At 69.5% G+C, this 55,185-nt stretch carries 57 protein-coding genes and 2 tRNA genes (2 of these 59 cut by a window edge); 26 read left to right on the top strand and 33 right to left on the bottom strand.

What is annotated here, in order from left to right; all coding sequences use genetic code 11:
- The 3 genes in view from ACWCSU_RS46735 to ACWCSU_RS46725 are tightly spaced (at most 35 nt apart) and all read left to right on the top strand, a layout consistent with a single transcriptional unit that may run on beyond the window.
- A protein-coding gene (locus tag ACWCSU_RS46735) for an urease accessory protein UreF (protein ID WP_449942796.1) crosses the window boundary here: on the top strand, positions 1–268 show its final stretch. Its footprint begins 407 nt before the window's first position; only the last 268 of its 675 coding nucleotides appear in the window; its start codon lies off the left edge, out of view; the stop codon is at positions 266–268.
- A gap of 35 nt (positions 269–303) precedes the next feature.
- Positions 304–981: an urease accessory protein UreG gene (gene ureG / locus ACWCSU_RS46730; protein ID WP_449942794.1), complete on the top strand. Its 678-nt coding sequence runs from the start codon at positions 304–306 to the stop codon at positions 979–981.
- Positions 978–1,757 carry an urease accessory protein UreD gene (locus tag ACWCSU_RS46725; protein WP_449942792.1) on the top strand — a complete coding sequence of 260 codons (780 nt, stop codon included), beginning with the start codon at positions 978–980 and terminating at the stop codon, positions 1,755–1,757. The genes ureG and ACWCSU_RS46725 overlap by 4 nt, the downstream gene beginning before the upstream one ends.
- Before the next feature lie 12 nt (positions 1,758–1,769).
- On the opposite strand, the gene ACWCSU_RS46720 is transcribed toward ACWCSU_RS46725, so the two are convergent.
- Positions 1,770–4,838 carry a DUF3427 domain-containing protein gene (locus ACWCSU_RS46720; RefSeq protein WP_449942790.1) on the bottom strand — a complete coding sequence of 1,023 codons (3,069 nt, stop codon included), beginning with the start codon at positions 4,836–4,838 and terminating at the stop codon, positions 1,770–1,772.
- 316 nt (positions 4,839–5,154) lie between these two features.
- Between ACWCSU_RS46720 and ACWCSU_RS46715 the strand changes: the two genes are divergently transcribed.
- The 4 genes from ACWCSU_RS46715 to ACWCSU_RS46700 all read left to right on the top strand — a co-directional run bounded on the left by ACWCSU_RS46715 (position 5,155) and on the right by ACWCSU_RS46700 (position 10,167).
- Positions 5,155–5,889, top strand: coding sequence for an NUDIX hydrolase (locus tag ACWCSU_RS46715; RefSeq protein ID WP_449942788.1), 735 nt, complete (start codon positions 5,155–5,157; stop codon positions 5,887–5,889).
- Positions 5,886–7,004: a 5'-methylthioadenosine/S-adenosylhomocysteine nucleosidase gene (locus ACWCSU_RS46710; protein WP_357696354.1), complete on the top strand. Its 1,119-nt coding sequence runs from the start codon at positions 5,886–5,888 to the stop codon at positions 7,002–7,004. Before ACWCSU_RS46715 ends, ACWCSU_RS46710 begins: the two co-directional genes overlap by 4 nt.
- Positions 7,001–8,965, top strand: a complete 1,965-nt coding sequence (locus ACWCSU_RS46705; RefSeq protein ID WP_449942786.1) for a hypothetical protein — start codon at positions 7,001–7,003, stop codon at positions 8,963–8,965. The genes ACWCSU_RS46710 and ACWCSU_RS46705 overlap by 4 nt, the downstream gene beginning before the upstream one ends.
- A 62-nt stretch (positions 8,966–9,027) precedes the next feature.
- A complete protein-coding gene (locus ACWCSU_RS46700; RefSeq protein WP_449942784.1) occupies positions 9,028–10,167 on the top strand; it encodes a DUF6183 family protein in 1,140 nt (379 codons plus the stop codon).
- A gap of 191 nt (positions 10,168–10,358) precedes the next feature.
- On the opposite strand, the gene ACWCSU_RS46695 is transcribed toward ACWCSU_RS46700, so the two are convergent.
- From ACWCSU_RS46695 to ACWCSU_RS46645, 11 genes are all read right to left on the bottom strand, one after another.
- On the bottom strand, positions 10,359–10,775 hold the full coding sequence (locus ACWCSU_RS46695) for an RNA-binding S4 domain-containing protein (protein ID WP_357696348.1): 417 nt from the start codon (positions 10,773–10,775) through the stop codon (positions 10,359–10,361).
- Positions 10,776–10,866: 91 nt separating this feature from the next.
- Complete coding sequence (locus tag ACWCSU_RS46690; RefSeq protein WP_449942782.1) at positions 10,867–11,922, bottom strand: hypothetical protein; 1,056 nt, start codon at positions 11,920–11,922, stop codon at positions 10,867–10,869.
- Positions 11,923–12,027: 105 nt separating this feature from the next.
- Positions 12,028–12,897 carry a CU044_5270 family protein gene (locus tag ACWCSU_RS46685; RefSeq protein WP_449942780.1) on the bottom strand — a complete coding sequence of 290 codons (870 nt, stop codon included), beginning with the start codon at positions 12,895–12,897 and terminating at the stop codon, positions 12,028–12,030.
- Positions 12,894–13,487 (bottom strand): RNA polymerase sigma factor, encoded by a 594-nt coding sequence (locus tag ACWCSU_RS46680; RefSeq protein WP_357696343.1) that lies wholly within the window; start codon positions 13,485–13,487, stop codon positions 12,894–12,896. The genes ACWCSU_RS46685 and ACWCSU_RS46680 overlap by 4 nt, the downstream gene beginning before the upstream one ends.
- A 184-nt stretch (positions 13,488–13,671) precedes the next feature.
- Positions 13,672–14,445, bottom strand: a complete 774-nt coding sequence (locus tag ACWCSU_RS46675) for an SDR family NAD(P)-dependent oxidoreductase (protein ID WP_364103761.1) — start codon at positions 14,443–14,445, stop codon at positions 13,672–13,674.
- Positions 14,446–14,514: 69 nt separating this feature from the next.
- Positions 14,515–15,252 carry a helix-turn-helix transcriptional regulator gene (locus ACWCSU_RS46670; RefSeq protein ID WP_449942779.1) on the bottom strand — a complete coding sequence of 246 codons (738 nt, stop codon included), beginning with the start codon at positions 15,250–15,252 and terminating at the stop codon, positions 14,515–14,517.
- Between the two features lie 635 nt (positions 15,253–15,887).
- Complete coding sequence (locus ACWCSU_RS46665; RefSeq protein WP_449942777.1) at positions 15,888–16,241, bottom strand: DUF2809 domain-containing protein; 354 nt, start codon at positions 16,239–16,241, stop codon at positions 15,888–15,890.
- A gap of 647 nt (positions 16,242–16,888) precedes the next feature.
- Positions 16,889–17,122: an N-acetyltransferase family protein gene (locus ACWCSU_RS46660; protein WP_449942775.1), complete on the bottom strand. Its 234-nt coding sequence runs from the start codon at positions 17,120–17,122 to the stop codon at positions 16,889–16,891.
- A 326-nt stretch (positions 17,123–17,448) separates the two neighbouring features.
- Positions 17,449–19,032, bottom strand: a complete 1,584-nt coding sequence (locus ACWCSU_RS46655; protein ID WP_449942774.1) for an ABC-F family ATP-binding cassette domain-containing protein — start codon at positions 19,030–19,032, stop codon at positions 17,449–17,451.
- A gap of 614 nt (positions 19,033–19,646) precedes the next feature.
- Positions 19,647–20,180: a hypothetical protein gene (locus tag ACWCSU_RS46650; RefSeq protein WP_449942772.1), complete on the bottom strand. Its 534-nt coding sequence runs from the start codon at positions 20,178–20,180 to the stop codon at positions 19,647–19,649.
- 598 nt (positions 20,181–20,778) lie between these two features.
- A tRNA-Arg gene (locus ACWCSU_RS46645) sits at positions 20,779–20,851 on the bottom strand.
- A gap of 1,678 nt (positions 20,852–22,529) precedes the next feature.
- Between ACWCSU_RS46645 and ACWCSU_RS46640 the strand changes: the two genes are divergently transcribed.
- Positions 22,530–23,507, top strand: coding sequence for a D-alanyl-D-alanine carboxypeptidase family protein (locus ACWCSU_RS46640; RefSeq protein ID WP_357696259.1), 978 nt, complete (start codon positions 22,530–22,532; stop codon positions 23,505–23,507).
- A 9-nt stretch (positions 23,508–23,516) separates the two neighbouring features.
- Here the strand turns inward: ACWCSU_RS46640 and mscL are convergent, their stop codons facing one another.
- Genes mscL through ACWCSU_RS46625 form a run of 3 tightly spaced genes read right to left on the bottom strand, consistent with a single transcriptional unit; the run spans position 23,517 to position 25,336 of the window.
- On the bottom strand, positions 23,517–23,915 hold the full coding sequence (gene mscL, locus ACWCSU_RS46635; protein ID WP_364104191.1) for a large conductance mechanosensitive channel protein MscL: 399 nt from the start codon (positions 23,913–23,915) through the stop codon (positions 23,517–23,519).
- Between the two features lie 33 nt (positions 23,916–23,948).
- Entirely contained in the window at positions 23,949–24,530 is a 582-nt protein-coding gene (locus ACWCSU_RS46630; protein WP_449942771.1) for an SAF domain-containing protein, read from the bottom strand.
- Positions 24,527–25,336, bottom strand: coding sequence for an S-methyl-5'-thioadenosine phosphorylase (locus ACWCSU_RS46625; RefSeq protein ID WP_449942769.1), 810 nt, complete (start codon positions 25,334–25,336; stop codon positions 24,527–24,529). Before ACWCSU_RS46625 ends, ACWCSU_RS46630 begins: the two co-directional genes overlap by 4 nt.
- 110 nt (positions 25,337–25,446) lie before the next feature.
- Here ACWCSU_RS46625 and ACWCSU_RS46620 point away from each other — a divergent pair, with 110 nt between their 5' ends.
- A complete protein-coding gene (locus tag ACWCSU_RS46620) occupies positions 25,447–27,414 on the top strand; it encodes an MFS transporter (protein WP_449942767.1) in 1,968 nt (655 codons plus the stop codon).
- Positions 27,415–27,447: 33 nt separating this feature from the next.
- On the opposite strand, the gene ACWCSU_RS46615 is transcribed toward ACWCSU_RS46620, so the two are convergent.
- The 3 genes from ACWCSU_RS46615 to ACWCSU_RS46605 all read right to left on the bottom strand — a co-directional run bounded on the left by ACWCSU_RS46615 (position 27,448) and on the right by ACWCSU_RS46605 (position 29,915).
- Positions 27,448–27,747 carry an FmdB family zinc ribbon protein gene (locus ACWCSU_RS46615; RefSeq protein ID WP_357696249.1) on the bottom strand — a complete coding sequence of 100 codons (300 nt, stop codon included), beginning with the start codon at positions 27,745–27,747 and terminating at the stop codon, positions 27,448–27,450.
- Positions 27,748–27,816: 69 nt separating this feature from the next.
- Positions 27,817–29,322, bottom strand: coding sequence for a potassium/proton antiporter (locus ACWCSU_RS46610; protein ID WP_364104205.1), 1,506 nt, complete (start codon positions 29,320–29,322; stop codon positions 27,817–27,819).
- Positions 29,323–29,345: 23 nt separating this feature from the next.
- Positions 29,346–29,915 carry a 5-formyltetrahydrofolate cyclo-ligase gene (locus ACWCSU_RS46605; protein ID WP_357696245.1) on the bottom strand — a complete coding sequence of 190 codons (570 nt, stop codon included), beginning with the start codon at positions 29,913–29,915 and terminating at the stop codon, positions 29,346–29,348.
- Positions 29,916–29,939: 24 nt separating this feature from the next.
- Here ACWCSU_RS46605 and galU point away from each other — a divergent pair, with 24 nt between their 5' ends.
- The 9 genes from galU (at position 29,940) to ACWCSU_RS46560 (ending at position 36,072) form a co-directional block, all read left to right on the top strand.
- Complete coding sequence (gene galU / locus ACWCSU_RS46600; protein WP_357696243.1) at positions 29,940–30,842, top strand: UTP--glucose-1-phosphate uridylyltransferase GalU; 903 nt, start codon at positions 29,940–29,942, stop codon at positions 30,840–30,842.
- On the top strand, positions 30,829–32,004 hold the full coding sequence (gene glp / locus ACWCSU_RS46595) for a molybdotransferase-like divisome protein Glp (protein WP_364104210.1): 1,176 nt from the start codon (positions 30,829–30,831) through the stop codon (positions 32,002–32,004). The genes galU and glp overlap by 14 nt, the downstream gene beginning before the upstream one ends.
- Positions 32,001–32,477, top strand: a complete 477-nt coding sequence (gene moaC, locus ACWCSU_RS46590; RefSeq protein WP_357696239.1) for a cyclic pyranopterin monophosphate synthase MoaC — start codon at positions 32,001–32,003, stop codon at positions 32,475–32,477. Before glp ends, moaC begins: the two co-directional genes overlap by 4 nt.
- Positions 32,474–32,953, top strand: coding sequence for a MogA/MoaB family molybdenum cofactor biosynthesis protein (locus ACWCSU_RS46585; RefSeq protein ID WP_364104216.1), 480 nt, complete (start codon positions 32,474–32,476; stop codon positions 32,951–32,953). The genes moaC and ACWCSU_RS46585 overlap by 4 nt, the downstream gene beginning before the upstream one ends.
- Positions 32,954–33,011: 58 nt before the next feature.
- On the top strand, positions 33,012–33,665 hold the full coding sequence (locus ACWCSU_RS46580; RefSeq protein ID WP_357696660.1) for a GNAT family N-acetyltransferase: 654 nt from the start codon (positions 33,012–33,014) through the stop codon (positions 33,663–33,665).
- A 124-nt stretch (positions 33,666–33,789) separates the two neighbouring features.
- On the top strand, positions 33,790–34,362 hold the full coding sequence (gene sepX / locus ACWCSU_RS46575) for a divisome protein SepX/GlpR (protein WP_357696235.1): 573 nt from the start codon (positions 33,790–33,792) through the stop codon (positions 34,360–34,362).
- Positions 34,363–34,411: 49 nt separating this feature from the next.
- Positions 34,412–34,485 (top strand) — tRNA-Ala (locus ACWCSU_RS46570).
- A gap of 826 nt (positions 34,486–35,311) precedes the next feature.
- Positions 35,312–35,650: an ArsR/SmtB family transcription factor gene (locus ACWCSU_RS46565; protein ID WP_357696227.1), complete on the top strand. Its 339-nt coding sequence runs from the start codon at positions 35,312–35,314 to the stop codon at positions 35,648–35,650.
- Positions 35,647–36,072 (top strand): SRPBCC family protein, encoded by a 426-nt coding sequence (locus ACWCSU_RS46560; protein WP_449942761.1) that lies wholly within the window; start codon positions 35,647–35,649, stop codon positions 36,070–36,072. Before ACWCSU_RS46565 ends, ACWCSU_RS46560 begins: the two co-directional genes overlap by 4 nt.
- Before the next feature lie 303 nt (positions 36,073–36,375).
- Here the strand turns inward: ACWCSU_RS46560 and ACWCSU_RS46555 are convergent, their stop codons facing one another.
- On the bottom strand, positions 36,376–37,359 hold the full coding sequence (locus ACWCSU_RS46555) for a hypothetical protein (protein WP_449942759.1): 984 nt from the start codon (positions 37,357–37,359) through the stop codon (positions 36,376–36,378).
- Between the two features lie 4 nt (positions 37,360–37,363).
- Complete coding sequence (locus tag ACWCSU_RS46550) at positions 37,364–37,861, bottom strand: SigE family RNA polymerase sigma factor (RefSeq protein WP_449942757.1); 498 nt, start codon at positions 37,859–37,861, stop codon at positions 37,364–37,366.
- A 467-nt stretch (positions 37,862–38,328) separates the two neighbouring features.
- On the opposite strand from ACWCSU_RS46550, the gene ACWCSU_RS46545 reads away from it, so the two are divergent.
- Complete coding sequence (locus ACWCSU_RS46545) at positions 38,329–38,742, top strand: YybH family protein (RefSeq protein ID WP_449942756.1); 414 nt, start codon at positions 38,329–38,331, stop codon at positions 38,740–38,742.
- A gap of 82 nt (positions 38,743–38,824) precedes the next feature.
- On the opposite strand, the gene ACWCSU_RS46540 is transcribed toward ACWCSU_RS46545, so the two are convergent.
- Complete coding sequence (locus ACWCSU_RS46540; RefSeq protein WP_449942754.1) at positions 38,825–39,310, bottom strand: hypothetical protein; 486 nt, start codon at positions 39,308–39,310, stop codon at positions 38,825–38,827.
- 123 nt (positions 39,311–39,433) lie between these two features.
- Here ACWCSU_RS46540 and ACWCSU_RS46535 point away from each other — a divergent pair, with 123 nt between their 5' ends.
- The gene (locus ACWCSU_RS46535; protein ID WP_449942753.1) at positions 39,434–39,958 is read left to right on the top strand and encodes an NUDIX hydrolase; all 525 of its coding nucleotides are present in this window, start codon (positions 39,434–39,436) and stop codon (positions 39,956–39,958) included.
- Positions 39,959–40,012: 54 nt separating this feature from the next.
- On the opposite strand, the gene ACWCSU_RS46530 is transcribed toward ACWCSU_RS46535, so the two are convergent.
- The gene (locus ACWCSU_RS46530) at positions 40,013–40,543 is read right to left on the bottom strand and encodes a CGNR zinc finger domain-containing protein (protein WP_449942752.1); all 531 of its coding nucleotides are present in this window, start codon (positions 40,541–40,543) and stop codon (positions 40,013–40,015) included.
- A 26-nt stretch (positions 40,544–40,569) separates the two neighbouring features.
- Here ACWCSU_RS46530 and ACWCSU_RS46525 point away from each other — a divergent pair, with 26 nt between their 5' ends.
- Both ACWCSU_RS46525 and ACWCSU_RS46520 read left to right on the top strand, forming a co-directional pair.
- Positions 40,570–41,034: a GNAT family N-acetyltransferase gene (locus ACWCSU_RS46525; protein ID WP_449942750.1), complete on the top strand. Its 465-nt coding sequence runs from the start codon at positions 40,570–40,572 to the stop codon at positions 41,032–41,034.
- Positions 41,031–42,194, top strand: a complete 1,164-nt coding sequence (locus tag ACWCSU_RS46520) for an MFS transporter (protein ID WP_449942749.1) — start codon at positions 41,031–41,033, stop codon at positions 42,192–42,194. Before ACWCSU_RS46525 ends, ACWCSU_RS46520 begins: the two co-directional genes overlap by 4 nt.
- A gap of 46 nt (positions 42,195–42,240) precedes the next feature.
- Here the strand turns inward: ACWCSU_RS46520 and ACWCSU_RS46515 are convergent, their stop codons facing one another.
- Positions 42,241–43,431 (bottom strand): MFS transporter, encoded by a 1,191-nt coding sequence (locus ACWCSU_RS46515; protein ID WP_449942747.1) that lies wholly within the window; start codon positions 43,429–43,431, stop codon positions 42,241–42,243.
- Between the two features lie 80 nt (positions 43,432–43,511).
- Between ACWCSU_RS46515 and ACWCSU_RS46510 the strand changes: the two genes are divergently transcribed.
- Positions 43,512–43,901 carry a MerR family transcriptional regulator gene (locus tag ACWCSU_RS46510; protein ID WP_449942746.1) on the top strand — a complete coding sequence of 130 codons (390 nt, stop codon included), beginning with the start codon at positions 43,512–43,514 and terminating at the stop codon, positions 43,899–43,901.
- Between the two features lie 51 nt (positions 43,902–43,952).
- Here ACWCSU_RS46510 and ACWCSU_RS46505 read toward each other — a convergent pair whose 3' ends face one another.
- The 8 genes from ACWCSU_RS46505 to ACWCSU_RS46470 form a co-directional block, all read right to left on the bottom strand.
- Positions 43,953–45,461, bottom strand: a complete 1,509-nt coding sequence (locus ACWCSU_RS46505) for an MFS transporter (protein WP_449942744.1) — start codon at positions 45,459–45,461, stop codon at positions 43,953–43,955.
- Positions 45,462–45,558: 97 nt separating this feature from the next.
- The gene (locus ACWCSU_RS46500; protein WP_449942809.1) at positions 45,559–46,131 is read right to left on the bottom strand and encodes a hypothetical protein; all 573 of its coding nucleotides are present in this window, start codon (positions 46,129–46,131) and stop codon (positions 45,559–45,561) included.
- Positions 46,019–46,594, bottom strand: a complete 576-nt coding sequence (locus ACWCSU_RS46495) for a SigE family RNA polymerase sigma factor (protein ID WP_449942807.1) — start codon at positions 46,592–46,594, stop codon at positions 46,019–46,021. Before ACWCSU_RS46495 ends, ACWCSU_RS46500 begins: the two co-directional genes overlap by 113 nt.
- Before the next feature lie 143 nt (positions 46,595–46,737).
- The gene (gene bla, locus ACWCSU_RS46490) at positions 46,738–47,688 is read right to left on the bottom strand and encodes a class A beta-lactamase (protein WP_449942742.1); all 951 of its coding nucleotides are present in this window, start codon (positions 47,686–47,688) and stop codon (positions 46,738–46,740) included.
- Between the two features lie 243 nt (positions 47,689–47,931).
- Positions 47,932–49,098, bottom strand: coding sequence for an NAD(P)/FAD-dependent oxidoreductase (locus tag ACWCSU_RS46485; RefSeq protein WP_449942740.1), 1,167 nt, complete (start codon positions 49,096–49,098; stop codon positions 47,932–47,934).
- A 61-nt stretch (positions 49,099–49,159) separates the two neighbouring features.
- On the bottom strand, positions 49,160–50,032 hold the full coding sequence (gene sigJ / locus ACWCSU_RS46480; RefSeq protein WP_449942738.1) for an RNA polymerase sigma factor SigJ: 873 nt from the start codon (positions 50,030–50,032) through the stop codon (positions 49,160–49,162).
- 256 nt (positions 50,033–50,288) lie between these two features.
- A complete protein-coding gene (locus tag ACWCSU_RS46475; protein ID WP_449942736.1) occupies positions 50,289–50,528 on the bottom strand; it encodes a hypothetical protein in 240 nt (79 codons plus the stop codon).
- 153 nt (positions 50,529–50,681) lie between these two features.
- Positions 50,682–51,650 carry an ankyrin repeat domain-containing protein gene (locus ACWCSU_RS46470; RefSeq protein WP_449942734.1) on the bottom strand — a complete coding sequence of 323 codons (969 nt, stop codon included), beginning with the start codon at positions 51,648–51,650 and terminating at the stop codon, positions 50,682–50,684.
- Positions 51,651–51,697: 47 nt separating this feature from the next.
- Between ACWCSU_RS46470 and ACWCSU_RS46465 the strand changes: the two genes are divergently transcribed.
- Positions 51,698–52,228: an NUDIX domain-containing protein gene (locus tag ACWCSU_RS46465; RefSeq protein ID WP_449942733.1), complete on the top strand. Its 531-nt coding sequence runs from the start codon at positions 51,698–51,700 to the stop codon at positions 52,226–52,228.
- A gap of 15 nt (positions 52,229–52,243) precedes the next feature.
- Here ACWCSU_RS46465 and ACWCSU_RS46460 read toward each other — a convergent pair whose 3' ends face one another.
- Positions 52,244–52,813 (bottom strand): TetR/AcrR family transcriptional regulator, encoded by a 570-nt coding sequence (locus ACWCSU_RS46460; protein WP_449942732.1) that lies wholly within the window; start codon positions 52,811–52,813, stop codon positions 52,244–52,246.
- Between the two features lie 69 nt (positions 52,814–52,882).
- Here ACWCSU_RS46460 and ACWCSU_RS46455 point away from each other — a divergent pair, with 69 nt between their 5' ends.
- Positions 52,883–54,052 (top strand): FAD-dependent monooxygenase, encoded by a 1,170-nt coding sequence (locus ACWCSU_RS46455; RefSeq protein WP_449942731.1) that lies wholly within the window; start codon positions 52,883–52,885, stop codon positions 54,050–54,052.
- Between the two features lie 12 nt (positions 54,053–54,064).
- On the opposite strand, the gene ACWCSU_RS46450 is transcribed toward ACWCSU_RS46455, so the two are convergent.
- Positions 54,065–55,018, bottom strand: coding sequence for a GlxA family transcriptional regulator (locus tag ACWCSU_RS46450; RefSeq protein ID WP_449942730.1), 954 nt, complete (start codon positions 55,016–55,018; stop codon positions 54,065–54,067).
- A gap of 103 nt (positions 55,019–55,121) precedes the next feature.
- Here ACWCSU_RS46450 and ACWCSU_RS46445 point away from each other — a divergent pair, with 103 nt between their 5' ends.
- Positions 55,122–55,185 carry the beginning of an NAD-dependent epimerase/dehydratase family protein gene (locus ACWCSU_RS46445; RefSeq protein ID WP_449942729.1) on the top strand. The gene runs 872 nt beyond the window's last position, so the window shows 64 of its 936 coding nt (coding positions 1–64); the start codon lies at positions 55,122–55,124; its stop codon lies off the right edge, out of view.

Here is a 55,185-nt window from a genome sequence, read left to right as displayed (position 1 = left end):
GTACGACGCCGCCTGCGTGGCGGCCTATGAGAGCGTCAGCGGCCCGGCCGCCGCGACCGTCCGCCTGCTGAGCCTGGACCCCTTCGACGCCACCGCCGTCCTGGCCCGGCTCGCCGCCGACCTCGACCACGTCGCGCGGCGGGCCGCCGAGGCGGCGGGGCGCGTCCACGCCGACGGCGTCGCGGCGCTGCCGTCCGCCTCGGCGCCGCTGCTCGACATCACCGCCGAACAGCACGTGGCCCGCCCGGCCCGCCTGTTCGCCTCCTGACACCTGTACGCCTGTCGTCCGACCACGGGAGCGCCATGCACCTCCACCACGACCACGACGTCTCCGCAGGCCCAGCCCATCACCCCGGCGGCCGCCACGGCGCGCTGCGCATCGGCCTGGGCGGCCCGGTCGGCTCCGGCAAGACCGCCACCGTCGCAGCCCTGTGCCGCGCGCTGCGCCAGGACCTGTCCATCGCGGTCGTCACCAACGACATCTACACCCGCGAGGACGCCGAGTTCCTGCTGCGCGAGGCCGTACTGCCCGCCGAGCGCATCAGGGCGGTCCAGACCGGCGCCTGCCCGCACACCGCGATCCGTGACGACATCTCCGCCAACCTCCAAGCCGTCGAGGACCTGGAGGAACTGCTCGGACCGCTCGACCTGATCCTCATCGAGTCGGGCGGCGACAACCTCACCGCGACCTTCTCCAAGGGCCTGGTAGACGCGCAGATCTTCGTCATCGACGTCGCCGGCGGCGACGACATCCCTCGCAAGGGCGGGCCCGGCCTGACCACCTCCGACCTGCTGGTCATCAACAAGACCGACCTCGCGCCGTACGTCGGCGCCGACCTGGCGGCCATGGCCCGCGACGCCGAGGCCCAGCGCGGCGAGCTGCCCGTCGCCTTCACCGCCCTGAAGACCGAGGACGGCGTCAGGCCCGTGGTGGACTGGGTCCTGCATCGCCTGGCGGCCCGAGCCCCGGGTCCCGCATGACCCTCGCACCCCATGCCGAGCCGGGTGTGTGCGGCACCGCACGCATCGCCGCGACCCGTGCGGGGGAGGGCACCGTACTGTCCGCCCTGGCCGGCGACGGCCCGTTCCACCTGCGGCGCCTCCACTCGCACGGTGACCAGGCACGGGTGTGCGTCCTCGGCGCCATGAACGCCCCTCTCGGCGGCGACCGGCTGCGCGTCGAGGCCACCGCCGAACCCGGCGCCCACCTCCACATCACCACCGCCTCGGCCGCGATCGCCCTGCGCGGCCCCACCCCCGAGCCCGCCACCTACGACGTGCACCTGACCGTGGGCGAGCACGCCGGTCTGCACTGGCTGCCCCAGCCGCTGATCTCCGCCGCCGGCAGCAACCTGCGCCAGACCTGCACCGTCGACCTGGCCGCCACCGCGCGCCTCGTCCTCCGCGAGGAGCAGGTCCTCGGGCGCTTCGGCGAGCCTCCGGGCCGGCTGGCCGTCCGCCTCGTCGTCCACCGCGACGGACACCTCCTGCTCGACCAGCAGACCGCCTACGGCCCGGACGCCCCCGGCTGGGACGGTCCGGCCGTCCTGGCCGGTCACCGCGCCGCCGGCCAGATCCTCGTCGTCGACCCCGAGCTGGAACGTCACCCGCTCCAGGCCCGGCTGTTCGGCGACGGCCCGGCAACCGGTCAGGCCGCGCTGACCCCGCTGGCCGGCCCCGCCGCCCTGATCACCGCCCTGGCCCCCGACAGCCTGCGCCTGCGCCACCTCCTGGACGCGGCCCACCCCACCGACTGACCTTCTCGCCTCTCAACCGGCGGTCGCCTTGGCGTAGTGGAACACCTCGGGAGGAAGCCGATGATCCAGACGCCAGACGAAGCGGACGGGCCGCTCACCCTCATGACTCACGTACCGCATGGGCCCCGCGTACGTGTAAGGCGGAGCCCCCAGCCCTTCGTCGCGCTTGGACTGCCTGACGAGCAGATGGACCGTGGACGCGCCCGTCACGTAGCGGCGGGCGGTGGCGGCCGACGAGCGCAGGGTGCTCTGTGACTCCCACTGGAACAGGTCCTCGCTGATCGCCCGGTCGTGGTAGAGCGTGGTGGGGGAGTAATGGTCCTCCGACTTGTCCACGGTGACGAAGAACAGATCCGCCTGGTGCGCCTGCACGTATTTGACCCCTTCCCGCATGTGCGCGGGCCGGTCGATGCCGAAGGCGGCCAGGACCTCGTTCTTGCTGTAGCGGGCGTGCACGTGCAGGGGCACGACCGGGTCGAGAGGCGGGACCACGTGACGCAGGCCGGAGCGCAGCACGTCCGCGAGCTCTGACAGTTCCGCCGCGCGGGCACCCGTGAGGCAGGCGAACCGGGACTCCATCCCGGAGGTCGGCTCGGTGCCGCCCCACAACATCACGTCGAGCATGGCCATCAGGCGTAGCTCACGCGGCGATTTCGGAGCCCTTCCGGCCAGCGCCTCGGTGAGGAAGGCGAGCCGCTCAAGGTCGTCGATGTGCAACATCCGGCCGAAGGCGCGTCCGAGCGCCGCGTCACCCGATGTGGCGCCGAAGCCGGCGGCGTGCCGCAGCGACGCCCAGCCCGGGCGGCTGCGACGGTAGAGGTCCTCGACGTCCAGTCCGGTCTCCTGGAGGAAGGTGGGCAGGTTGACGTCGCCGAGGTCGCGGAGTTCGCGTGTCAGGTCCCGCCAGTTCAGGTTGAGCGCCTGCCGGACGTTGTCGAGAACCAGCCGGCGTACGTCGCGGTCCAGGTCGATCACGCAGCCGGCGGGCAGCGTCGGGAAGCCCTGCTCGATCTCCCGCGCGATGCCGGTACGGCTTGCGCCGGTGAGCGCCCGGTAGCGCCGGTCGAAGCGGAACTGCTTGTGCTGGTGGCCGACGAAGTCGAGCACGGTCAGGCATGGTTTGTCGTCGGCGAGCCGCAACCCGCGCCCGAGCTGCTGCAGGAAGACGGTGGCGCTGTCGGTGGGCCGCAGGAACAGCACGGTGTCGATCTCCGGGACGTCGACGCCCTCGTTGAAGAGATCGACGGTGAACACGGCGTTGATCTTCCGGTCTCTCAGGTCGCGCAGCGCCTGGTCGCGCTCGTCACGCAGGCTGTGCGCGGTGACGGCGACAGAGGGGAGCCCGGCCCGGGTGAAGCGGTCCGCCATGAAACGGGCGTGGTCGATGCTCACGCAGAAGCCGAGGGCCCGCATCCGCCCGACGTCGCCGATCTTGCGTTGCACGGTCTCCAGGACCACGGCGGCGCGGCGGTCGTTGCCGGTGTAGACGTTGGAGAGCTGGCCGACGTCATAGCCCTGACCCCGGCGCCAGCCGATCTGGCGCAGGTCGGTGCCGTCGTGGACGCCGAAATACTGGAACGGGGCCAGCAGCCCGCGCTCCAGCGCCTCCCACAGGCGCAGTTCGGCGGCTATGCGGCCGTCGAACCAGCCCTTGATGTCCTGGCCGTCGGCCCGTTCCGGCGTGGCGGTCAGGCCCAGGAGCACCTTGGGGCGCACTCCGTTGAGCAGTTTCCGGTAGGTGGCGGCCTCGGCGTGGTGGAACTCGTCCACGATCACCATGTCGTAGCGGTCCGGCTCGGGGAGCGGGTTGGCGTCCAGGGTCTGGATCGAGGCGAACACGTGCCGCCAATGCTCGGGGCGGGCGCCGTCCACGTACAGCTCGCCGAACGTCTCGTCCCGCAGCACCTGCCGGAAGGTGAGCAGGCTCTGCCGCAGGATCTCCTTGCGGTGGGCGACGAACAGCACCGACTCCGCCTGCCCGGCCGCACGCAGGCGCCGGTAGTCGAGCGCGGCGACGACGGTCTTGCCGGTGCCGGTGGCCATGACGACGAGGTTGTGCCACCGGTCGTGGATCTGCCGTTCGGCGTCGAGCTCGTCGAGGATCTCGCGCTGGTAGGAGTACGGGCGGACGTCCACGTGTGCGAAGTCGAGCATGACCGGCCGGCCACCGGCCCGCTCGGCGGACAGGGCACGGTCGAGCCGCTCGGCATCGTGCGCCGGGTCGTAGGGCTCGAACGACGGATCGCCCCAATAGTCGTCGAACGTGGCGGAGAACGTGTCGATCAGGTGCGGCTGTTCGGCCTGGGCGAGGCGGACGTTCCACTCCAGGCCGTGGCTGAGGGCGGTGCGCGACAGGTTGGAGGAGCCCACGTAGGCGGTGGACAGGCCGTTGCCCCGATGGAACAGCCACGCCTTGGCGTGCAACCTGGTCATCCGGGTGTCATAGGAGACGCGGATCTCGGCGCCCATGGCCGCCAACCGGTCCAGCGCCAGGCGGTCGGTGGCACCGATGTAGGTGGTGGTCACGACCCTCAGCCGGCCACCGCGCCGGAGGAACTCCTCGATCGCCTCCGACAGGACCCGCACGCCGTTCCACTTCACGAACGCGCACAGCAGATCGACGTGGTCGGCGGAGGCCAGCTCGCGCTTGAGCTCATGACCGATCTCCGGCTGTCCGCGGCCGTTGACCAGCAACGCGCTTCCGGTGAGGGGAATCACCGGCCGCGCGGGAAAGCTCACGCCCCCGCCCGCGTCCCTGCCCCTGGCGATGCCCAGCAACTCATCCGCGGCCTCGACGAGTTCCTCGGGCGCGGCGGCCTCGGGCACCAGCTCACCGAGCAGGTCGGCGACCCGGTTGACGATCTCCACCTGCCGGGCCAGCCGTACCGTGTCGCTCTCACCGCGCACAGAGCGCAGCGCCCGGCGAGTGAGCGCGGCCAGGTGGCGGGCCAGCGTCTCGTGAGAGTCGGCGAGATCCAACGACCGGCGATCGATCAGCTCGTGATCGGACACCGCACGCAGCCGGGCGTCCACGTCGCGAGTGACCAGATGCTGGTAGACACCAGGCTGAAGATCGCTCATCTCGGCGACTATAGGGCGCGGCCGCCCACCGCGAAATGGTTTACGCCGAGCTCAGGAAACCTCCCCAGGAGTACGGCCCGCCCGCGACTTCGGCCCCGGCCGTCCACCATCTGCTCCAGGAGCACCGACACCGAAAGTGTCGGTGCGGCGGCGTAGTGTCACCGGCATGGCAGCCCTTGGGCGCGGCATCCGCGGCGTGAAGCCCCCGGCTCCTGCGGCATTGGGAAGATCCAACAGCCTCGCGCATCACCGGAGATGGCCAAAGCTAACCACGGCGCTACTTTTTGTCAGACTGACAAAAACATACGGTCGGGCCATGAGCGACGATCCATGGGAGCCGCCGGCCATCTTGCTCGCCGTTGACCTCGTCATCCTCACCTTGCGTGATTCGCGGCTGCACGTGCTGCTCGTCGAGCGCGGCATCGAGCCGTACAAGGGCACTCAGGCGCTGCCGGGCGGCTTTCTGCAGCACTCACAGGAGAGCCTGTTCGCCGCCGCTCATCGGGAGCTGGCGGAGGAGGCCGACCTGGACGTCGAGACGCTCCGGCTGGAGCAGCTGGGCGTCTACGACGACCCAGGCCGTGATCCGCGAGGCCGCGTGGTGAGCGTCGCCTTCCTGGCCATCGCCCCGAGGCTGCCCGAACCGACCGCCGGCACCGACGCCGCCGGCGCGGGCTGGCGACCCACCGACCTCGTGCTCTCCGGTGACCTACGGCTCGCCTTCGATCATCGCCGCATTGTCACGGACGGCGTCGAGCGCGCCCGATCCAAGCTTGAGCACTCCGCGCTCGCCACGGCTTTCTGCGGGCCGACGTTCACGATCACCGATCTTCAGGACGTGTACGAGGCGGTGTGGGGCATGCCGCTCGACCCGCGGAACTTCTACCGAAAGATCAAGAAAACCGACGGTTTCATCATTCCGGCCGACTCGGCGCGTAAAGCCACGGCCGGACGACCGGCCCGCCTGTTCAGGGCCGGCCCTCAAGAGGTCCTCCATCCCCCGATGATCCGTCCCGTCGACTCGCCGAACGGAAAGGAGCAGGTGCTGTGAGCCCCGTCGTTATCCTCACCGCCCTAGACCTGGAATACCAGGCGATCAGAGAGAAACTGGCCGGCCTGCGCCTGCGTCGGCACCCGCAGGGCACCCTCTTCGAGGTGGGCCGCCTGGCGGATGGACGATGCGAGGTGGCGCTGGCGCAGGTCGGCAAGGGCAACCACTCCGCTGCGGTGCTGGCCGAACGGGCTATCGCCGAGTTCCGTCCGGCGGCTCTCCTCTTCGTGGGCGTGGCCGGCGCGCTGCAGCCGCACATCGCTCTCGGAGACATCGTGGTGGCCACGCATGTCTACGCCTTCCACGGCGGCACCAGCGAGGACGAAGGCTTCAGGAGCCGTCCTCGCGTCTGGCCGACCTCGCATGCCGCCGAGCAGATCGCCCAGCACCTGCACCGTGGCAACTCATGGGCCAAGGGGCTCGACCCGCGCCCGAACGTGCACTTCGGGGCGATCGCCGCCGGTGAGATAGTCCTGAACTCCCGGCTTTCCGAGCACGCCCGCTGGATTCGCGACCACTACAACGACGCACGGGCGATCGAGATGGAAGGCGCCGGCGTGGCACAGGCCGGGCACCTGAACCGGGCGCTTCCCGTCGTCGTGATCCGCGGAATCAGCGACCGGGCCGACGGCACCAAGGAAACCACCGACCGCGAGCAGTGGCAGCCGCGAGCCGCCGCCAACGCGGCCTCGTTCGCCGCGGCTCTGGCCGAGGAGTTGTTCACCGACGAACCCACGACAAGGAGCTCCCCCATGCCCGAGACGGTCAGGAACATCGCCAAGGGAAACGCGCACGTGGGCGTGCAGGCAGGCATCGTGCACGGCGGCATCCGGATCACCCCTGCGACGCCGCAGCCGGCGGACCTGCCCGAGGCGCTGGCCGGCTTCCGTACCCGTCTCTGGCAGGCGTGGGCGGACGGGCGCCTGGACGAGGCGACGTACAAGGCCGCCGAGACGGAACTGGTCACGGCCGACCAGGCCCTGGAGACGAAGACGCCAGAGCGCAGGAACACGCTGACCCTGGCGCTGAAGAAGCTGCGCGGGCTCGTCGGCGACGTGGCTGAGCTGGCCGCCGAGCTGACCGTCATCATCGCCTTGGCCCAGTCCCTGTCATGACAGATCCAGGGCACCGCGTCGAGAACGCGGCCACGGACTCCCACGTCGGAGTGCAGGCGGGGACAGTGCACGGCGACGTCATCTACATGACGAGCCCACAGGACCCGCCCGAGAAGAAGTTCCGGGACGGCGTCTCCTTTCTGAAAGGCCGCATGCCGGGCCCCGCTCGACGACTCATCAACGAGGCCAGGGTCGACTACGCCACCAACGAGGTCTTCTTCTACTGGTTGCTCGCCATGGTGAGCGGCCGGACGCGGCACGAGCTGACCAAGGAGGAAGCCGCCCAGCTGCGTGACCGGCGCACCATCATGCGACTGGCGGGCGACGACCCATGGCGGGACGGTGTCCGCATCATCGACCGGCTCCTGGAGTCGGCGGGGAAGGCCGAGGAGGACATCCGGATCGTCGTCAAAGACCTCGACGCGCTCCGCGAACCCCAACGCAGCCTGATCCTCGACCACTTGGAGCTGTACCTCGACGGCCCGATCGAAGACCGTCTGTGGCACCTCGCGCTGACGAAGGCCAAGAACGAGCAGATGGCCCATGACCGAAAGGATCGGATCTGGAAGTTCTTCCATCCGGCGCCGAAGAAGCCCGAGCGCTGGGTCCCGAAGCCCCCCGACACACCGGTCGCTACTCGGGCTCAGGCCCTGACCGCGACAGTTCTGCACGTCATGGCGGCCGCGTACCTCGGCTATCTGATCCTGCAGAGCGGTCGCGTCCTTCTGATGCTCGCCTACGTGCTGGGCATCGGAGGCGCCTACGTCAGTGCGCCGAACGTCGCCGACTGGCGCTTCCGTGTCGTACGCCGTCGCGCCAAAGACTGGGAGTACCTGGGGCCCAAGAGCGAAGTCAACCCCGGCAGCTTCGCGAAGAAGGCCGAGAACCGCATCGACCACTACTTCGCCAGATACCTACCCCCGGGCGTCGACCGTGACAGCTGGATGGCCCACACGGCAGGAATCCGCCGTGGCCTGCGCGATGAGATCGCGGCGGTCTACGGAGGAAGGGGGATCGGGGTTGAGCGCCTCGCCTGGCTGATCCGGCACCGGGCGACGCAGGCCAACGCCCGCCATAGAAGAGGCACGCTGCGGAGCTACCGGGAGGAACTCGCCACCCCCGGACGAACGAAGGCTCTGGCGATACTCGGACTCCTCACCCTCGCAGGTGGAGGCGGCTGGGCCGCGGTCAACGCCGTACCGGTCGAGCCCCTGCCGGCAATCGGCACGATCTTGCTTTTGCTGGCCTCCGGGGGGATCGGTTCCCGTGCGTGGCTCCACATCATCCTTGAGCGCCGCCGCCACGCCGCCGACGAGCTCGAAAGCGACGAGACCTACAAGAACGACCTGGCTGCACTGGACCGGTGGCGCGCGAGGATGGCGGACAAACCCCGCGACGAGGAGATGGCCGGCTGGCTGGACTGCGACCGTAAGGCGCTCCTCGACGAGGCGTTGCGGCACTACAGGCTGACCATGAGCCACGTCATCGCGCACGCCTTCATCGAGGCTCCCGCTCGGTCGAGCGCACACGCCCGCCTACAAGGCGGCCCATGGCGCTACAAGAAGTACCAGCTCCTGGTCTTCCTCATCACCCAGGAAGGCGTCCGCCAGGTCACCGTCAAGCTCGACTTCATGAACGGCACCTTCCACGACCGGCAGCGGCTCAACTACCGCTTCGAAACGGTCGCCGCCGTACGGGTCAGCCAGTCGGACAACGACGAACGCGTCTTCCAGCTCTCACTGGTCAACGGTGAGGAGATCAGCGTCGAGGTGAGCTCGGGGATGGAAGAGCTGCAACAGGGAGAGGTTCCCGGAGCGGTGTCCAAGGTGTCGTTGGACGCCGCCGGCCTTCCCCACACGCTCCACGTCCTGGAAGGAATCGCCGCCGAGGGGAAGAGGTGGGTCGAACAGCAAGAGCTACGCACGGGAAACCTCACGGCCGCCTTGAATGACGCCGAATAGGCTTTCGCCGAGGGCCTCCATGGCGCGCAGATCCTGATCAAGTGTCCCCGTAGGCTCTGATCATGGTCGAGAAGGTTGAGGAGATCGTCGCGCTCTTATCGGATCTGACCGATGTGAACGGCGTGCGCGACATGGCCGAGCAGCGTCTGGCGGAAGGTGATGCCGCGTTCGTCGCGGATCTCGGGGTCGCGTTGTTCAGGACGTACGGGGCGGCGAAGCGGCCGATCTGGCAGTACGGGAGTGTCTTCGACTCAGTGTTTCGCCTGCTGACCGTCGCCGCCGACGCAGAGCATCTCGGACATGCCCTGCGTCTCATCGGGACCGTCGCTTCCGGTGACCGCAAGACGGCGCGCTATGCCGCGTCGCTCCTGGCCTCAAGCCGGCCGGCGAGCGATCTGACGCGCGCCTTCGCTGGAGGCCAGGTGCACGCCGGAGGGCTGGAAGAGCTTCGTGCCTGTCTCGTACACGAGCTGGTGCTGCGCGGAGAAGCCGTCGATGACCTGCAGGGGATCGCGCAATGGGCGACATCTCGGCACCGGGGGCACCACCCCCTGAGCTGGTTGCCGCTGCACCGCTCCTCGATCGAACAGAGTCCCGATCTCCCCAGCTACAGCGTCCACGGTTCCAGCTATTCCCTACCGTTCGGGCCCTTTGACACCGGAGCCGGTCCCGCTCCCGCGGGGGACGGCGAAACCGCTTCGGCGGTGGAGACCACCACGCCATCGGCGGCGGCAGAGATGGCGAGAGCCGTCGCGAACTGGGCCGAGGAATCCAACGGCCGGATCGAGGCACGCACGTTCGCGCTCAGCGCTGCCGGCGGGTCGATCGCGAAACTTCTCTCCGTGCTGGACTTGGACTGCCTTGCCCCGGAGGGGCAGCGGTCGGCGCCATCGGCCTTCGCCTGCGCTCCCCCGCAGGTCTGGCAGGTGCTCTTCGCCGCAGCTTCCACCGGAGGCGCCTACAACAACGGTCTCCACGGTGCATATGGGCGCCTGGAGGCGTGGAAATCGATGGCGGGACTCTCCGGAGCACCGCAGGCCGCTACCTTCGCCGACGTTGAGCGTCACATCCATGACCACCGGTGGTTCACGTTCTCCGCAACGACGAAGTGGTTCGAGCAGGTCGCCTGGGACATCGCCGTCGCGGCCCTGTCACCTGACGGCCGAAGCCTCGCCGTCCTGGCGGCGACCGACACCGACTGAGGGGATCGAGCGGCTGCCGGAACGCTGCGCCGCCGGTGCGTAGCCTCTCCGCGACGGCGCCTTCGACAGCGACCACCTCTCCATGCGGGGATGGCACCACGCGGACGCCAAGACCAAGGGCCGTACCGACCCTGGTGTGGTGTTGTGGCGCCGCACACGCCGGTCGCCTCCGCGTCCGGTCATCTGTTCGATCACTCTGGGCGTGCGCGGTTGCCCTGCCGGTCTTCCGGCGTGGGGCGTGCGAGCAGTTTGTCGATGCTGCGGCGTTCGCGTTTGGTAGGACGCCCCGCGCCCCGAGCCCGGACGGCCACCGCCACGGTCTCCTCGCGCGGAGGGGGTGGAGGGCTCTTGTCGACGTAGCACTCGGCGGCCACGGCGGCGCCGACGCGCTTGGTGATGGCCCGGGAGACGACCACGATGCGTTCGCGTCCATCGTGCCGCAGTCGGACCTCGTCCCCGACTCGCAGGGCGTGCGCGGGCTTGACCCGGACCCCGTTGACCCGTACGTGACCGCCCCGGCAGGCGTCGGAGGCGATCGAACGAGTCTTGGTGAGCCGTACCGACCAGATCCAGCTGTCCACTCGCACACTCAGCTGCTCACCTGCCATCCCGACACTGTACTGAGAACGCCGTCCCGCCGACATCCCCGCCAGGACGGCTGCCGCGCCCCCGCATGCCCCCGCATTCGAGACCTGACGCCTACGAGAACGGGTCCATGTACGGCCGGTCTCTGACCAGGTCGAAGATACGACGCAGCCACGGCTGCGGATCCGGTGCCAGCCGCTCCAGCGTGCTGAGGAACACTCGCCCGTCAGGACGGAAAAGAGTGTGCGGCAACGGCGGAGGTGGATCGTCGCGGCGAACGCCGGCAGGCATCCCGCGCGCCGCGGGCATGAGCCGCCGATCGTCGTTGAAGGCCATGTACGTCCACACGTCCGCGGCCAGCGGCACCACCGTTCCCGCGGCGCCCGGCCAAACCTCGCCGGTCTGCGGGTGCTTCGGCACCAGGGCGATGTCCGTGATCGTGGGGGACAGACCTGGCCCGGCCAGGACGAGCTGTCGTGCCGGTGGCCCCGCGGGGAGCAGGCTGTCGATCGCCCGGCGAAACGCCGCAGCGACAGGCCCCTCAGGGACGGCCACTCGCCTGCCGGCCGAGATCACCAGCAGGTGCGCCAGCGCCACCGCGACAGCGGCCTCCCATGGCGGGCTCCAGCGATCATGAGGATCAATGGACGAAGTGCCCGGCAACTCGTCCCAGTTCATCACCCGCTGAACGGGGCCGTCGACGGCGACAGGACGCACGGCGTCCGGCTGCAGCCACACCACCTGCCAGAACCCGCAGTCGTCGACGCGGGTCGCCACCGGACAGCCGCACTGCGCGCAGGCCAGGTTGGGACCGTATTGGCCGTCCCAGCCGCAGCAACATCCGCCCAACCGCTCCGGGATGAAGACGGTCCCGCGGACGTCGCCGGGCGCGATGGCGATTCTGTTCGAGGGGCCCGTGATGCGGTACGTGAGCAGTCGGACGCCACGTTCTTCCGGCTCGGGTTCGGACGGCTGCCAAGGCCGGCCGTTTCCGGGGTCCACCGCGTACGTTCCGGGCTGCAGCAGATTGGCGAGCAGGTCATGGCCGTACATCTGGCCGGAGTGGTCAGGGAGCGCCACCCGCGCCACCCGCGCGGTCATCACGGCGCCGCACCCCGCACAGGCAAAAACGACCAAGCAGCCTCCTTCATCGCGGAACGGCACGATCATGGTGACGCAAATCCTGCCTTGTACGGAATCCCGCCACGGGGAGACCGGCGGCCCTGCCGGGCGTCGCCGTCTCCGACCACGTACGGCAGGGCGAGGGCCGGCGGGTCAGCCGGGCAGTCGGTCGGTCCATTCAGTGCTGATCGTGACGGGCCCGCTGGAGTGCGCGGTGCCTCCGCTGAGCGGCGCCCAGACGGAGGTACTGCGGAGCTGTCCGGTCTCCGGGTCGACGGTGAGTGTTTCCTGACCGTCGAGCACCGGCACCTGGAACCGCCGTCCGCCGTCGGCGTCGCCGAGGTCCTGGACGCCGGGCCGGGCGGCGAGTACCCGGTAGGCGGCGGCGCGGACCTCGGGTGAGACCGGGGCCTCGCTGACCAGTGACAGGAGGGTTTCCATGGCGGCCCACTCCTGCTGTTCGGCGTTCAGCTTGCCGGCGCTGGTGCGCAGATCGCCGTCCGCGATGGCTGACTTCAGCTTCTCATACAGGCTGTTCTCGTCGCCGGGGAGCTGCCGCAGCTCCTCGAAAGTCATCCGCAGAGGGCCTATCGCGAACGGCTGAGGCTTGTCGGCGAACTGCTTCAGCTTGCCTTGACCCTTGAGCGCTTCGCCCTTCAGCCAGGACTGACCGTCCTTCTTGTACCAGTACTCCTGCTGCGGCCTGCCCTCCTGGGTGATGGTGATGTGCCAGTACGTCCCTGACCCCTCGGGGGCGCGTTCCGCAGAGGTGGCCGCGACCAGCAGGACGTCTCGCCCACCAGCGGCCGACGGGGAGTTCCCCGCCTGGCCGGGGACGATCACGAGAGCGGCTGCGACTGCCGCGGCGGCCAGCCCCAGCACGGGCGCCAGTACGCCGGCGCGCAGCAGCTTGCGGCGGGGCCTTGCAGGCTTCGACTCTTCTTGCAGAGCGGTCATCACGAACTCCCTGAGCAGCTGGTGACGGCCCTCAGGAAGATCCCGTTCCTCCGAGAAGATGTTCATTGGGTGCTCTCCTGCATGGACCGGACCGCGGTGTCGCGGTCGCCATCTATCTGTCGCCGGGTCACGGCGAGTTCCAGCTTTTTCCGAGCCCGGGACAATCGTGATCTGAGCGTCCCGATCGGAATGCCCAGTGCCTCGGCCGCCTCGGCGTAGTCGAGCCCGGCCCCTACGCACAGCAGCAGCACATCCTGTTCATGTCTGCGTAGTCGTCCGATCGCCGTACGCAGCTCGGCCAACCGCTCCTTGTCCGCGATCTGCCCGACCAACTCCTCGGCGAAATCCGGGACGACATCGTTCCGGGGCACCCTGACCATCACCTCCTCGTGACGCCGCCTGGCCCGTCGCAGGTTGCGAGCCACGTTGGTGGCCACCACGAGCAACCACGGCCGCAACGAACCGCCGTCCGGGGCGAGCCGCTGCCGTAGCCGCCACGCCTCCAGGAAGGTCAGCGACACCACGTCGTCGGCCACCGACCAGTCGCCGGTCATCCGGTAGGCGTGGTTGTAGACGGCTTTGGCGTACCGGTCGAAAAGCTCCTCGAACGCGCGTTGATCGCCATCTCGTATGCGGGCGCGCATGTTCACATCCACACACTGCACTGTCCGCGGACGCGGGCGAGTTCCCGATCGGCCGGTTCGGATCGGACCTTGTCGTGATGGAGCGGCTGGACGAGGTGCAGCTGCATCGGCCATGAGCGACGGATGTCCTGGACCTCTCCCGCATGTGGCGGAGCCAGGCACTGAAGGGGTTGGCCCGCCGGCCGCGCCCGCCGGCTCAGGCGGCAGGAACACTGGCGACGAGCCCGCCGTCCACGACCAGGTCCTGCCCGGTGATGTAGGCAGCCTCGTCAGAGGCCAGGAACGCCACCGCCGCCGCGACGTTGTCGGCGTGACCGAGGGCGCCGAGCGGTACCTCGGCCGAGTTGCGTGCCTCGCTGCCCGGGTCGGGGTTGGCGTCGCGGTACATCTCGGTGTCGATGTAACCCGGGCTGACCGAGTTGACCCGGATGCCGCGCGGCGCGAGGTCGGCGCCCAGCGTCCGGGCGAGATTGTGGACGGCTGCCTTGCTGGCGGAGTACACGGAGGCGACGGACAGCCCGCGATACAGCGTCCAGGACGCGTTGATGACGATCGCGCTGCCGTCCCCCATCAGCGGCAGCGCCTTCTGGATGGTGAAGAAGACGCCCTTGAAGTTGACGCCGACGGTGTGGTCGAACTCCGCCTCGGTGATCTCGGCGCTCGGCTTGAACACACCCACGCCGGCGTTCGCGAAGACCGCGTCCAGGCCACCGCGCCAGGTTTCGATCCGCCGCATCAGAAGGTCGAGGTCCGCCGGGGAGGCGACGTCGGCCCGAACCGCGAGCACCCGGCCCGAGCCGGACTCTGGCAGGGCGTCCGTCAAGCGGGCGGCCGCAGTGTCGAGACGGACCTGGTCGCGTCCGGTGATGACGACGTACGCGCCTTCGCCCAGGAGCCTCTGCGCCGTGGCGAAGCCCATGCCACTGGCCCCGCCGGTGATCAAAACGGTCTTGCTCAGGAATCGGTTCATGCGGCAATCCTCAAGCGGATCGTCCGTTTCCAGCAGTTCCGGCTGAGCCTAGGTCTGGCACCACCACCTTCAGGCGCTCGCCATCAGCTCCGACAGCCGCGCCCCGGTGGCAGTGCCCGGCTGCGGAGTGTGCAGCATCAGCCGGTGTCCTGGCCGGTCGGGCAACGACAGTGACCTGTACTCGAAGATCAGCTCACCCGTCTCCGATGTGCGGACGACCTTGACGCCCTCGGTCGCATTGCCGACCGGATGCTCGGCCCAGATCTCGGCGAAGGCCGGACTCGCGGCGCACATGTCGGCGGCCAGCCTGCCGAATTCCAGGTCGTCCGGGTAGCGGGCCGCGTCGGCGCGGAACTGGCCGACGATCACCCGGGCCGCATCCTCCCAGTGGGTCAGCGAGGAGCTGAAGCGGGCGTTGGTGAAGAAGCTCACCAGGCAGTTGTGGTCGTGGTCCGAATAGCCGAACACCAGCTGCGCGGCGCGATTGACCGCGACTAGGTTCCAGTGCCGGTCGAGGATGTAGGCCGGGGACGGGAGCCAACCGTCGATCAACCGCTGCAACTCCGCGGAGGCCGGCCGGTCCGACGGCTCGGCCTGGGGCGGGTTGAGCCCGGCGAGCAGGTACAGATGTTCGCGCTCCGCCGTGTCGAAACGGAGCACCCGCGCGACAGCGTCCAGGACCCCGGCCGACACGTGGATCTCCCGCCCCTGCTCCAGCCAGGTGTACCAGGACACCCCTACCCCCGCGAGCACCGCCACCTCCTCGCGCCGCAGCCCCTTGGCACGGCGACCGGAGCCGGCGGGCATACCGACGTCGTACGGAGTCAACCTGGCCTGCGCGACCTCAGGAACTCGCGGATCTCGGCAGTGCGCCGTTGCCGGGCCTCTACCGGAAGTCGGGAAATATCCACTCGCCCATCGTAGGAGCTTCCGAACAGCCCCTCCGTACTACTGACACCCTGATGGCGAAGTCACCCGCGGGCTTTCTGTGGCAGCGACCGGCGATATACGATCAAGAGACTCTCGGCGGTTTGTATGTCTCAAGCGGGTCTCCATCGATCGTGTGGTCACCGCCAGCTCCGTCACGGTGGGTTGTGCGTGGGATCGCACTCATCGGCGAGACCGCTCACTGGACCGGTCATGGGAGCCACCCTTGTTACGTGCCGACCGAGCATGTTGTTCGGGTCGGCCTGCCCGGTGTGTAAGCGGCCTTCTAAAACCCCAGGTCGACACGTGAATCCAGGCGGATGGTCAGAAGGGTACCGATGGGCGGACATCGGAAATACTGGTCGATGGCCACGTAATCTCTTGATCTTGCCGTTTCTGTCGGAGCTACGGCAGTCCTGCTTTGTGACGGCTGGCCGCCGCGCAGGACGAATTCGATGGCCTCGCCGCTGTGGGGGCGTCCGTACCGTCAGCCCCGGTTGGGTGGTGTTCGAGAGTCACCCGGTCTGATCATCGGATCGAACCAATCGGCGTTCCCAGGCCAGGGCTGCGACCACACCGATGGCATAGGCGACCAGGTCCCATGGGTCGGGGAACGCGCCGACCAGGACACCGCCGATGCCCGGTGGGGCCATGCCGACCATTTGGTAGAACTCGACGGCGGCGGCGATCGCGGCCGTGGCCAGGGTGCGGCGTGCGGCGGTGGTGCGCCACAACAGCCCCAAGAACGCGTAGACCAGCATGGTGGCGACGACGTCGCTCACGTAGCCGCGGATGAATGGTTGTCCCGGCCCCCGGTAGAAGAGGACGAACGCGCCGATGGCGAGGGCGACGCCCCCCAGAAGGACCATGGCGCGGCGCATGAGATTGAAACTTTCTCCGAATCTCAACGATCAGGACGAACCTGATCATAGAGCTCGTCACCTATGGCGGCATGCTCATTGCGTCAGGTCGGCGACCGCGGTGGAGTGCCATGGCGACGGCATGCCGGCACGCTGGAACGTAGTGACGATTCATCCGTAATGAGACCCGACCAGATGAAACAGGGGGTTACGGTGCGCTCAGCACCGTCTCGATGACCGCGCCATGCCCGACCCAGCCAGGCCTCGGCGCCGCTTGATCTCATCGCCGATGCCCTCATCCCACATCCTCGCCCAGCCACCCCCCGCTCCTCGGCTCCGCCCCGGAGCACGATGGTGTCCGGCGTGTAATCCAAATGCCCAGCCACTTCCGTCGGGTAGGTTCCACTTCACTCCGTCGAAACCACCCTGGCCTGTCCGCCCACCCAGACGCCGCATGACCGTCCGCCTGGAAATTCCAAGGCCGCCGCCTGTGGAGTTGGCCCGGTTGGTGGACACCTGATCTCTGCGCGGCTCCAGCCGAACGGTAGTCCGCGAGGGCAACAGGTGAGGCCCGGGGACACTGGGCACACCGGCCACGACGGATGTAACCACCAGACGGCCGCCCCTGTTTTCCGACTGCCGTCCCGAGCGGCGACTCAGGTCCCGGTCAAGATGCTGCGGCGCTCGATCATCAGCGCGTCCCGCCAGAGACCGTGGTGACAGCCGATGCGCTCGCGGGTGCCCACGACACGGAAGCCGAGCGCCTGGTGCAGGCTCAGGCTTGCGGCGTTCTCCGGCAAGACACCCGACTGGATCGTCCAGACGCCGGCGTCCTCGGCGGCGGCGATGAACGCCGCCAGCAGCGCCCGGCCGATGCCACCACACTTCAACGCCGTGATCCATGCCCTTGATCTGCTGCTTCCCATTGTCGATCTGGGCCAGCAGTTGGCGTTCAACCCAAGAGGAGCGACGCAGTGGCTCTCTTGCGGGCTGGCTGCGGGCGCTGCCCGATCCAGCCGACGCCGACATCAAGGTCACCCGACGAGACCAGCTCGGCGGCCTCCTGCATGGAGTACGCCCAGGTCGCATGAGGAGACACAAATTCGGCACCCACAGGCAACCGCCGCCCCGCCCGTTCGTGTACGGGCGGGACGGCGCCTTCACAACCGAGGCGCCCAGGATGGCGATCGAAACCGTGACCGAGGAGCCGGCGTGATCAGGCCAGGGCGATCAAATCGGCGTAGCCGTCGTTCCACAGGTCTTCGACCCCGTCGGGCAGCAGCAGCACTCGGTCCGGCCGAAGCGCTGCGACGGCCTCCTGGTCGTGCGTGACCATCACCACGGCGCCCAGGTACGCGGTCACAGCCGCCAGCACTTCGGCCTTGGAGGCCGGGTCGAGGTTGTTGGTCGGCTCGTCCAGCAGCAGTACGTTGGCCTGGGAGCTGACCAGCCCGGCCAGCGCCAGCCGGGTCTTCTCCCCGCCCGACAGCACCCGGACAGGCTTGTCCACGTCGTCGCCGCTGAACAAGAACGACCCCAGCACCGTCCGGGCCTCGCCGTCGCTCAAGTGCGAGGCGGCGCTGGCCAGGTGCTGTCCGACCGTGTGCGCTGGGTCGAGCGTGTCGTGCTCCTGGGCGAAGTAGCCCAGCCGCAGCCCGTGCCCGTGCACGACCCGTCCCGAGTCGGGCCGCTCGTACCCGGCCAGCAGCCTGAGCAGCGTGGTCTTGCCCGCGCCGTTGAGCCCCAGGACCACGAGCCGGCTGCCCCGGTCGACGGCCAGGTCCACCCCCGCCAGCACCGGCCGCCCGCCGTACGACTTGGCCAGGCTGATCGCGCCGAGTGGCGTGCGGCCGCTGGGCGCGGGCTCGGGCAGCCGGATGCGGGCGACCTTGTTGGCGACGCGGGGCGGGGGAGTCTCGGCGAGCATGCGGTCCGCGCGCCGGGCCATGTCCCTGGCCCGGGTCGCAGTGGCCACGTTGGAGCGCATGCGGCCGGCCTGGGCATGAAGCGCTGCGGCCTTGCGCTCGGCGGTGAACCGCAGGCGCGTCCTGCGACGGTCGTCGGCCTCGCGGTCGGCGAGGTAGGTGTGCCAGCCGGTGTTGCGCGTCTCCAGGGCGCCGTGCTCAACGTGCCAGACGCGGTTGACCACGTCGGTCAGCAGTCCGGTGTCATGGGTGATGAGGACCAGGCCTCCGGAATGCCCGGCCAGGAAAGAGCGCAGCCAGGCTATGGAGTCGCCGTCGAGATGGTTCGTCGGCTCGTCGAGCAGCAGGACGCCGGGCTCGGCGAACAGCACCCGGGCAAGTTCCACGCGGCGGCGCTGCCCGCCTGACAAGTCGCCCACCGGCCGGTTCAGCACCCGGTCGGGCAGGCCGAGCCCGGCGGCGACGCGGGCGGCCTCGCCCTCAGCCGCATACCCGCCGCGGGCCTGGAACTCGGCCTCAACCCGGACGTAGCGGGCCATGGCCCGCTCGTCGCCGCGCTCGGCCAGGTCGGACTCGGCGGCCCGCAGGTCGCGGACCGCCTGGTCGAGGCCGCGGACGGACAGGACGCGGTCGAGGACGGTGACGGCCGGGTCGGCGGCGGCCGGGTCCTGCGGCAGGTAGCCGACGGGGCCGGTACGGACGATCTCGCCGGCCGCAGGCGGGAGCACTCCGGCAAGGGTCTTCATGAGGGTCGTTTTGCCGGCGCCGTTACGGCCGACCAGGCCGACGCGGTCGCCGGGGGCGACGTGGGCGGTGACGCCGGACAGCAGGAGGTGGGCGCCAGCGCGTACGTCGACGCCACGTAGGGTAAGCATGGAACTGCACTCCGGATTTGCTAGAGGACACACGGGTGGCGTGGAACCGGGTGTCCTGGCTAGGAAATTCGGGGCACAGACATGAGGCCGAGTGTATGGACAGGCCGTGATGGTTCGCCATGCATTTACCGGCCGCTCACCTTGCCGGCCGCTCGCGGCCCTGGTCAAGGTGCCCCGATCCGGTGTAGGGCTCGAATGCTCGATTCATACGGTGACCTGCAGTTCTTGGCACATTGCGCCTGCCGAAAACGTCATCCACGCAGGTCAAGCGGCGTGTGAGTATTCGTGGAGGGCTCCGCCGAACCGGTCTCGTCGGCGTACCTTCAGGTCGACGATTCTGGCTGGATCGGTGCTCCTGGGGTGAGGCCGTTGAAGGCGTACGGGTTGCGCCTGCCGGACAGATCCCGTGAGCGCTTCTTCAACGCGCTCGGTCGGCGTCGCGCCGGCGCGGCAGCGCGAGGCCGACCCGCGGTTTGCAACGGCAAGGCAGCCGTGGAACGGCTGCTCGGCCGGTTCGCCGACGTTCCCACCGTCGCTGGCTTCCGTCCTGGCAGATCAGCGCCCCGGCTGAGGTGCCCCGTTACCGATCAAGGAGATCAACTGGAGGCCGATCTCTAGTTGGGTTGCGTGCACCGGCCCAGCCGATGTCGCACGAAATTCGGATGAGCTTCGCCGATATCGATGCTGTTCTCATCAAGAGCGTTGGCGATGTGGAAACGACCGGTGTCGAAGATGAACTCCACAGCGAGGGTGCCGTCCGCCAGGTCGTGACGTGATGATGGCCGCCACTCAAGCAGAGCAACCTCGCGGAGTTCCTGGCCGACGAAGGGCTGGAGGCGCTCGTCGGTGTCGGACCAAGCTGGCGTCTGCTCAAGATATTCCCAGCCGCTGATCGCGGCCGTGGTGTCGATGGTGTTCCAGCCGATCGATAGCTCATCGAGCTTCCAGTGGCAGATCTCCGCCTGGATGCCATCGAAGTGCAGGACGACGGGGCAGTCGGCGAACCAGTCCCCGTCCTCGACGAATCGCACGAGCGCGAACCCCGTCAGACGCCGGCCACCAAGCGCGGCCAGGCCAGGTCCATATTCCTCGCAGATGGCTTCGAGCCCGACGAGAAAGGTTGGCTCGAAGCCGGAGATGCCCATCACGGTAGCGATTGTTCAGGTTCATCACGGAACCAGCCAGTCGATATCTGCCGACAAGCCGTGGGCCAGCGTGGCCCGGCTTGGCATCAGAGTCCACAGATGACGCGAGCGGTTGACGCGCCCTTCGACCGAGCCGGAACTAAGGGAGAGGGAGACCTGCCGGGGCAGCGTCGAGATTGCGGTGAGTCCCCTCTGGCGAGCGAGGAGCGTTTGGTGTTCACGCCGTAGGAGTGAACACCGTGGCTCTCATATGGGCTGGTCGCAGCCAGCTGGGCTCTGGTGGCCACGGTTGTACCCGGCGTGGGGACGCGTGCTCGGCGAGTGAGCGTGCATGTCCAGTAGGGGTTAGGCAGGTATTTGGCGCGATCATCCGTGGCGTTGGTCCAGTGTCCGGGCGGTTGTAGCGGGTACTGGAGGTCGAGATGGCGGCAAATTGGGGCCTGAACTGGGGAAACGTCTTCATGATCATCTGGAGCATATCCCCTGATCATGGTCTTACGGCTGCACGCGGACACCGTCGACTGCCTATCAAGGTCCACAAAACAAAAGACCTGCGGTTGTGAAACCGCAGGTCAGTGGCTATAAATGCCGATCTAGTGAGTGCCCCCGGCAGGATTCGAACCTGCGGCACCCGCTTTAGGAGAGCGGTGCTCTATCCCCTGAGCTACGGAGGCGGACTCTCGTAAGCCTAGCGAAAGTTGGACAGTGCGTGGGCCTTCGGGCCGGGGTGAGTTTGGTGACGTTGGTTATGGGTGCTCTGAGCTGCGGTAAAGGCATGACAAGCGGTCAGATTCCTGCGCTTCGTGCGTGGATAGCGTCTGCCTGTGACCAGGAGGCGATCCACGCAAGCTCGTAGGCGGCCCGTCGTGTTGTTCGGGGCGTTGTTGGCTCCTGCGATTCTTGCCGGCGGGCTGTTGGCTGGGGAGATGCGGGGGTTTGAGGGGGTTGGTGGGCCGGTGGGGATGGAGGGACGGAGGGCGGTGCGGTTGGCGTTCGAGCCTGTGTGGATGCCCGCGCCCGCCCACCCCGATCGGCGGTACGCAGGGGTGATTCCGGCGCCTGTGCGGAAGGTCTCTGAGGCGTCCGAGGCCTTGGAGGTGCGGCCCGCGGCGCCTAAGCCTGCGCCTGATCCGGCTCCGGTGGTTGAGGAGGAGCCGTACGCGACTACGCCTTCGCAGCCCTCGCCTGGATGTGCGGGGGAGTGGGAGGACACCTGGCTGTGGGACATGTGCCGGGAGCGTGAGCAGGAGGCGGCGCAGAATGCCCGCTATGGCTGGCTGTCGGGATTGTGAGGGCGGCGGCGGGCAGGGGCTGAGGAGGGTGTGCTCGTCGTGTGCGGTGTCGCCCGGTCGGCGACAATTCATGCCCGCGCGACCTGGTCCCTCTATGTCGTGGCGTCTGGAGGCGGCGGGAGTGGCTTGGGTGAGTCTGGTGGTGGTTGATGGAGTTGGATCTACCCTTTCGGACAGCTCTGGCGGGTGGGACATCGGTTGTCGGCTTCGACAGCTCTTGACGGTGGCTCGGTGCAAGGTCGGTGTAGGGCGCAGGGGTTGGTGGCGGTGCGCCTCCTATGAGGAGGGGCTGCTGGGCAGGTGGCGCAGCTCAGGAGCTGCATACTCGCTGCAGGCCGCATGGCTTCAGAAGGTGTCCCTACGGAGGCTGTCGGCGGTGATCTCGAGGACGCGCTGGCGGTAGGGGCGAGCTGGCCTTCCCGCACGACGGCCGAGCCGTAGGAGCTCGGGTGCCTGGGGGTTCCGCGCGAGTGGGTGTGTCGTGCGATTTCGTGACAAAGGGCACGTTGGAGGCTTGTGGAGGGTGAGGAAAGGTGCTGGAACGCGCGACAGGGAGGAGCCGGACGCCGGTCAGGGCGATGCCACGCCTCGACAGTCGACTCAAGGATGGCTGCGGGCCGGCATACGGCCTACGACCCGCAGGGAATGCAGGTCAGGACTGCGGCTGACACATCTGCCCAGTACGTGCCGTCCCGAAGCATCCACGTAGAAGACCCCAGGATGCACAGCGACGCCGGATCCCGGGCCGCCGAAGGCGAAACCACACCAAAGGGCTCAGGGAAGGCGCAGGACTTCATGGAGAGTCGGGCGTAGGGGGGTGACGGTGCTGGTGGGGAGGGGGAGCCGTACATAGTGCGCTTTTTGTCTCATAGCAGCTCTTCGGAGTTCGGTCCGGACACTCGGGGGGCTGTAGTAACGTGCGTGCCTGACCCGGGTAACGAGTGTGCAAACGGAGGAGTCGAACGTGCCATCCCCTCGATCAGCGGGTCTGATCGCGGTCGTCATGGCGATGGCTTCTCTCTTCGTGCCATCCGCGGCGCAGGCTCAGGCGCGGACCCAGATGGACCGGCGGGATCCGAGCAATCTGGCGGAGCTGCGCAAGGAGGCCGAGCGGTCGGCCAAGGAGCTTGAGGACGCCACCAAGGCCCTGGAGAAGCGGCGCGCCACGATCGCGGCCTCCGAGAAGGAACTCAAGACCAAGCTGAACGGGCTGCAGGACCTGGAGCGCAGGCTCGCGGTCATCCGGCAGCCGGTCTCGCAGCTGGCGGAGTTGCTCTACGAGCAGCCCATCGGGGCGGACGGCGTGGTGCCGTTCCTGTCGGGGGACGCCGGGGTCGGCACCTTGCGGGCGCTTTCGGACACCACCCAGATGGTCGCGGTAAGGCAGCAGGCCGTCGAGCAGACCAGCACCCTCTACAAGCAGGCCGAGGGGCTGGCCGCCGAGGCCCAGGAGTTGCGGGCGGGCAACCTGCTGGCCGAGGCTCAGATGGCGGCCGAGATCGACACGCTCAGGCAGCGTTCGGACAAGATCGTCAAGTCGCTCACCGCCGCGCTGGTGAAGCTCGGCATCAAGATCGACAAGGTCGGGCGGGCGGCGCTGGGCTGCAACCCCCTCCAGGCCGCCACGGCCAACAACTTCCCCAACGGGCTCATCCCCAAGAGCATGCTCTGTCCGTTGCAGCAGAAGGGGTTCAGTCTGCGGGCGGACGCCACGATCGCCTTCGTCAGCCTCAACGAGGCCTACCGGAGGCGGTTCGGCAAGGCGATCTGCGTGACGGACGCCTACCGGAGCCTGGCCGAGCAGCAGTCCGTCTACTACCGGCGGCCGGGGTTCGCCGCCGTGCCGGGGCGGAGCAACCACGGTCTCGGGCTGGCTGTGGACCTGTGCGGCGGGGTGGAGCGGTTCCGGTCCACGGAGTTCGTGTGGATGGAGAACAACTCCAAGAGGTACGGGTGGTTCCATCCCGCCTGGGCCTACAGCAGCCCGTTCGAGCCGTGGCACTGGGAGTACGACCCGAAGATCGACTCGCAGCTCTGAGCCGGGTCTCTAGGCGGGCACGACCTCGGCACTGCAGAAGGCACAGCGTGAGGCGGCCTTCGGGATCTCCGACAGGCACTCGGGGCAGTCGCGGGTCTTCGCCTCGATCTGGGCCGCGGCGCGCTCCTTGAAATGCGTGTACGGCTTGACGACCAGGAAGTAGACCACCGCCGCGATCATCAGGAACGAGATCACCGCGTTGACGAACTTGCCGTACATGAAGTTGGACGCGCCGACGGTGATCTTCAGCGACGAGAAGTCGGGCAGGCCGCCGAAGGCCGAGATCAGCGGGGTGAGGAGATCGGCGACGAACGACTGCACGATCGAGTTGAAGGCCGCCCCGATGACGACCGCGACGGCCAGGTCGAGGACGTTGCCCTGCATCAGGAACTTTCTGAATCCGTTCATGGCCGAGAAGCGTAGTCGAACGATTACTCGGCGTTACGTTTTGAAGGTGATGGAGAGGCGTCCCGAGATCTGGGCGCCGGCGAGCTGGGCCGCCTGGTACGGAGTGGCCGCCAGCACCACCAGCGCGCCGCCCATGCGGGAGTCGTCGGCGGCCGGCGGGATGGTGATCACCCGGACGTCGTCGGCGATGAGCTGGGCCGGCCGGCCGCCCTCCCAAGCCGCCAGGACGCCGATGGTGGAGCCGGGGGAGATGAGGGCGACGGCGTCGGGGTCGGCGATGCGCACCGGAGCGGCTACCGTGCCCGGCGGCAGCGGCACCGGATGGAGCAGGCGGGCGTCGGTCAGGGGTTCGCCCCGGCGCATGGGGCCGGCGAGGTAGCGGCCGGCCGCGTACGAGCGCACGGCCCCGTCGGGCGGACGGTCGAGCGGCGCCGGACGGAGATCGCCCGGACGCAGGAGGCCGGGGGCGAGGTCGCGGGCGGCCACGAGGACCTCGGGGCCCGCGGCGGGACGCAGGGCGACATAGGCCGCCAGGACGCCGAGCGCGGCCAGGGCCGCCGCGATCAGGCGGCGGCGCCGGGCCCAGGCGCGCAACCAGGCGGGCTGCCTGCTCACGGCAGCTCGAAGGGCAGCTTGATGCCGTCGAGGGCCGAGCCGCAGGGGCACATGCGGTCGACGGGCAGGGCCTGGACGGTCTCGGCGACGAGCGTGCGCATGCGGGTGACGTTGCGGGCGAAGAACTCCAGCACCTCGTCGTGGGTCACACCCTGGCCGGCCTCGACCCCGGCGTCATGGTCGGTGACCAGGGAGAGCGAGGTGTAGCACAGGGCCAGCTCGCGGGCCAGCACGGACTCGGGGTAGCCGGTCATGCCCACGATCGACCAGCCGTTGGCCGCGAACCACTGGGACTCGGCCCGGCTGGAGAAGCGGGGGCCCTCGATGACCACCAGCGTGCCGCCGTCGACGACGTCGCTCCAGCCGGTGGAGCGGGCCGTGGCCACGGCGGCGGCTCTGCCGGACGGGCAGTAGGGGTCGGCGAAGGAGACGTGGACGGCCCCCGAGACGTCGTAATAGGTCTGCGGCCTGCCCGAGGTGCGGTCGACGACCTGGTCGGGCACGACGATGGCGCCCGGCCCGTACTCCGCCTTGAGCGAGCCGACGGCGCTGGGGGCGAGCACCTGGGTCACGCCGAGCGAGCGCAGCGCCCACAGGTTGGCGCGGTAGGGGATGCGGTGGGGCGGGAAGCGGTGGTCGCGGCCGTGCCGGGGGATGAACGCCACCGAACGCGAGCCGATGCGGCCGACCGTGACGACGTCGCTGGGCGGCCCGTAGGGGGTGGAGAGCTCGATCTCCTCCGCGTCGTCGAGGAGGGAGTAGAAGCCCGAACCGCCGAGGACGCCGATGTCTGCGCGAGTGACCATGGCGCCGAGAGTAGCCGGACGGCCGAGGGCGCCGAGAACGCCGAACGCGGTTCTGTGGATAACCTGAATGCGGAGCGTACGCACACCAGTACGAAGAGTAGGATCGCCGCATGCGGCAAAAAGGGCTGGGCCTCATCATCCTCGCGCTGATGCTCGGGATGCTGCTGGCCTCGCTCGACCAGACCATCGTCTCCACGGCCCTGCCGACGATCGTGAGCGACCTGGGCGGGCTGGAGCAGCTCTCGTGGGTGGTGACGGGCTACATGCTCGCCTCGACCGTCTCCACGCCGCTGTGGGGCAAACTGGGCGACCAGTACGGCCGCAAGAAGCTCTTCATCACCGCGATCATCATCTTCCTCCTCGGATCGGCCCTTTGCGGGCTGAGCCGGAACATGGGGGAGCTGATCGGGTTCCGGTCGGTCCAGGGCCTGGGCGGCGGCGGCCTGATGGTGCTCGCGCAGGCGATCGTGGGCGACGTGGTCTCGGCCCGCGAACGCGGGCGCTACCAGGGCTTCTTCGGCGCCGTGTTCGCCGTCAGCAGCATCGTGGGGCCGCTGCTCGGCGGGCTGTTCGTCGACCATCTGTCCTGGCACTGGGTGTTCTACATCAATCTGCCCCTGGGCGCGATCGCCCTGGCCGTGATCGCGGCCGCGCTGCCCGGCGACGACACGCGCACCAGCCACCGCATCGACTACGCCGGGGTGGTGCTGCTCGGCGGCGCGACCTCGTGCCTGGTGCTCATCACGACCTGGGGCGGGTCGACCTATCCCTGGTCGAGTCCGGTCATCGCCGGCCTGGCGCTGGCCGCGGCGGCGCTGGTCGCGGCGTGGGCGGCCGTCGAGCGGCGGGCCGCGGAGCCGGTGCTGCCCCTGGGGCTGTTCAGGGTGCGGGCGTTCGCGATGTCGTCCGCGGTGGGGTTCGTGGTGGGGTTCGCGATGTTCGGGGCGCTCACGTACCTGCCGCTGTTCTTGCAGGTCGTGCATGGGGTGAGCCCCACATTGTCCGGGGTGTACCTGCTGCCGATGATGGCCGGGATGCTGACGTTGTCGATCACCAGCGGGCTGGTGATCTCGAAGACCGGCAAATATCGCTTCCTGCCCATCGCGGGCACAGGCGTGGCGACGATCGGGCTGTTCCTGCTGTCCGGGCTGAGCGAGCGCAGCAGCCTGCTGACGATGGGCGGCTACCTGCTGGTGCTCGGCGTCGGCCTGGGGATGACCATGCAGGTGCTGGTGATCGTCGTGCAGAACGCCGTCGACTTCAAGGACCTCGGCGTGGCCACGTCGGGGGCGACGTTCTTCCGCTCGATCGGCGGGTCCTTCGGGGTCGCCACGCTGGGGGCGGTCTTCACCGGCACGCTCAACGGCGACCTGCGGGAGGTGCTGGCCAGGGCCCGGCTGCCGGCGGGGTTCGACCCGTCGAGGATCCAGCGCGACCCGACCGTCATCCAGCGGCTGCCTCCCGCGCTGGCCGGTCAGTTCCTCCACGTGTACGCCGACGCCATCGCGACCGTCTTCCGGGTGGCCGCGCCGGTGATGTTCGGGGCGTTCGTGCTGAGCTGGTTCATCCCGCAGACGCGGCTCAGGGAGACCACCAAGGCGGCGGACCTGGGCGAGGGGCTGGGCGCCACGTCGGCCGAGCGGTCGTCGCTGGAGGAGGTCGAACGGGGGCTCATGCGGCTCGCCGATGCCGACCTGCGCAGGGGCTACTACGAACGGCTCGGGGCGCTGGCCGGGCTGAGCGGCGTCCCGCCGCAAGGGGTGTGGGTGCTCGCCAGGCTCAACGGCAAGGGCTGGGTCGGGGCGGGCGAGCTGGCCGAGTGCGCCAAGGTCAGCAGGGAACACGGCAGGCCCCACGTCGACCGGCTGGTGGACGAGGGGCTGGTGGAGCGTTCTGACGACGGCGAGCGGCTGCGGCTCACGCCGAAGGGGGACCGGGCGGCCCTGAGGCTCGTGCGTTGCTCGTGCGAGGGGCTGAGCAGGCTCGTGGCCGACTGGGGGTCCGATCCACAGCTGGAGCGGCTCGTCGATCGCATCGCGCCGGAACTGCTCGGCGCGTACGCCGACCGGCCTCGATGAGGGCCCCCGCCCGTGCGGGCGGGGTCGACGTGCCTAGTTGGAGGCCGCCGCGGGCGCCGGCGCCGGGGTGGACGACGACGAGGACGACGACTCGCTCGACTTGCTCTCGGCCGGCTTCGACGGGGTGGTCGAAGAGGCGGAGGAGGCCGAGGACGACGAGCGGTTGTCCGTGCGGTAGAAGCCCGAACCCTTGAACACGATGCCGACGGCGGAGAACACCTTCCGCAGGTTGCCCTGGCAGTTGGGGCACACCGTCAGCGCATCGTCGGTGAACTTCTGAACGACTTCGAGCTGCTCACCGCAGTCGTTGCAGGCGTACTGGTAGGTCGGCACGCGCTCCTCCTTATACGTTCTGGCACTCGAGCGATGCGACTGCTAATGCTAACCGATTGGGCCAAACACCTATTCCAACCCCCGCTCTCCGTGCCAGCCGGCCAGCTTGCCGCTGCGGCTCACGGCGCGCAGACGGCGTTCGACCTGGTCACGGCAGGCGGCGGTGGTGACCAGCAGGAGCTGGTCGTCGGCCCGGACGCGGGTGCTGTTGTCCGGTACGAACGATTTGCCGTCGCGGACCACCAGCGTCACGGCCGCCCCGGCGGGCAGGCGCAGCTCGAAGATCTCCACGCCGTGCAGGAGTGAGCCGATGGGCACCTTGACCTGGAGCAGGTCCGCCTTGAGCTCCTCCAGCGGCGCGGACTCCACCTCCAGGTCGTGCGCCTCGCCGGGCGCGCTCACCCCGAGCAGCCGGGCCGCGTACGGCAGCGTGGGCCCCTGCAGCAGCGTGAAGACGATCACGATCACGAAGACCTGGTTGAAGATCTCCTTCGACCCCTGCACGCCGGACGCCCACGGGATGGTCGCCAGCACGATGGGGATCGCGCCGCGCAACCCCGCCCACGACAGGAACGCCTGGTCGCGCCAGCTCACCCGGTCCAGCCGCAGGACGCGGGCCACCGTGGAACTGGCCAGCACCGACAGCGGACGGGCCACCATCACCAGCACGGACCCGGCGATCACGCCCGGCACGATGGCCGACGGCAGCTCTTTGGGCGTGGCCAGGAGCCCCAGCATGACGAAGAGGCCGATCTGCGCCAGCCAGGCCGCGCCCTCGGCGAACCCTCTGGTCGCGGCGCGGTGCGGCAGGCGTGAATTGCCCAGGATGAGGGCCGTGAGGTAGACGGCCAGGAAGCCGGAGCCGTGCAGCAGCACCGCGCCGCCGTACGAGACGAAGGTGAGGGCCAGCACGGCGATCGGGTAGAGGCCGGAGGCCGGGAGGGCGACGCGGCGCAGCGCGTACGCGCCCGCGGGCCCGACCGCGAGCCCCACGGCCGCGCCGATGACCAGCTCGATGGCGGTTTCCAGCAGGAACGTTCCCACGGACGCCGGCCGCTGCGACGCCCCGCTGAGCAGTACGACGGCGATGACCGTGGGCGCGTCGTTGAAGCCGGACTCCGCCTCCAGAACCCCCGCCAACCGGGTCGGGAGCGGCAACCTGCGCAGCACCGAGAAGACGGCGGCCGCGTCCGTCGAGGCCAGCACGGCGCCGAGGACCAGCGCCGCGGTCGGATCCATGCCGAGCAGCCCCTGGACGGCCAGCGCCACGACCACGATGCTCACCGTCACGCCGACGGTGGCCAGGATCAGGGCGAGCGGCACCGATTTGCGGACGTGCGACCAGGTCGTGGTCAGACCGCCCTCGGCCAGGATCACCGCCAGCGCGATCAGGCCGATCTGCTGGACGGCCTGCGGGCTTTCGAGCTTGGCGCCGAATCCCGAGGCTCCCAGAACCAGACCCAGCGCCAGGAAGAGGAGAAGACTGGGCAGACCGCTGCGATGTGCGACGCGTACGGACGCGATGGCCGCGATGACAATTCCGGCGCCGATCAGGAGCCAGACATCAAGCGTCATCCGGCCCCCTCTCGTCCCTTCGGTCACATAAGCCTAGTGAGTCCTTCCGGCGTCATCGCAAAACGGACCCGGTGGTCGTGCGGTTCGGCCGGCACGTCGTCGATCAGCTCGCCGTCGTGCAGCAGGGCCACCGTGGGGACGTTCGGCCCCACTCTGGCCAGCGCGCGGTCGTACGAACCGCCGCCGCGTCCGAGGCGCACCCCCGTGCCGCGGTCGACCGCGAGTGCGGGCACGATCACCAGCGCGGCCGTGCGGACGGCGTCGACGCCGCGCCGCGTGTCGACCGGTTCCATGATGCCGAAGCGACCCGGGGCGAGTGTGTCCGGGCCGTCGTAGACCGCCCAATCCAGGTCATTGTCCTCTTTCAGCACCGGAAGAATCACCGTCGCGCCGTGTTTCCACAGAGCGAACACGAGACCGTGCGTCTCCGGCTCCGACCCCGCCGACCAGTAGCAGGCCACCAGACCGGCCATCTGGACCCACGGCTGTTCGAGCAGCGTCTCGCGGACCTTGGTGGCGTTTGCCCGTAGTTGTTCGGAGGACAGACGGGTGCGCGCCGCGAGCAGTTGGCGACGCAGGTTCAGCTTGTCCACAGGTACCTCCACTAGGGTCTACTCATGGCTGACTTCGACCCTGTGACGAAAGCCGTCGTGCCCGCCGCGGGTCTGGGCACCCGGTTCCTCCCGGCGACCAAGGCGACACCCAAGGAGATGTTGCCCATCGTCGACAAGCCCGCGATCCAGTATGTCGTCGAGGAGGCGGCCTCCGCCGGGCTCCTCGACGTCCTCATGGTCACCGGCAAGAACAAGCGGTCCATCGAAGACCACTTCGACCGCGCGTTCGAGCTGGAGGAGGCCCTGGAGGCCAAGGGCGACGAGCAACGGTTGTCCCAGGTCCGCGAGCCCGCCTCGCTCGCCACGCTGCACTACGTGCGGCAGGGTGAGCCGAAGGGGCTCGGGCACGCGGTGCTGTGCGCCAAGCATCACGTCGGCGACCACCCGTTCGCGTGCCTGCTCGGCGACGACCTGATCGACTACCGCGACCGCCTGCTCCAGCGCATGATCGAGGTGCGCAACACGTTCGGCGGGAGCGTCGTCGCGCTGATGGAGGTGCCGAGGGAGCAGGTCTCGCTCTACGGCGTGGCCACCATCGCCGGCACCGTCGAGGACGACGTCGTGCGGGTGACCGACCTGGTGGAGAAGCCGCCGGTGGACGAGGCGCCCTCCACGTGGGCGGTCATCGGGCGATACGTGCTCGATCCCGCCGTCTTCGAGGTCCTGGAGAGCACGCCGCCCGGGCGCGGCAACGAGATCCAGCTCACCGACGCGCTGCGCACGCTGGCCGGCCGCGGCACCGAGGAGGGCGGCCCCGTCCACGGCGTGCTGTTCCGCGGGCGGCGCTACGACACCGGCGACAAGCTCGACTATCTGCGGACAGTGGTGAAGTTCGCCGCGGATCGTGAGGATCTCGCGCCGGAGTTCGTGCCGTGGCTGCGGGAGTTCCTCGATGAGATCGGTTGACGCGCATCTGGCCGAGATCCTGGCCACTGTGCGTCCGCTGGCGCCTCTGGAGCTGGAGCTGGAGCGGGCGCTAGGCACGACGCTGGCCGAGGACGTGTCCTCGCCGGTGCCGCTGCCGCCGTTCGACAACTCCGCGATGGACGGCTACGCGGTCAGGGCCGAGGACGTTCCCGGCACGCTGCCGGTGATCGACGACGTGGCCGCGGGGTCCGACGAACTGCGGGCGGTGGGCCCCGGGCACGCCGTCCGGATCATGACCGGGGCGCCCATGCCCGCCGGGGCGGACTCCGTCGTGCCGGTGGAGTGGACGGACGGGGGCACGGTCTCTGTCCAGATAAATCGTGACGTACCGCTTGGAAACGCGATTCGCCGAGCCGGCGAGGACGTCCAGGCGGGCGAGGTGGTGCTCAAGGCCGGCACGGTGATCGGGCCGGCCCAGCTCGGCATCATCGCCGGTGTGGGGCGGCGGCGCGTGTGGGTGCGTCCGCAGCCGCGCGTCGTCGTCATCTCGACCGGCGCCGAGCTGGTCGAGCCCGGGACGCCGCTGGGCCGCGGGCAGATCTGGGAGTCCAACAGCTTCACCCTGACGGCCGCGGTGCGCGAGGCCGGCGCCGAGGGCTTCCGCGCGGGGTCCGTCGGCGACGATCCCGCCGTGCTGCTCGACCAGCTCGACACCCACCTGGTGCGCGCCGACGCGATCATCACCAGCGGCGGGGTCTCCATGGGGGCGTACGAGCCCGTCAAGGAGGCGCTGTCGCCGCTCGGCACGGTCAGGTTCGAGAAGGTCGCCATGCAGCCCGGCATGCCTCAAGGGTTCGGCGTGCTGGGCGACGACCGAGTGCCGATCTTCGCCCTGCCGGGCAACCCGGTGTCCTCCTTCGTGTCGTTCATGCTGTTCGTACGTCCCGCGCTCGATAAGATGCGCGGCCTGCCCACCGACACGGCCCGGGTGACCGCCTACGTCACCGCGGCGCTGCGCTCGCCATCGGGCCGGCGCTCGTACCTGCGCGGCGTGCTGTCCTCCGACGGCACGGTCGCGCCGGTCCACGGCCAGGGCTCCCACCAGCTCGCGGCCCTGGCCTCGGCGAACGCGCTGATCGTGGTGCCGGAGGACGTGACCGAGGTGCCCGGCGGGTCCGAGGTGGAGGTGATCCGGCTGTGAGCGAGTTCACGCACCTGGACGAGACGGGCGCGGCGCGCATGGTCGACGTCTCGGCCAAGGACGTCTCCGCCCGTACCGCGACGGCGACCGGGCGGGTGTTGCTGTCGTCCGAGGTCGTGGCGCTGCTGCGGTCGGGCGAGGTGCCCAAGGGCGACGCGCTCGGGGTGGCCCGGATCGCTGGGATCATGGGGGCGAAACGCACACCCGACCTCATTCCGCTCTGCCATCCGATCGCGTTGCACGGTGTGAAGGTCGTGCTCGACGTCGAGGACTGGGGGGTGGCGATCACCTGCCGGGTGCGGACGGCCGACCGTACCGGGGTGGAGATGGAGGCGCTGACCGCCGTCACCGTGGCCGCCCTGGCGCTGATCGACATGGTCAAGGCGGTCGATCCGGCCGCCGTGATCACCGACGTCCGGGTGGAGGAGAAGGTGGGCGGCAAGACCGGTCTGTGGACCAGGGAGGCCACGTGATCCGGGCGCTCGTGGTGACCGTGTCGAACCGCGCCTCCGCTGGGATATATGCCGACAAGTCAGGGCCGTTGCTGGCTGAGTTGCTGGCGTCCGACGCCGGCTGCGAGGTCTCGGGTCCGCTGGTGGTGCCCGACGGCGACGCGGTCGAGGCGGCCCTGCGCGACGGCGTCGCCCAGGGTTACGACGTGATCGTGACCACCGGCGGCACCGGGCTCACGCCCCTCGACCTGACGCCGGAGATGACCGCCCGCGTGATCACCCGGGAAATTCCCGGTATAGCGGAGGCCATTCGCCTGGCGAATCGCGACAAGGTGCCCACGTCGGTCCTGTCCCGGGGGCTGGCCGGTCAGGCGGGTGACACGTTGATCGTGAATCTGCCCGGCTCGTCCGGTGGCGTCCGGGATGGGGTGGCTGTGCTCGCGCCCGTCCTGCGGCACGCGGTCGAGCAGATCAAGGGCGGCGACCACCCCCGCTGACCAGGTTTCGGTCTGCCGATCGATGATCCGTGGCGACATCGAGCCCGATGGGGGGATGATGAGAGGCGTGGATCGACTTCGTGGCTGGCCGGCGAACCTGAGCGAAGGCCCGGTGGGCCTTCGGCCGCTGCGGCTGAGCGACGTACGCGTTTGGCGCGAGACCAGGTTGCGCAACGCCGACTGGCTGCGTCCCTGGGAACCGAGCAACCCCGAGACCCCGCTGTTCAGAACGGGGCTCGGCCCGTACATCTCCATGGTCGGCACCCTGCGTCGTGAGGCGCGGCAGGGGCTGGCGCTGCCGTGGGTGGTCACCTACGACGGCCGCTTCGCGGGGCAGCTCACCGTGGGGGCCATCGTGTGGGGATCTGCCCGTTCCGCCCAGGTCGGTTACTGGGTGGACGGCGCGCTGGCCGGGCGGGCCATCATCCCCACCGCCCTGGCCCTGGCCGTCGATCATTGCTTTTTCACCACCGGATTGCATCGGCTAGAAGCGAACATCCGTCCTGAGAACCAGGCCAGTCGTAGGGTGGTGGAGAAGCTCGGGTTCAGGGAAGAAGGCATTCGGCGTCGCCAACTCCACATCGACGGGGCCTGGCGCGACCACATCTGTTACGCGCTGACCGTCGAGGACGTCCCCGGCGGCCTGCTCGTACAGTGGCGGCGAGCACGTGAGTCGGCCGCTCGCGGCGGATCTCCGGTCGAAGAGGTTTGACGATCTCGCGACACACCGCACCGAATGCTCGTCAATCAGTGACACACGGTCTTACGGTGCGTGACGTGAGCACAATGAAGGCGCGACGAGCACAGACGCGCTTTCGTGCTGCCCGGAGGTGGTCGTGAGCAGCGCCTTCCTCTATGTCGCCATCGTCGTGATGTGGCTGTGCGTCCTGATTCCGATGTGGTTGCGCCGGGACAAGACGAACCTCCAGGAGCTCGCCGAGCTCGAGGAGCACTACACCGGCGAGCACGCCCTGCCCGACCTGGACAATCTCGACGCCACCATCGGCGACGAGGACGCACCCGAGGTCGAAAAGGTCGATGTCCGGCAGTTCCGGCTTCGCCGTAGGGCGATCATCGTAGCGCGACGCAGACGGTTGTTGTTCTTCACCGCGTTGCTCGTGCTGGCCTCCGTCGTCACGGCCGGGGTCGAGATGATCCCGTGGTGGGGCGTGGCGCCGTCCGGGGTCGTCATGCTGGCGTACACGGCCTTTCTGCGGATCGCCGTACAGGTCGACCGGGAACGCCGCGAACGGGCGCTCCAGGCGCGCTCTGAGCGGCTACGGCGGGCACGCGAGCGGCGCCGGGCGGCGGCCGAGATGGAGGCCGAGGTCATCGACCTGACCGCACTGCACACCGACGTCCTGTTCGACCAGTACGCCGAACCGCCCAGACGAGCGGTGGGCGACTGAAAGGGTGGCGCGAGTACCTCCGGGAGTTTGCTAATCTGGTCGAGTCCTTGGGGATGTAGCGCAGTCCGGTAGCGCACTTCGTTCGCATCGAAGGGGTCAGGGGTTCGAATCCCCTCATCTCCACCCAGGGCCGTTCTTGAAACGGCCGGACTGAAGTTGACGGGATCCCGTCTGATCATCGCGATCAGGCGGGATCTTGTCGTTTCGAGGGTTTCCGAATCGGGTTCCTCCTGGTTTGGAAGTCGCGGAGCGTGCCCGGGGAGGCCCGGGTGGTCGCTGGTGGAGGACTTTCAGTTGATCTTTGTCGGTGGGTCCGCATGCCAGGCGAGCATCGGGCGGTGAACCACGCCTGGGAGGTCAGCGGTTCGTGCATGGAGCATGGCCTCATTGGGTGAAGTACAGAGCCGGGTGCCGCGGGTCGGCGGAGCAGACGTAGATCCCCGCGTCCGCGGCGTCGTCCACCATGAAACCGGCTGGCTCCCCGGGCGAGCATGTGCTCCTCCGTCCCCCACACCAGATGCTGCCCTGTCACGGTGCACAGGTATGTGTCCGGGTTCTCCGACACAAGCGGCAGGTCCTCGGCGGAGTCCGCCTGGAGCAGGAGGACGAGAGGCGCGCTGCACTCGGGGCAGTCCAATCTCTCGGGCATATCGCTGCCGGACCAGGACTTGCTGCCGCCGACCTTCCAGCCAGGCGTAAGGCTCACCTCCCAGTAGTAGAGGTCGAAAAGCTCCTCCCGTTTCTCCAGCTGCTTCCGGAGCTCGACGGGTAGCTCTTCCCACCAGGGGTACTCGACGACCAGCTTGGGATGCACGGTGCAGGGCCGGGGGACCTCGTCCCACTCCCCTTTCCAGTGCTCCCAGGGGTCAGGCTGCGCCCCTGGCTCGTGCACGACCGCGCCGGAGCGCCGCCAGAAGACCCGGCAGTGCGCAAACGAAGGCGGTGGCCCATGGACGACGCGCTTCGCGCTGTGGCGGACCCGACCCGCCGCGCCATCCTCGTCCTGGTGCGGGATCGCGAGGTGTCGGCAGGCGAGATCGCCGAGCGCTTTCCCGAGATCAGTCGCCCTGCGGTATCCCAGCACCTGCGAACGCTGACGGCAGCCCGCCTCGTCGACGTCCGCCGCGCAGGCAATCGCCGCTTCTATCGGCTACGTCCGGAGGGGCTGGCCGAGGCGGTGACGTTCCTGGAGACCATGTGGTCCACCTCGCTCAGCCGCCTCCAGCACGAAGCCGAGAAAGAAGAACGCGCGCACACCGGTGACCAGGACGTGAAGGGATCGTTGTGAGCAGGACTATTGAGCAGACGTTGCACATCCGTGCGCGTCCCGAGACGGTCTGGCGGTTCTTCACCGACCCCGCACGCCTGGCGCAATGGTGGGGAACTGCCCAGCTGGACGCCCGCCCCGGTGGCACGTTGCAGGTTGCGATGCACGAGGGCCCACGCCCGGTGATGCGCGGACGGTTCGTGGAGCTCGTGCCGTACGAACGTCTCGTCTTCACCTTCGGCTGGGAGGCCACACCGGGAGCGCCCACCATGGCACCAGAGGCGTCCCGAGTCGAAGTCATCCTGACCCCGGACGGTGATGGCACCGAGCTCACCCTGCGCCACAGTGGTCTGCCGGCCGCACTCGAAGAGGAAACCGGCGACGGCTGGGCGCACCTGCTCCATCGTCTGGGCGAAACGGCAGAACGCCAGGAACCCCGCTGAAGCGGGATGTGTATGCCGACAACACACACAGCGTCAAGGAGAGCCATGCCCCAGACCCACGGGCATGGCTCTCCTTTTCGATGACCTTCCATGGCAGTTGATCAGCAAGTGGCTCTCAAACCGGCCGACACATGGCTCTCTGATCCACCTTCATAGCGATACGCGTCAAGCGCATACCGGCCTGCTTTGACGACGCCGTGATCAAGCAGAGAAGACACTCGATCGCCACCACCGTCACCGGCTGAGGACACTGATGCCGACCATGCCCCTGAGCCGGTTACCGCATGGCACGATCACGCACTGTCATAGGTCGCCGTCATAGACGGCCACTGTCAGCGTTCCGGGGCGCCGCAGGTACTCGGGGATGGACGTCTCCAACCGGACCCTGATCGTTGTCGTCTTCTCACTGCTCGGCCGTTTGCCCAGGTGGAGGAACCCGGCCCCGGACGGCGGGAAGGAGCAGACGCCGGAGTCCTCCAGGCGCCCGTTCACCCACAGCTTCCGGCTGAGCCGCTCGGCGAGGCCGTCCCCGCAGTAGGTGACGATGGCCAGGCCGTGGCCCCTGTTCGGCACGGTGAGCGTCACCTCACGGGTGCCGGGCCAGGTGGCGCTGCCCTTGGCGACCAGGCTGAGTTCCTTCCCGATCTTCGCGAGCGGCTCGACCGGAGGCGAGGCGGTCCTCATCGTGGCCGGCGGCGTCCACTCGTACACGCCGAACCGCCATTTACCCGGAGGCGTCACCCAAGGGTAGGTCGTGACGGAGAATCTCACCGTCCGAGTCCCGGCGGGGAAGAGCTGCGTGTCGACTGCTTTGCCCTGCTCGCACGAGTTCTTCAGTGACAGCGTGAAGTCCTTGTTCAGGCCCGGCACCCGCACGCTGACACGTGGTGGCCCCGCTTTGGGATGCGGGCAGTCAGGCAGGATGGCCACCGGCTTGCCGCTCACCTTCACCTGGAATGTCGTCGATTCCTCGCGTGATGGGTCGAAGGCCGCAATGGCGAGCCTGCGGTAGACAGTGCCGTCGGACTCCTCGTACTGGATCGGGAACTTCTCGCTCACTGTCGCGGTGGTCGGCTGATCGACTTGCTCCGGCCCGCGCAGGCTGACGATCGTTCCCACGGTGACGACCGCGACGGCGAAAGTGACAGCGACAGCGACGGCCGACAACCGGCGCCGCCGCGCGCCGCGTGTCCTGGTCCGCAGTGAGTGCCACGGGATCGGGCGGTCGAGCGCAGGGTTGCTGCGCTCATCCAGCAGGTCGCGGAGTTCTCCCTGGTCGATAGCCACGGCGCTACCCCCTCCTGTCGTACGCGAATGACTCGTCCACCCGAAGCTTGGCCAGCGCCCTGCTCGCCTGGCTCTTGACCGTCCCGACGCTGCAGCCGAGCGTCGAAGCGGTCTGGACCTCGGTCAGGTCCTCGAAGAACCGCAGCACGACGACGGCCCGTTGCCGGGCGGGCAAGCGGCCGAGCGCCTGCCAGACCAGTTCGCGATCGTCGGCCTGTCCCATGTGGTCGGCCGCCTGCGCCTGGTCGGGCGGCGACTCGCTGGTCAGCTCGGCCCGTCTCCAGCGGCGCCGCCACCAGGAGACGTGCAGGTTCACAATGATCTTGCGGACGTACGCCTCACGCTCGTCGCCCAGGCGCGGCCAGGCCTGCCACGCCTTCAGCAGCGCCGTCTGCACCAGGTCCTCGGCCACACCCCAGTCACGGGCGAGCAGGTAGGCGGTGCGGAGCAGCCGGTGCCATGACGCCTCGACGAACGCGTCGTACTCCGATCCATCCGCCATGTACGGTCCTTTCTCAGGCGACAGTCACCCGTCCTTACGCCGCCGGAAGAACTGAAGGTTGCTCAGGCTCAAGAAGCTGACGCAGGGCGCGGGCTCCCTCCGTGCCAAGCGTGGTTGAGTACGGCCTCCGCTCGCTGTCGGGTGAGTGCCTTCTGGGACGTCCGTTCGTGCCCTTGGGTGTGGGGACCGGCTCGGCGACGTTCCTGAGCATCCGCCGCAGGGTATTCGCGGTGGCCGTTGTCCAGCCGGACCGGCCTGAGGAGGTCCTGCCAGTTCGCCGATCCGTATCCGGTTCCTTCTCCTTGACCTTCACATGGATGTGATGCCTTACCGTCCCGAGCATCGATTCAGCAGGTAAGGAGTAGATCAATGCCAGGTGCCGTGATCATTGGGGCAGGTGTCCGTAGCCTGGTCACGCGGCCACGACACCGGTGGACGCGGGAAGCTCTGCACGCAGGTTCCCCGCGATGACCGGCACCGGGGCTACAGACGTTCTCACCAGGCTCCTCCACGACTGGCAGCAGGCCTTCAACGCACACCGACCGGCCGAGATCGCCGCCTTGTTCAGCCAGGACGCGCTTTTCCAGGGCATCAGTCCGCAGCTGGGACACGGTCCGCAGGAGGTCTTCGACTATTACGCCAGGGTCGTTCGCGGCACGACGGCACAGGTCGAGGTGGTGTCGGGTGGCCGGCTGAGCGAGGAGATCGTGCACGGATTCGCGGAGGTGACCTTCACCGCGCCTACCGGTGACGTCCACCTGATATGCCTGTCCGTCGTGGCCAAAAGGGCGGGCGGCAGCTGGCTCATTCACCAGTACCACGCTTCCACCCGTCACGTGGGCGGAGGTTCGGCGGTCCCGGCAGGTGGGCGGCCTACGTGACGCTGGTGGCGGCGTGGCCGACGAGATCGGCGATGGTCGCGATCGGGATGCCCTGGTCACTCATGACGGAGCCGACGGGTCGCTACTCGACCACTCGTCCCGTTGTCTTCTTTCCGTCCATGCGTACGGCCAGGCAGTACACGGTCCGGTAACGCGGCCAGTCCTCCAAGGCCGGCCCAAGCCACGCCATGCCGATCTCATCCGTTTTCGACTTTTTGATGCGCATTATGGGAAGACATCCGTTCTGCGCGAGCCGCGTCATGTCCGCATCCGGATACGGTCCCTGGGGGAGGACGTATGTGGTGGCGAACTCAGCCGAATGCGGCACGTGGCAGGGGACGACGGTCACCAGGTACGTCTGGGGAAAAGGTTCGATGCAGTCGCCGGGTCGTAGATCGGTGGCGTAATACCGTTGTGTGCCGGGAATGGTGCTCTGCTGCAGGGGAGTCTGCGGGGCGGCGGCGGGTTTCGGCTGAGCGGACGCGGATGACGCCACCGGTGCCGGGCTGTCTGCGCAGCCGGCGAGCGAGATGGCTAAGCAGCATGCGATCAGTGATGTGCGAACCATGGCACAAGAGTGGCAGTTTCAGATCACCCCGGGGTCCCGGACCGGTTCGGAGATGATCGCCGCTCCAGCGGCCCCAAGGCCCTCGCCGGTCCTTCTGATCGCGCATTTCAGCAGGAGAGCCATATGACATCTGTCGTCCCTGCCCGTGACCGGGAGCGGATGCTGACGTATTCGAACGGCCAGGATTGGCTGGTGTCCTGGCACTCTGTCGATGACCCCCAGGAAGGCCGGCCTCACGGGGCCGCCGGCATCTGCGTGACGGCTGCCGATGAGCTGGTCCTGATCAGCCATGACGGCGAGCACTGGGGTTTCCCCGCAGGACGTCCTGAGGGAACGGAGACGATCGAGGAGACCCTGCGCCGGGAAATGCTCGAAGAGGCGTGCGTCACCGTCATCGGTAGCCGCCTGCTTGGATATTCGCGCAGCGAATGCGTGCGCGGGCGTGAGCTTGGTCTGGTTCTCGTCCGTTCTTATTGGCGTGCGGAGGTCCGGCTTGAGGAATGGGTGCCGGAGTTCGAGATACAGCACCGGCGGCTGGTTCCGGAGTCCGAGGCGAAGAAACACGTCCGCGATCCCGATCTGGCCGCGACCCGGGTTTCCTTCCGTGCTCTGGACGAGGCGGTGGCAGGTGACGGCCCTCGCCCGTGAGCGCCCCCGACCTGCCGGGCCAGGCCATGGCGTCGGCGTGCGGGGTTGCCTCGATCACCCTGACGTCGGCGTGGACTGGCGGGCGCGGTGGCGGCGTACCGCGTCCCTGTTGGCGCACGGCTGGGAGCAGTAACGCTGCCGGGCGGTGCGTGAGGTGTCCGCGAAGATCATCTCGCAGTCGGCGGCGGCACACCGTCCGAGCCGGTCCATCCCCCGGCTGACGAGGTGCATCGCCGTGCCCACGGAGATCAGCGCGAACAGCACCGCGCCGAGCGGCTGCAGGTCGTCGCGATAGTGCAGGTGCCAGCCGTGAGCGTGGTCGGTCAGCCGGGGATAGGCGGCCGACCGGGCCAGCATCTCGTTGACCAGCTTGGCCTTCTCGCGCTCGTTCGGGGCGTCGACGACGTTCGTCCAGGCGTCGATGACGGCGAGGGTCTGGTCGAGATCCGACGGTTCGACGGGGCGTTCCAGCACCAGCCCGGCCGTGCGGCAGCGGTCGGCGAGTTCGGGTGCGCTCGCCGGCGGGCGGTTCGCCAGTTCCGCGGCGAAGTTCACCACGTCCGCGCCGTAAGGGTTGAGGTGCACAAGCCCATTACATCAGCCTGTACGTCATGACGCGAACAGCGACAGAGCACGACATTCCGGAACTCGTCCGCCTCCGGGCGCTGCTCTTCGACGACCTCGGCGGCGACTTCTTCAACCCCGCGAACGCCGCGGACGACTGGCGTAACGCGCTCGCACGGGTTTTCCAGCAGAAGCTGACCGAACCCGACTGCCGGATCCTGGTTGCGGACGGCGACATCGGCCTGGCCGCCTGCGGCATCGGCACGATCGAGCAGTGGTTCCCCGGTCCACACTCCCGCAACGGGCGGATCGGCCACGTCATCGGCATGGTCACCGACCCGTCGTACCGGCGGCGTGGGCACGGCCGGTCGATCATGCTCGGTCTGCTCGACTGGTTCCGCGACCGCGATGCCGTACGGGTCGATCTCACCGCCTCCCGCGAGGCGGAACCGCTCTACCGGCAGCTCGGCTTCTCCGACCATCCGGATCCCCTGTTGTGCTGGAAGCCGTGAGGACCTCGCGGTACCGCTGGGTCATTCTGGCTGTCGCGACCTTCACCCAGGCCACGGCCGCGTTCTTCGTGCAGGGCATCGGCGCGATGAGCGTCCACCTGCGACGAGACCTGGAGCTGAACACGACCCAACTGGGCCTGCTGCAGTCGGCGGCTCAGTTGCTTCCTCTGGCCGGACTGCTCGTGGCGGGACGACTGCTGGACCGCCACGACGAACGCTGGGTCGTCGGGATCGGCGCTCTTGTGGTCGCCGCCGCGCTGGCCGTCGGCGGTGCGGCCCCGGGATATGTCTCCTTGCTCGTCGCCCTGCTGGTCGTCGGCGCGGGGTACAGCACCATTCAGCCGGGCGGGAGCAAATCGGTGGCGTCCTGGTTCGATGCCTCGCAGCGTGGCTTGGCCATGGGTGTCCGCCAGGCGGGACTTCCGCTCGGCGGCGTCGTCGCCGCCTCTGCGCTTCCCGTACTGGCGACGGCCTTCGGCTGGCGGTCGACGCTCGTGGCGGGTGCGCTCGTCGCCTTGTCGGGTGCCGTCGCCTTCATGGTCTTCTACCGCCGTCCACCGGACCGGCGTCCGATGCCGGACACGTCCCGCGTGCGGCTGGGACTGCTCCGCGAACCGTACATGAAGAAGATCATTTTGTCCGGTACGAGCATGGCGTCGGTGCACAGTGGTGTGGGCGTTCTCACCGTGCTGTACCTGCACGAGGTGACGTCCATGGACTCCGCCTCGGCGGCCCTGGTCTACGTCGCGGTCCAGTGCGCGGGCGCGCTGGGCCGGGTCTGCCTGGCGGCCTGGAGCGACCGTCACGGATCCGGTCGCCACGCCTGGGTCATGACCTGCCTGGCCGCCGTGATCATCGCCATGACGGTGTTGACGACGCCGATCGGCCGGTCTCCCGTCGCGGCCTGCCTGGTCTTCGTCTGGCTCGGCTTCTTCGGAATCGGCTGGTACGGCCCCTGGGTCGCCTACGCCGCCGAATCGGCGCCGCCGGACCGGACCGGGTTCGTCCTCGGCCTGGCCATGGCCGTCAGTCAGGTGGCGATCATCCTGGCGCCTCCCGTGCTCGGCCTGCTCACGGACCTGACCGGCAGCTTCGCACCCGCCTGGGCCCTGCTCGCCGCGCTGGCCGCCGCCACCATGACGATGACCGCCCGACTGTGACCAGTCCGGACGAACCTCGTGGAAACGCGATGCGGGTGACGGGGGATCAGGCGGCCATCGGGACTTCCTGTTCGGAGTCCTTCGCCGGCGTCCGCGTCCGGGGAAGGACGAGACAGGTGAGGGCCAGTCCGATCAGGCTCAGCACCGCCCCCGCCAGGCCGGTCCACCGCAGAGCGCCGGCGGCGACGATCGCGCCGCCGATGACCGAGCCGGCTGCGGCCCCGAGGTTGAAGGCGCCGACGTTGGCGGAGACCGCCAGGTTCGGGGCGGCGCCCGCGTGGTGCAGGATCAGTCCCTGCAGCGGGGCGATGGTCGCGGTGGCGAGCAGGCCGAGTACCAGGACCGCGGCCACGGCGGTGGGCTGCCACACCACGGCGAACGGGACGAGCAGGAGCGTTCCCGCCAGCCCGCCGAAGACCCCGCGTACGGTGGCGCTCATCGACCTGTCGGTCAGTCTTCCGGCGGTGAGGTTGCCGATGAAACTACCGGCGCCGTAGGCGAGCAGCAGACCGGAGACCGCCGCGGGGGAGAAGCCGGAGACGCGGATCAGCAGCGGGGCGATGTAGGTGAACACCGTGGCGACCCCGGAGAAGCCCACCGCGGTGGTGGCGATGGCGAGTATGACCGGCCGGCGCGTCACCACGCGGATCTCGTCACGCAGTCGCGTGGACGGCGCCTCCTGCCGGGGCAGGACGGCGGCCAGAAGCAGGGTGCCCACCAGGGACAGAACGGTCAGCACGGCGAAGGGAGCCCGCCATCCGGCGCCCTGCCCGAGCAGTGCCCCCAGGGGCACTCCGAGGAGCGTGGCCACGGTGAAGCCGGAGGCCACGGTGGCGATGGCCGAGCCCGTCCGCTCGGCCGGGACCACCCGGGTCGCCGTCACCAGTGCCAGAGCCAGGAAGGCGGCGTGGCTGAGCGAGGACACCACGCGTCCCACCAGCAGCAGGCCGAACGACGGCGCCACCGCGCTGATCGCGCTGCCTGCCGCGAACAGCAGCATCAGTCCGATGGCGAGCCCCTTGCGCGGCAGGCGCGAGGTCAGCAGGGCCATGAGCGGTCCTCCGGCCACCACTCCGAGCGCATATGCGGTCACCGCCTGTCCGGCGGTTCCCACGGAGACGTCGAGGTCGGCTCCGACCTGGGGCAGCAACCCGGCGATCAGGTACTCCGACGTGCCCACGACGAAGACGCTTGAGCACAATGCCGCGAGCGTCGCGAACCCCTTGTTCAGCTTCATGCGGCAGACGCTAAAGTCTCATATCGGTATGAGAGTCAAGTCGAGGCGGGGTCATGCCCGGCTCGTCGTCAGGGGGCGTCGTGCGCATCGGTGAGCTGTCCCGGCGGACCGGCGTGGCCGTCCACCTGCTGCGTTACTACGGAGAGCAGGGGCTGCTCCACCCGCAGCGGCGCGCCAGCGGCTACCGGGAATACGTCGAAGAGGACGTCGCCGTCGTCCGCCGCATCCGCAGCCTGCTGGCCGCCGGGCTGAACACCTCGACCATCACCACGGTCCTGCCGTGCCTGCGGGACACCGGCGACCGCCTCGTCCCCACCTGCTCGGACCTGGTCGCCGACCTCCACCGGGAGCGCGACCGCATCGCTCAGGCCGTCAGCGACCTTCAGACCTCCATGGACGCGCTCGATGACGTCATCGCCGCGGCCCCGGCCGACGTCACCCGCCGGGCCCTGGCCTCACTCAACGAGTGAGAAGTCCCAACACGGATCGGCGGCTCGGCCCACCGACTGCCCGGGGACGGGTCATGGGGTTCGTCTCGGGGAGCGCAACCGTACGACCAAGGCGAGCGACATGACGACGAGGGCCGCCACCTGAGTGAACCGGAGCGCATCCACGATGGTGACCACCTGAGTCGCTCTGTCCGCCGTTCCCAGGCCGGACAGGGCAGCGAGCGACCCACCGCCGGTCATCGCGGCGGTCAGCACCGCGAACAGCGCGCTGACCGCCACGGTGCCCATGCCGTTGGCGACCGTGTTCACCAGCGACAACAGCGCGGAGCCGGAGGCCAGGTCGGAGCCGTTGAGGTCGCGGCTGGAGCTGGACATCGTCGGCATCATGATCGCGCCGGTGCCCGCTCCCTGGAGGAATCCGAGCACGCCGAGCACCAGGTAGGACGTGTCCGGCCGGAGAACGATCACCTGGAGGAGGCCGGAAGCGATCGCGACGCCGAGCCCGGCGCCGACGACCAGCCGGGGACCGAGCCGTTCCAGGAGCCGGGCGGCGATCTGCAGGCTGACGCCCATGCCGACCGCACCGGGGACCATCAACGCGGCCGTCACCGAGGCGCCGTCCGAACGCAGGATCTGCACGTAGGCGGGCCCCAACAGGGCCGAGCCGAAGTAGGGGGCCGCGTACAGGGCGAGAACCGCGGCGCCCCGGCCGAACGTCGGGTTCCGCAGGAGGGCGATCCGCAACAGCGGTTCGGGATGGGCCAGCGCCCGGGCCGAGAACACCGCGACCAGCACCGCACCGAGGACGGCCGTGGCGATCCGCGTCCAGGCCGGGCCGTCCTGGGCGCTGATGCCGTACGCCACCAGGACGATGCCCGGAACCAGCAGCATCGCTCCGGCCAGGTCAGGCCGGCCAGGACGCCGGTGTGCGGCGTCGGCCGGCAGCCAGGCCATCGTGCCCGCGACGCCCAGCAGCGCCAGCGGCACCGTGACGAAGAACAACGCCCGCCACGACCCGGCGCCCAGGAGCAGCGCGCCCAGTGCCGGGCCCAGGATCGGCCCGATCAGCATCGGCAGGCCGGTGACCGTCATCATCCGGCCACGGCGTTCGGCCGCCACGGCGCCGAACCCGATCGCCATTCCCAAGGGCGCCATCAGGCCGGCGCCGAGGCCCTGCGCCGCTCGTGCGGCGATCAGCCAGCCCAGGTCGCCGGCCAGGCCGGCGACGGCGGAGGCGGCCGCGAAACCGGCCAGCGCCCCCACGTACACGCGGCGGGCTCCCCACCGTCCGGCAAGACCGGCGGCGAGCGGCATCGTCGCGACCATCGCGAGCGTGTACGCGGTGATGATCCACTGGGCGGCGGTCAGCGACGTGTCGAACGTCGCCATCAGTTGCGGCAGCGCCACCGCGACGATCGTGGCGTCCAGCACCGCCATCAACCCGCCGGACGCCAGCACGCTCGCGGCGCGCAGCTCCGGACCTGTCAGCCTGCTCATGCCCGACCGGCCGGATCCGCCGCCCGGAGGGGGGCGCATCGCGCGTGTCCACGTCTGCCGGCCGCTGAGTTCGTCTTGCGTCATGGCATCGACGCTAGAAGTTCGTCCATAGGCGAACACAAGTCGATCGGCGGCCGGCAGCCGTCGCCGCGTCCGCGCCGGGCGGCTCCAGCGGCTGCCGTCAGTCGCTGCCGCGCCCCAGCGGCCCGAACGCGACGTTCTTCTGCTGCCGAAGGATCTTCCCGTCGGTCCCGTACGCCGTCACCGTGACGGGCGGCGAGTCCAGGATCGTGGCCTCCTTTCTCTTGGGGTCCTCAGGGTCGCGCACCAGCTTGCCGATGATCCGTACGATGAAGAACCCGTCGGCGATCCGCGCGGACGTGCGCCGCCCGTCCGCCCAGTCGACCTCGACCCGCCGCACGGCGTCGCTGACCCGCCCGGTGACGACCCGGTACACGTCGTCGTACTGGACCCGCTGCTTGCCGACGGTGTACGGATACGTGTGGTTGGTGTACGCGTCCACCTGCAGATCACCGGAGAACCCGGCCAGGTTCCCGGGCGGCCTGAACCCCCAGTAGGTGAAGACGGCGCGCTCGGCCATGTCCTTCTGTTCGGTCGGCGTGCAGAGCACGAAACCGGCGTCACTGCCCACCAGGGCAGTGACGCCGCCCTTGTCCCGGTACTCCACCAGCACCCGGAAGTCGTCGGTCACCCCGTGCTCGGGGATCCGCAGGTTCCCGTCCATGTTGTGCACGGGTCCGCCCTTGGGCATGCATTCGCGTGCCAGCCGCAACTGCTCGGGGGTGTTCGCGCAGGCGGGCGACGGCTTGATGGGTCTGGCTGCGTACGGTGCCCACCGGGCAGCCCATGATCTTGGCGACCTCGGACTCCGGGAGGTCTTCGTAGTAGCGCAGTACCAGCACCGCTCGTTTGCGCGCGGGCAGGACCCGTAACGCCTTGGCCAGCGTGATCCGGGTCTCCACCTCGGAGGTGCGGTCGGCCTCGCCGTGATCGGGAGGCGCTTCGAGCACGCGTTCGCGGCCCCAGCGCGGGCTGCGCCACCGCCCGACCTGTTCGTGGTACATGACCCGGCGGACGTACGCCTCCGGGTTGTCGCGGATACGCCGCCAGTGGGCGGTTGTCTTGGCCAGGGCCGTCTGCAGCAAGTCCTCGGCGGCGTGCTGGTCGCCGGTCAAGACGTAGGCGAGCCTGATCAAGCTGTCGGATCGGCCGGCGACGAACTCGGTGAAGTCGCGCTGATGGTCAGGGTGCAAGGGCTCTCCTCGTGTCTCGCACCCTAAGACGCAGGAGGGCTGACGGATCTATGGCGCGCGCCCGGGAGGCGGTTCCGGGCGTGAGGTCAGAGTTTGCCGAGGCCGCGGGCCAGGATGGTGGCGGTCTTCGCGATGGTCCCGTTGTCGGTGGGCAGGCCCGGGGTGCGGTTGGTGTAGACGGCCATGATGATGGGGGCGGCGCCCTTCTCGGGCCAGATGACCGCGATGTCGTTCCCGCCGCCGAAGCCGTCGGAGTTGGTGCCGGTCCTGTCGCCGATCGTCCAGGTCTTGGGCAGGCCGGCGCGGATGCGCTCATCGCCGACCTTGTTCGCGAGCAGCCAGGCGACGAGCCGCTCGCGGTCCTCGGCGTGCAGCGCGTTCCCCACCGTGAGCAGGTGCAGGTCGCGGCCGATGGCCGCGGGCGTGGTGGTGTCGCGCTTGTCCTTGGGGGTCCAGTCGTTGAGCTCGGGGTGCCAGCGGTCCATGCGGGAGATCGGGTCCTTCAGCGTGCGGAAGTACCTCGTCAGTCCGGCGGGCCCGTCGATCTGCTTGAGCAGCAGGTTGGACGCGGTGCCGTCGCTCCGGGTGACGGCCGCCTCGCACAACTGGGCGACGGTCAGGCCGTCCTTGATGTGCTTCTCGGTGACCGGAGAGTTGGGCTTCATGTCGGCGGCCGTCCATTTGACGACCTTGCTCATCAGGCCGGGCTCGGCGGTGCGCGCCTTGTCCAGCACGGCCGCGCACAGAGGCGCCTTGAACGTGGACAAGAGGGGGAAACGCTCGCTCGCCCGGTACGCCACGGTCTTGCCGGTGGCCGTGTCGATGGCGTACGCCCCGATACGGCCCTTGAAGGACGCCTCCAGCGCGCGCAGGTCCTTCCTAACCTGGCCCTCTCCCAGAACCGCCGCGGGGGCCATCACCACGGTGGCGGCGGCGGACGCGGTTCCGCCGCCGAGGGTGCCACCGGACACGAGGGCGATCGCCAGGGCGGTCGCGGGCAGAGCGGCAGAGAATCGGCGGGCGTGGAGATGTCGCATGTCGAATCCTTGCTGGTCGTCGATCAGAGAACAGCAGCAAAGCAGGTGTGATCAAGTGATGTCTAATATCGATATCGGAAATAGGCCAATATCAGTTTCTGTATGAGCGCCAGTCGGATGGCGAGTGCCGAATTTGCATCCGCGCAGGCCACATGGCTGACGCCTCGACCGGTTGTCGATTCCCGGGGTGCACGCGATACGACAACCGGGACGCGGCGGCCGGTGGGTCGCCGCGTCCCGGAGTCAGAGGGCGGGAGTGGTCGCTCCCTCGTCGCGCGGGAAGAAGGGGAGTTCGATGTGGACGCGGTCGGCCGCGGCGAGGATCTTCTCCGCGTCGTCGACCGGCGGGTGGATGGCCTGGTTGATCCGTACCTTGATCTCCTTGCCGTCGTCGCCCGAGGCCATCACCCGCCGGTCCCAGCCCCGGGTGAAGACCCCGCCGGCGGCGCCCAGGTCCAGGCAGGTGACGTACGGGCCGGGGGTGAAGTCGCGCGGCGGCACGCCGAGCAGGTCGGCCGCCGCGTTGTACCCGGCGACCTTGCCGAGCGGCGTGGCGTGCTGGCACGCCTGCATGACCGTGTGCTCGGCGTCGAACGCCGCCGCCGCGGTGTCCCCGGCGACGAACACCTCGGGAAGGGCGCGCAGCCACCGATCCACCGGTATCCGGCCGAGGTGGTCGAGCTCGTCGTGGATCTGCCGGGTGAGGTCGCTGGCCCGCATCCCCACCGACCAGACCACCGCGTCCGCCTCGACCTCGGTGCCGTCGGACAGGGCGGCGTACCCGTCGCCGACCTCGGTCACCGTCGTCCCGAGACGGCGTTCGACGCCCAGCTCGTCCAGTGCGGCTTCGATCTCCGTACGCGGGCCCGGGCCGAGCTGGTGCCCGACCACCTGCGACCGGTCCACCAGCAGCACCCGCCCACGGGTGGCCAGCGCGGTCGCGGCCTCCAGACCGGCGAACCCGGCACCGACGACCACGGCCGTGTAGTCCTCCCGGTGGCGCAGATGGTCGGTGAGCCGCCGGGCCCCGTCGAGGGTGTCGATGTCGAAGAGCCGTTCGGCGCCGGGTAGGTCGTGGGGCCGGATGAGCCGGCTGCCGGCCGCCAGCACCAGGCGGTCATAGCCGATCTTCATGCCGTCGGCCACCACTGTGCGGCGGCCGGTGTCGATCTCGGTCACGGAGGCGCGCAGATGGTCGACGCCGATCGGGCCGAGAATCCTGCGCAGCTCCACCTTGGCCAGGTCCGGCTCCGGCTCGTACAGGCGTGGCCGCAGCACCAGGTGCTCGTTCGGCGCGATGAGCGTGATGCGCAGATCCGCGGTTCCGCCCGCCCGGCGGCGTGCCAGCGCCGCGCCCGCCGCGCTCCAGACGCCCGCGAAACCGCCTCCGATGATCACAACGTGGGCCATTGTCCAGTCCTCTCAACCTCCCCTGGGGATCAGGGGTCGGCAGGGAGACCGGACAGCGGGCTCAGATGTGACCGATGTGGGCGAACTTCTCGGGATTGGCCAGTCTCCGCCAGGTCGTGATGCGCCCGTCGGTGATCTCCACGGTGTCGAGCCAGACCAGCTCGCCGCCGCGGTACGTCGCCAGGGCCGGCTGCCCGTTCACCTCGACGACCTGGAACGCGTCCGGACGCCTGATCTCGATCTGCCTGACCGCCAGCAGCGCGATCGCCGCGGCGCCCTGGACCGGTCGGCGCGCGGCGGTCACCTTGCCGCCGCCGTCGGCGATGTAGACGGCCTCGGGGTGCAGCAGTTCGACGAGCCCAGCCAGGTTCCCCGCGTCGGCGGCCGCCCTGAACGCCTTGAGCAGGCGTTCGGTCTCGGCCCTGGACGCCTGGGGCAGCTCCTTGACCGCGGCGACCCGCGCCCGCGCGCGGGAGGCGAGCTTGCGGCCGGCGGCGGGGGTGCCACCGAGCACCTCGGCGATCCGGCCGAACGGGAAGCCGAAGACGTCGTGCAGCACCAGCGCGACGCGCTCGGCCGGGCTGAGCGTCTCCATGACCACCAGCATCGCGGTGCTCACCGACTCGTCCATGAGCACCTGGGCGGCGGCGTCGGGCCCGGTCAGCAGCGGTTCGGGCAGCCAGGGCCCGACGTAGGACTCCCGCCTGACCCGCGCCGACCTGAGCACGGTGTAGGACGCCCGCGCGGCCAGGGTCACCAGCCAGGCCCGCAGATCACGCACTTCGGACAGGTCGGCGGCGGCGGCGCGCAACCAGACATCCTGCGTCACGTCCTCGGCCTCGGCCACACTGCCGAGGATCCGGTAGGCCGCCCCGAAGACGGCGGGACGATGCACCTGCCAGTCGGCCTCCGCCAACGCGCCGGTCGGCTCCACCCTCCGCCCCTGCCCTTCTCGGATCCGTGCCCGACCGCCGATTGTAGGGGGCGGGTGCATCGGGCCATCGGGTGTGAGGGGCGTCCAGGGGATCGCGGTCGCGCGATGAGGTCCGTACGGGTGAGGGAGGCGGACGGGTGAGGGAGGCGGACGGCGTCGCACGACACGTGCGACGTCGTCCGTGGCCTCGTGGATCGCGGTGGTGACGCCGCCGGGCGAGCGGCTCAGCGGCGGGACACCTGGCCGCGCCGGTGAGCTACTTCCTCAGCCAGAGCATGTAGAACGGGCTGTCCCAGCGGCACTCGTACTCCTTGTACCCCTTGGTGACGAGCAGGGTGGTCCCGGCCGAGACGCAGTTCTGAAGGGTGCGGTACGCCTGGTAGGGGGCCCAGCCCGTAGCCGTGGCGCCGGCCGGAGCCGCGGTGGCGAGGGTGCCGGCGGCGAGGGCTCCGGCCATGGCCAGTGTCACACCGAACCGTGCGGCCTTCTGTCGCATGCATGGTCCTTCCTCGTGGGGCGGCACACGCCGCCGCAGTGATCATTTCCACGGTAGCGCTCGTTGATCTTCATTGGTGCGTTTTGTGGATCTTGTCTCTTTTTTCCGATGCGCGAAGAAGGGCGCGCCCTTGCGCGGGGCGATCGGCCCTGATCAGCTCCACCAGTCCCGCTCGGGAAGCCTGAGCCACATGTCAGGTCGAAAGGTGAGCGATCGGGCGTCGGCCGGTCGCAGGCCCGCGCCGGCGAAGCAGTACGCCACCGCCCGGTGGTGGTAGAGGTAGGTGGCGAGGATCTCCTCGGGGGGCTCGTCGTCGGAGACGGAGCCCCCGCCGGGGTGGGTGTCCCAATCCTCCATGACGCCGTCGCGGCAGACGGCTCCCTGGTTGCCGCTCTTGGGGTTGGCGAACATGCCGTAGCAGACGGAGCCGGCCGACAGGCGCTTCATGACGCCCGGGGTGGACGCGTTGTACCCCTCGGGCTGGAAGACGACGCATCCGCCGGGCACGTCCGTGACGCCGATGATGGCCAGGCTGTTGTCGAAGTCCGCGAACGGGTCTTCCATCACTTCTTCGACGTCGGCGTCGTCAGCCGGTACGGCCTCCAGCCGCCGGGCCGCCTCGGCGGCGCCGACGCCCGCCACGCAGGCGAGGCTGAAGCCGTCGTCCTCCGGCTCGCCCAGCACGTCGATCAGGTGCCTGGCGTCGGCCACGGCCGCGGCCTCGGTGTCCGACAGGCCGGTCTCGCCGGCGGGGAGGGGGAACAGGTCAGGGGTCGGGGTGGCCAGGCTGAGCCGTCCGGGGGACCAGCCGTTCATCATCGGCCGCCACGGGTCCGCTCCGGCGGCGACGAGGCTGCGGGCGTTGTCGGGACGGTTGTTGAAGACGGCTTCCCAGAGGGCGGTACGGCCCTCCTGCTCGGCATCGACGTCGTCGACGCGCCGGGACAGTTCGGTGACCACCTCGGGCGAGCCCCGTTCGGCGGCGGCGTGCAGCGGCCGTTCGTGGAAGTACACGCCGGAGTTGGGGTCGGCGCCCGCGTCGAGCCGGGAGCGGACCACGCTGAGGTTCGTCCAGCTGTCCCGGTCCATGCCGGACCATCCGGTTCTGTCGTCGGCGACCATGACACTCCTTGGGGGCGTACGGGGTGGGTGATCGCCGATCATGGCGTATGGCCACGACAAATTCGCCGACGCAAAGCCGACGAGGTGCCCGGGCTGTCCTGCTGGACCGGCACGATCGCGTTCTGATGATCCAGCACAGGTACGACGGCGTCATCGTCGTTCCCGGGTCCCCGGTCCGGGAGTTGTTCTGGGTGCCCCCGGGCGGAGGGCTGAAGGCGGGCGAGGACTTCCTTCAGGCCGCTCGCAGGGAACTGCTGGAGGAGACCGGGCTGACGGAGGTCGAGTGGGGGCCGTGCCTGTGGATCCTCGACGGGGTCGTCCGCTGGGACGGCGAGCCCGTGCACGTGCAGGAGCGGTACTTCCTCGCGCGGACGCGGGGCACGCAGGCCGTCACCCGCGCCCACCTGGAGCCGGGGGAGGAGGAGGGGATCGTGGGGCATCGATGGTGGTCGTCGGCCGAGCTGGCCGCGGCCGAGGCCACGGAGTCCCTGCGGCCAGTGGGGCTTCCGGGCCTGTTGGCGGAGGTGCTGGCGGCGGGGGGACGCCCGTCGGGTGAGCCGCGGGTCCTGCGCGTGTAGAGCGAGCCGACGGGGTCACCGGGCGGAGCGCAGGCCGTCCAGCAGGACGGTGAGGTAGGCGTCGGCGAGGGCCTGCGAGGGTGGCTGGGTGCGCGCGACGGCCAGGGCGGTCCGGCCGATGAGCGTCGTGACGACGGCGGGGTCGAGGTCGGTGCGGATCGCGCCCTCGCGCCGCGCCCCCTCGATCATCTCCTCCACAGCGGCGACCAGGCCGGCCCGCAGGGCGGTGGTGGCCGGCAGATCGAGGCCGTCCAGTTGGTCGTTGACGGCGTGGTGGGCGGTCTGGAAGGCGACCAGCTCGCGGAGGAAGGTGCGCAGGGCCTGGTAGGGCGTGGTCTCGGCGAGCAGGTCGCGGGCGCGCCGGACGACCGGTTCGAGCAGACGGGAGACCGCGGCGTCCAGCAGGGCGTCCTTGCCGCCGAAGGCGCGTACGACGGTCGCGGCCCCCACCCCCGCCTGCTTGGCGATGGCCTCGACCGTGAGGGGCGCGCCGGGCTCGGCCAGCAGCGTCATGGCCGCGTCGAGGGCGAGTCGGCGGTTGCGCACGGCGTCGGCGCGGCGTCTGGGCTCGGCGGGTGTTGACAACTGGAATGTCCATTCCACATAGTTAACTGGAACGCTTATTTCAGTTAACTCTAGCGCGATGGAGTCCCCATGAACGAGCGCGTCCTGATCTCCGGCGCGAGCATCGCCGGGCTCGCCCTGGCCCACTGGCTGACCCGGCACGGCTTCCGGCCCACGATCGTCGAGCGCGCTCCCCGCCTGCGCACCGGCGGCAACGGCGTGGACGTGCGGGGCGACGCCGTCGAGGTGGCCGCGCGGATGGGCATCATGCCGCGGGTGCGCGAGCTGGCCGCCGACGTGCACGGCATGAAGTTCGTGGACGCCGGCGACCGGCCCGTGGCTCGCGTCGAGTTCCGCGACCCCGGCTCGGTGGAGATCATGCGCGGCGACCTGGTGGCGCTGCTGGACGAGGCGACCGACGTGGAGATCCTGTTCGGCGACACGATCCGCGGCCTTGAGCAGGACGACGACGGCGTGCGGGTCACCTTCGAGCACGCGCCCGCCCGCGCCTTCGACCTGGTCGTCGGCGCCGACGGCATGCACTCCCACGTACGGCGGCTGGTGTTCGGGCCGGAGGAGGAGTTCGTCCGGTACAAGGACCACTACTTCGCCTTCGCCGACGCCGACGCGGCGCTCGGGGAGGACCGCTGGGTCACGATGTTCAACCCGCCGGGCCGCATGGCCGGGATCTACCGGTCGGGCAACCACGCCCAGGCCAAGGCGTACTTCATCTTCCGGTCCGCGCCGCTGGACTACGACCACCGGGACGTCGCCGAGCACAAACGGCTGGTGAGCCGGACGTTCGGGGACGAGACGTCCTGGCGTACCAGGGAGCTGCTCGACTCGGCCCTGGCCGACCCCGACTTCTACTTCGACGCGCTGGGCCAGGTGCACATGGACTCATGGTCCCAAGGGCGGGTCGTGCTCGTCGGCGACGCCGCCTGGTGCGCGTCCCCGGCTTCGGGGGCGGGCGCGGAGCTGGCGCTGGTGGGGGCGTACCGGCTGGCGGGGGAGCTGGCCGCGGCCGGCGGGGATCACCGGGTCGCCTTCGCCCGGTACGACGCCGTCCATCGCCCGCTGGTCGAGAAGAAGCAGCAGATCGGGCCCAACGTGCGGCTTATGGTGCCCAGAACCGAGGGCGGGCGCTGCGTCCGTGACGCCCTGGTCCGGCTGCCGCTGATGAAGGCCGTCGGCGCGGTGGAGCGCCGCGTCCAGGGCAGGAACGCCCGTCCCCTGCCGGTGTACGGCCCGCGTCACTGAGCCGTCCGGCGATCAGCGAGCCGCGCTCGCACGGGTGAAGGCCGCCCGGTAGGCGGTGGGCGTGAGGCCGGTCCGGTGCGCGATGTGCTGGCGCAGGGAGTCCGTGGTGACCAGCCCGCTGAGCTGGGCCACCTGGCTCATGGGCAGGTCCGTGCTCTCCAGGAGTTCCCTGGCCTGCTCCACGCGCTGGTGGAGGAGCCATTGCAGCGGGCTGTGACCGGTCTCGGCGTGGAAGCGGCGGCTCAGGGTGCGAACGCTGGTGCGGGCGTGGGCGGCGAGGTCGGCGCGGGTGAGCGGCTCGTGCAGCCGTTCCAGCGCCCACGCCCTGGTGGCGGCGAGCGAGGTGCCGGTCTCGGGCGGCAGCGGGGACGCGATGAACTGGGCCTGCCCGCCGGGGCGCACCGGGGCGGCGACGACCAGCCGGGCCACGGCGTTGGCCGCGGCGGCGCCGTAGTCGGCCCGTACCAGGTGCAGGCACAGGTCGATGCCGGCGGACAGGCCGGCGGACGTCCAGATGTTCCCGTCTTCGACGTAGAGCACGTCAGGACGCAGATCGACGGACGGGAAGCGCCGGCGGAACTCCTCCGACCTGGCCCAGTAGGTGGTGGCGCTGCGCCCCTCCAGCAACCCCGCCCGCGCCAGGACGAAGGCCCCGGTGCAGATCGACGCGACGCGCCTGCCCTCCTCCGCCGCCCGGCGCAGGGCTCGCAGGACGCGCGGGTCGATGTCGTCACGGGCGCCCGTTCCGGTGACGATGACGGTGTCGGCCTCGTCGGCGATCTCCAGCCCGTGCGCGACGGTGACGTGGAGGCTGCCACCGGTGGCCAGGGCGCCGGGCTCGGCGGTGCAGATCCGGACGTCGTAGCCGGGCCGCCCGTCCACGGTCAGCTCGCCGAGGACGAGTTCCGGAATGGACAGGTCGAACGTCGTGGCCGGCGGGACGGCGATGACGGCCACCCGATGCATGGCCCGAACCTCCGGATACTTGGCATTTGGGCCACTATCGTACCGATCGCCTGCGGGGCAGGGTGGACAACCGATGTCACCATCCCCGTACTTGGAGAAGATCGTGTCCTTGCATGTCATCGTCGGCGCCGGCGCCACCGGATCGGCCGCCGCCTGGCTGCTGGCCG

The organism is Nonomuraea sp. NPDC001699, from assembly GCF_053596455.1.
This window is presented reverse-complemented; position numbering and strand designations above follow the sequence as displayed.

Excerpts from the sequence above, each read along its gene's own strand:
- ACWCSU_RS46705 (WP_449942786.1), top strand. The coding sequence starts at position 7,001 with ATGACAGATCCAGGGCACCGCGTCGAGAACGCGGCCACGGACTCCCAC.
- ACWCSU_RS46675 (WP_364103761.1), bottom strand. The coding sequence starts at position 14,445 with ATGAACCGATTCCTGAGCAAGACCGTTTTGATCACCGGCGGGGCCAGT.
- ACWCSU_RS46545 (WP_449942756.1), top strand. The coding sequence starts at position 38,329 with ATGACCGGCACCGGGGCTACAGACGTTCTCACCAGGCTCCTCCACGAC.
- ACWCSU_RS46455 (WP_449942731.1), top strand. The coding sequence starts at position 52,883 with ATGAACGAGCGCGTCCTGATCTCCGGCGCGAGCATCGCCGGGCTCGCC.
- ACWCSU_RS46715 (WP_449942788.1), top strand. The coding sequence starts at position 5,155 with ATGAGCGACGATCCATGGGAGCCGCCGGCCATCTTGCTCGCCGTTGAC.
- glp (WP_364104210.1), top strand. The coding sequence starts at position 30,829 with ATGAGATCGGTTGACGCGCATCTGGCCGAGATCCTGGCCACTGTGCGT.
- ACWCSU_RS46450 (WP_449942730.1), bottom strand. The coding sequence starts at position 55,018 with ATGCATCGGGTGGCCGTCATCGCCGTCCCGCCGGCCACGACGTTCGAC.
- ACWCSU_RS46695 (WP_357696348.1), bottom strand. The coding sequence starts at position 10,775 with ATGGCAGGTGAGCAGCTGAGTGTGCGAGTGGACAGCTGGATCTGGTCG.
- ACWCSU_RS46620 (WP_449942767.1), top strand. The coding sequence starts at position 25,447 with ATGCGGCAAAAAGGGCTGGGCCTCATCATCCTCGCGCTGATGCTCGGG.
- mscL (WP_364104191.1), bottom strand. The coding sequence starts at position 23,915 with ATGAACGGATTCAGAAAGTTCCTGATGCAGGGCAACGTCCTCGACCTG.
- ACWCSU_RS46475 (WP_449942736.1), bottom strand. The coding sequence starts at position 50,528 with ATGCGACAGAAGGCCGCACGGTTCGGTGTGACACTGGCCATGGCCGGA.
- ACWCSU_RS46485 (WP_449942740.1), bottom strand. The coding sequence starts at position 49,098 with ATGGCCCACGTTGTGATCATCGGAGGCGGTTTCGCGGGCGTCTGGAGC.
- ACWCSU_RS46470 (WP_449942734.1), bottom strand. The coding sequence starts at position 51,650 with ATGGTCGCCGACGACAGAACCGGATGGTCCGGCATGGACCGGGACAGC.
- ACWCSU_RS46465 (WP_449942733.1), top strand. The coding sequence starts at position 51,698 with ATGGCCACGACAAATTCGCCGACGCAAAGCCGACGAGGTGCCCGGGCT.
- ACWCSU_RS46550 (WP_449942757.1), bottom strand. The coding sequence starts at position 37,861 with ATGGCGGATGGATCGGAGTACGACGCGTTCGTCGAGGCGTCATGGCAC.
- ACWCSU_RS46640 (WP_357696259.1), top strand. The coding sequence starts at position 22,530 with ATGGACCGGCGGGATCCGAGCAATCTGGCGGAGCTGCGCAAGGAGGCC.
- ACWCSU_RS46565 (WP_357696227.1), top strand. The coding sequence starts at position 35,312 with ATGGACGACGCGCTTCGCGCTGTGGCGGACCCGACCCGCCGCGCCATC.
- ureG (WP_449942794.1), top strand. The coding sequence starts at position 304 with ATGCACCTCCACCACGACCACGACGTCTCCGCAGGCCCAGCCCATCAC.
- ACWCSU_RS46515 (WP_449942747.1), bottom strand. The coding sequence starts at position 43,431 with ATGAAGCTGAACAAGGGGTTCGCGACGCTCGCGGCATTGTGCTCAAGC.
- ACWCSU_RS46670 (WP_449942779.1), bottom strand. The coding sequence starts at position 15,252 with ATGCCCGCCGGCTCCGGTCGCCGTGCCAAGGGGCTGCGGCGCGAGGAG.
- ACWCSU_RS46580 (WP_357696660.1), top strand. The coding sequence starts at position 33,012 with ATGAGAGGCGTGGATCGACTTCGTGGCTGGCCGGCGAACCTGAGCGAA.
- ACWCSU_RS46540 (WP_449942754.1), bottom strand. The coding sequence starts at position 39,310 with ATGGTTCGCACATCACTGATCGCATGCTGCTTAGCCATCTCGCTCGCC.
- ACWCSU_RS46720 (WP_449942790.1), bottom strand. The coding sequence starts at position 4,838 with ATGAGCGATCTTCAGCCTGGTGTCTACCAGCATCTGGTCACTCGCGAC.
- bla (WP_449942742.1), bottom strand. The coding sequence starts at position 47,688 with ATGCGACATCTCCACGCCCGCCGATTCTCTGCCGCTCTGCCCGCGACC.
- ACWCSU_RS46725 (WP_449942792.1), top strand. The coding sequence starts at position 978 with ATGACCCTCGCACCCCATGCCGAGCCGGGTGTGTGCGGCACCGCACGC.
- galU (WP_357696243.1), top strand. The coding sequence starts at position 29,940 with ATGGCTGACTTCGACCCTGTGACGAAAGCCGTCGTGCCCGCCGCGGGT.
- ACWCSU_RS46535 (WP_449942753.1), top strand. The coding sequence starts at position 39,434 with ATGACATCTGTCGTCCCTGCCCGTGACCGGGAGCGGATGCTGACGTAT.
- ACWCSU_RS46685 (WP_449942780.1), bottom strand. The coding sequence starts at position 12,897 with ATGAACATCTTCTCGGAGGAACGGGATCTTCCTGAGGGCCGTCACCAG.
- ACWCSU_RS46690 (WP_449942782.1), bottom strand. The coding sequence starts at position 11,922 with ATGATCGTGCCGTTCCGCGATGAAGGAGGCTGCTTGGTCGTTTTTGCC.
- ACWCSU_RS46665 (WP_449942777.1), bottom strand. The coding sequence starts at position 16,241 with ATGGTCCTTCTGGGGGGCGTCGCCCTCGCCATCGGCGCGTTCGTCCTC.
- ACWCSU_RS46610 (WP_364104205.1), bottom strand. The coding sequence starts at position 29,322 with ATGACGCTTGATGTCTGGCTCCTGATCGGCGCCGGAATTGTCATCGCG.
- ACWCSU_RS46625 (WP_449942769.1), bottom strand. The coding sequence starts at position 25,336 with ATGGTCACTCGCGCAGACATCGGCGTCCTCGGCGGTTCGGGCTTCTAC.
- ACWCSU_RS46700 (WP_449942784.1), top strand. The coding sequence starts at position 9,028 with ATGGTCGAGAAGGTTGAGGAGATCGTCGCGCTCTTATCGGATCTGACC.
- ACWCSU_RS46525 (WP_449942750.1), top strand. The coding sequence starts at position 40,570 with ATGACGCGAACAGCGACAGAGCACGACATTCCGGAACTCGTCCGCCTC.
- ACWCSU_RS46655 (WP_449942774.1), bottom strand. The coding sequence starts at position 19,032 with ATGCTTACCCTACGTGGCGTCGACGTACGCGCTGGCGCCCACCTCCTG.
- ACWCSU_RS46505 (WP_449942744.1), bottom strand. The coding sequence starts at position 45,461 with ATGACGCAAGACGAACTCAGCGGCCGGCAGACGTGGACACGCGCGATG.